The sequence below is a fragment of the Streptomyces sp. NPDC058773 genome, from assembly GCF_042746015.1.
In the GTDB taxonomy this organism is placed as follows: Bacteria; Actinomycetota; Actinomycetes; order Streptomycetales; family Streptomycetaceae; genus Streptomyces.
On record NZ_JBHYPE010000035.1, the window covers coordinates 1 to 56,804 of the forward strand.

At 72.5% G+C, this 56,804-nt stretch carries 49 protein-coding genes and 4 tRNA genes (1 of these 53 running past the window's edge); 21 read left to right on the forward strand and 32 right to left on the reverse strand.

The window, feature by feature from the left end; translation table 11 throughout:
- Positions 1-97: 97 nt before the first annotated feature.
- Entirely contained in the window at positions 98-4,528 is a 4,431-nt protein-coding gene (locus ACFW5B_RS25930; RefSeq protein ID WP_386444152.1) for a PAS domain-containing protein, read from the reverse strand.
- Positions 4,529-4,721: 193 nt separating this feature from the next.
- Positions 4,722-5,555, reverse strand: coding sequence for an SSI family serine proteinase inhibitor (locus ACFW5B_RS25935; protein ID WP_386444155.1), 834 nt, complete (start codon positions 5,553-5,555; stop codon positions 4,722-4,724).
- 241 nt (positions 5,556-5,796) lie between these two features.
- Here ACFW5B_RS25935 and ACFW5B_RS25940 point away from each other — a divergent pair.
- Together ACFW5B_RS25940 and ACFW5B_RS25945 are read left to right on the forward strand one after the other, a co-directional pair.
- Positions 5,797-5,887 (forward strand) — tRNA-Ser (locus ACFW5B_RS25940).
- Between the two features lie 546 nt (positions 5,888-6,433).
- A tRNA-Arg gene (locus ACFW5B_RS25945) sits at positions 6,434-6,506 on the forward strand.
- Positions 6,507-6,778: 272 nt separating this feature from the next.
- Here the strand turns inward: ACFW5B_RS25945 and ACFW5B_RS25950 are convergent.
- Entirely contained in the window at positions 6,779-7,372 is a 594-nt protein-coding gene (locus ACFW5B_RS25950; RefSeq protein WP_386444158.1) for an NAD(P)H-dependent oxidoreductase, read from the reverse strand.
- Between the two features lie 286 nt (positions 7,373-7,658).
- Entirely contained in the window at positions 7,659-8,585 is a 927-nt protein-coding gene (locus tag ACFW5B_RS25955; protein WP_386444161.1) for a 4-hydroxy-tetrahydrodipicolinate synthase family protein, read from the reverse strand.
- A gap of 71 nt (positions 8,586-8,656) precedes the next feature.
- On the opposite strand from ACFW5B_RS25955, the gene ACFW5B_RS25960 reads away from it, so the two are divergent.
- The 4 genes from ACFW5B_RS25960 (at position 8,657) to ACFW5B_RS25975 (ending at position 11,990) form a co-directional block, all read left to right on the forward strand.
- Complete coding sequence (locus ACFW5B_RS25960; protein ID WP_386444164.1) at positions 8,657-9,670, forward strand: LysR substrate-binding domain-containing protein; 1,014 nt, start codon at positions 8,657-8,659, stop codon at positions 9,668-9,670.
- 40 nt (positions 9,671-9,710) lie between these two features.
- Complete coding sequence (locus ACFW5B_RS25965; RefSeq protein WP_386444167.1) at positions 9,711-10,112, forward strand: hypothetical protein; 402 nt, start codon at positions 9,711-9,713, stop codon at positions 10,110-10,112.
- 2 nt (positions 10,113-10,114) lie between these two features.
- Positions 10,115-11,773, forward strand: a complete 1,659-nt coding sequence (locus ACFW5B_RS25970; RefSeq protein ID WP_386444170.1) for a caspase family protein — start codon at positions 10,115-10,117, stop codon at positions 11,771-11,773.
- A 143-nt stretch (positions 11,774-11,916) separates the two neighbouring features.
- Positions 11,917-11,990 (forward strand) — tRNA-Met (locus ACFW5B_RS25975).
- 89 nt (positions 11,991-12,079) lie between these two features.
- On the opposite strand, the gene ACFW5B_RS25980 is transcribed toward ACFW5B_RS25975, so the two are convergent.
- Positions 12,080-12,880, reverse strand: a complete 801-nt coding sequence (locus ACFW5B_RS25980; RefSeq protein WP_386444173.1) for an NAD(P)H-dependent oxidoreductase — start codon at positions 12,878-12,880, stop codon at positions 12,080-12,082.
- A gap of 72 nt (positions 12,881-12,952) precedes the next feature.
- On the opposite strand from ACFW5B_RS25980, the gene ACFW5B_RS25985 reads away from it, so the two are divergent.
- The 3 genes from ACFW5B_RS25985 to ACFW5B_RS25995 all read left to right on the forward strand — a co-directional run bounded on the left by ACFW5B_RS25985 (position 12,953) and on the right by ACFW5B_RS25995 (position 16,293).
- The gene (locus ACFW5B_RS25985; protein ID WP_386444176.1) at positions 12,953-14,080 is read left to right on the forward strand and encodes a GlxA family transcriptional regulator; all 1,128 of its coding nucleotides are present in this window, start codon (positions 12,953-12,955) and stop codon (positions 14,078-14,080) included.
- Between the two features lie 299 nt (positions 14,081-14,379).
- The gene (locus tag ACFW5B_RS25990) at positions 14,380-15,219 is read left to right on the forward strand and encodes a DUF2797 domain-containing protein (RefSeq protein ID WP_386444349.1); all 840 of its coding nucleotides are present in this window, start codon (positions 14,380-14,382) and stop codon (positions 15,217-15,219) included.
- 198 nt (positions 15,220-15,417) lie between these two features.
- Positions 15,418-16,293 (forward strand): amidohydrolase family protein, encoded by an 876-nt coding sequence (locus tag ACFW5B_RS25995; RefSeq protein WP_386444179.1) that lies wholly within the window; start codon positions 15,418-15,420, stop codon positions 16,291-16,293.
- 37 nt (positions 16,294-16,330) lie between these two features.
- On the opposite strand, the gene ACFW5B_RS26000 is transcribed toward ACFW5B_RS25995, so the two are convergent.
- Positions 16,331-16,942 (reverse strand): NADPH-dependent FMN reductase, encoded by a 612-nt coding sequence (locus ACFW5B_RS26000; protein ID WP_386444182.1) that lies wholly within the window; start codon positions 16,940-16,942, stop codon positions 16,331-16,333.
- Between the two features lie 494 nt (positions 16,943-17,436).
- Between ACFW5B_RS26000 and ACFW5B_RS26005 the strand changes: the two genes are divergently transcribed.
- The 7 genes from ACFW5B_RS26005 to ACFW5B_RS26035 all read left to right on the forward strand — a co-directional run bounded on the left by ACFW5B_RS26005 (position 17,437) and on the right by ACFW5B_RS26035 (position 28,328).
- Positions 17,437-18,228 (forward strand): response regulator transcription factor, encoded by a 792-nt coding sequence (locus tag ACFW5B_RS26005; RefSeq protein WP_386444185.1) that lies wholly within the window; start codon positions 17,437-17,439, stop codon positions 18,226-18,228.
- Positions 18,229-18,429: 201 nt separating this feature from the next.
- Positions 18,430-19,881 carry a sensor histidine kinase gene (locus tag ACFW5B_RS26010; RefSeq protein WP_386444352.1) on the forward strand — a complete coding sequence of 484 codons (1,452 nt, stop codon included), beginning with the start codon at positions 18,430-18,432 and terminating at the stop codon, positions 19,879-19,881.
- 255 nt (positions 19,882-20,136) lie between these two features.
- Positions 20,137-21,546 (forward strand): glycosyltransferase, encoded by a 1,410-nt coding sequence (locus tag ACFW5B_RS26015; protein ID WP_386444187.1) that lies wholly within the window; start codon positions 20,137-20,139, stop codon positions 21,544-21,546.
- Positions 21,543-23,774 (forward strand): ArnT family glycosyltransferase, encoded by a 2,232-nt coding sequence (locus ACFW5B_RS26020; RefSeq protein WP_386444190.1) that lies wholly within the window; start codon positions 21,543-21,545, stop codon positions 23,772-23,774. Before ACFW5B_RS26015 ends, ACFW5B_RS26020 begins: the two co-directional genes overlap by 4 nt.
- A 799-nt stretch (positions 23,775-24,573) precedes the next feature.
- Positions 24,574-25,629 (forward strand): RICIN domain-containing protein, encoded by a 1,056-nt coding sequence (locus ACFW5B_RS26025; RefSeq protein ID WP_386444193.1) that lies wholly within the window; start codon positions 24,574-24,576, stop codon positions 25,627-25,629.
- A gap of 99 nt (positions 25,630-25,728) precedes the next feature.
- Positions 25,729-27,366, forward strand: a complete 1,638-nt coding sequence (locus tag ACFW5B_RS26030; RefSeq protein ID WP_386444195.1) for an MFS transporter — start codon at positions 25,729-25,731, stop codon at positions 27,364-27,366.
- Between the two features lie 191 nt (positions 27,367-27,557).
- Positions 27,558-28,328, forward strand: coding sequence for a TetR/AcrR family transcriptional regulator (locus ACFW5B_RS26035; RefSeq protein ID WP_386444198.1), 771 nt, complete (start codon positions 27,558-27,560; stop codon positions 28,326-28,328).
- 34 nt (positions 28,329-28,362) lie between these two features.
- Here ACFW5B_RS26035 and ACFW5B_RS26040 read toward each other — a convergent pair whose 3' ends face one another.
- The 3 genes from ACFW5B_RS26040 to ACFW5B_RS26050 form a co-directional block, all read right to left on the reverse strand.
- Positions 28,363-29,205, reverse strand: a complete 843-nt coding sequence (locus tag ACFW5B_RS26040; protein WP_386444201.1) for a YceI family protein — start codon at positions 29,203-29,205, stop codon at positions 28,363-28,365.
- A 242-nt stretch (positions 29,206-29,447) separates the two neighbouring features.
- A complete protein-coding gene (locus tag ACFW5B_RS26045) occupies positions 29,448-32,048 on the reverse strand; it encodes an MFS transporter (RefSeq protein WP_386444204.1) in 2,601 nt (866 codons plus the stop codon).
- Between the two features lie 11 nt (positions 32,049-32,059).
- Positions 32,060-32,530 (reverse strand): MarR family winged helix-turn-helix transcriptional regulator, encoded by a 471-nt coding sequence (locus ACFW5B_RS26050; RefSeq protein ID WP_386444207.1) that lies wholly within the window; start codon positions 32,528-32,530, stop codon positions 32,060-32,062.
- Positions 32,531-32,733: 203 nt separating this feature from the next.
- Here ACFW5B_RS26050 and ACFW5B_RS26055 point away from each other — a divergent pair, with 203 nt between their 5' ends.
- Positions 32,734-32,952 carry a hypothetical protein gene (locus tag ACFW5B_RS26055; RefSeq protein WP_386444210.1) on the forward strand — a complete coding sequence of 73 codons (219 nt, stop codon included), beginning with the start codon at positions 32,734-32,736 and terminating at the stop codon, positions 32,950-32,952.
- 170 nt (positions 32,953-33,122) lie between these two features.
- On the opposite strand, the gene ACFW5B_RS26060 is transcribed toward ACFW5B_RS26055, so the two are convergent.
- The 3 genes from ACFW5B_RS26060 to ACFW5B_RS26070 form a co-directional block, all read right to left on the reverse strand.
- Positions 33,123-34,265 (reverse strand): hypothetical protein, encoded by a 1,143-nt coding sequence (locus ACFW5B_RS26060; protein WP_386444213.1) that lies wholly within the window; start codon positions 34,263-34,265, stop codon positions 33,123-33,125.
- 229 nt (positions 34,266-34,494) lie between these two features.
- Positions 34,495-37,395, reverse strand: coding sequence for a helix-turn-helix transcriptional regulator (locus tag ACFW5B_RS26065; protein WP_386444216.1), 2,901 nt, complete (start codon positions 37,393-37,395; stop codon positions 34,495-34,497).
- A gap of 203 nt (positions 37,396-37,598) precedes the next feature.
- Complete coding sequence (locus tag ACFW5B_RS26070; protein ID WP_386444219.1) at positions 37,599-38,924, reverse strand: amidohydrolase family protein; 1,326 nt, start codon at positions 38,922-38,924, stop codon at positions 37,599-37,601.
- A gap of 73 nt (positions 38,925-38,997) precedes the next feature.
- On the opposite strand from ACFW5B_RS26070, the gene ACFW5B_RS26075 reads away from it, so the two are divergent.
- A complete protein-coding gene (locus tag ACFW5B_RS26075) occupies positions 38,998-39,549 on the forward strand; it encodes a MarR family winged helix-turn-helix transcriptional regulator (RefSeq protein ID WP_386444221.1) in 552 nt (183 codons plus the stop codon).
- 111 nt (positions 39,550-39,660) lie between these two features.
- Here ACFW5B_RS26075 and ACFW5B_RS26080 read toward each other — a convergent pair whose 3' ends face one another.
- The 6 genes from ACFW5B_RS26080 to ACFW5B_RS26105 all read right to left on the reverse strand — a co-directional run bounded on the left by ACFW5B_RS26080 (position 39,661) and on the right by ACFW5B_RS26105 (position 44,217).
- A complete protein-coding gene (locus ACFW5B_RS26080) occupies positions 39,661-40,134 on the reverse strand; it encodes a VOC family protein (RefSeq protein WP_386444224.1) in 474 nt (157 codons plus the stop codon).
- A 136-nt stretch (positions 40,135-40,270) separates the two neighbouring features.
- Complete coding sequence (locus tag ACFW5B_RS26085; protein WP_386444227.1) at positions 40,271-41,119, reverse strand: hypothetical protein; 849 nt, start codon at positions 41,117-41,119, stop codon at positions 40,271-40,273.
- 469 nt (positions 41,120-41,588) lie between these two features.
- A complete protein-coding gene (locus tag ACFW5B_RS26090) occupies positions 41,589-42,428 on the reverse strand; it encodes an RNA polymerase sigma factor SigF (RefSeq protein WP_386444230.1) in 840 nt (279 codons plus the stop codon).
- A gap of 190 nt (positions 42,429-42,618) precedes the next feature.
- Entirely contained in the window at positions 42,619-43,428 is an 810-nt protein-coding gene (locus ACFW5B_RS26095) for an RNA polymerase sigma factor SigF (protein ID WP_026169670.1), read from the reverse strand.
- A gap of 221 nt (positions 43,429-43,649) precedes the next feature.
- Positions 43,650-43,943: a Dabb family protein gene (locus ACFW5B_RS26100; RefSeq protein ID WP_386444234.1), complete on the reverse strand. Its 294-nt coding sequence runs from the start codon at positions 43,941-43,943 to the stop codon at positions 43,650-43,652.
- Between the two features lie 133 nt (positions 43,944-44,076).
- Complete coding sequence (locus ACFW5B_RS26105) at positions 44,077-44,217, reverse strand: hypothetical protein (protein WP_366416947.1); 141 nt, start codon at positions 44,215-44,217, stop codon at positions 44,077-44,079.
- A gap of 548 nt (positions 44,218-44,765) precedes the next feature.
- Here ACFW5B_RS26105 and ACFW5B_RS26110 point away from each other — a divergent pair.
- Positions 44,766-45,254 (forward strand): hypothetical protein, encoded by a 489-nt coding sequence (locus tag ACFW5B_RS26110; RefSeq protein ID WP_386444237.1) that lies wholly within the window; start codon positions 44,766-44,768, stop codon positions 45,252-45,254.
- A gap of 217 nt (positions 45,255-45,471) precedes the next feature.
- Here ACFW5B_RS26110 and ACFW5B_RS26115 read toward each other — a convergent pair.
- The 4 genes from ACFW5B_RS26115 to ACFW5B_RS26130 all read right to left on the reverse strand — a co-directional run bounded on the left by ACFW5B_RS26115 (position 45,472) and on the right by ACFW5B_RS26130 (position 47,184).
- Positions 45,472-45,558, reverse strand: a tRNA-Ser gene (locus ACFW5B_RS26115).
- A 79-nt stretch (positions 45,559-45,637) separates the two neighbouring features.
- Positions 45,638-46,138: a tRNA adenosine(34) deaminase TadA gene (tadA, locus tag ACFW5B_RS26120; protein WP_386444240.1), complete on the reverse strand. Its 501-nt coding sequence runs from the start codon at positions 46,136-46,138 to the stop codon at positions 45,638-45,640.
- A 71-nt stretch (positions 46,139-46,209) separates the two neighbouring features.
- Complete coding sequence (locus ACFW5B_RS26125; RefSeq protein WP_386444243.1) at positions 46,210-46,755, reverse strand: hypothetical protein; 546 nt, start codon at positions 46,753-46,755, stop codon at positions 46,210-46,212.
- 210 nt (positions 46,756-46,965) lie between these two features.
- Positions 46,966-47,184, reverse strand: coding sequence for a hypothetical protein (locus tag ACFW5B_RS26130; protein WP_386444246.1), 219 nt, complete (start codon positions 47,182-47,184; stop codon positions 46,966-46,968).
- 173 nt (positions 47,185-47,357) lie between these two features.
- Here ACFW5B_RS26130 and upp point away from each other — a divergent pair, with 173 nt between their 5' ends.
- Positions 47,358-47,993: a uracil phosphoribosyltransferase gene (gene upp / locus ACFW5B_RS26135; protein WP_386444248.1), complete on the forward strand. Its 636-nt coding sequence runs from the start codon at positions 47,358-47,360 to the stop codon at positions 47,991-47,993.
- A 75-nt stretch (positions 47,994-48,068) separates the two neighbouring features.
- Here upp and ACFW5B_RS26140 read toward each other — a convergent pair whose 3' ends face one another.
- The 9 genes from ACFW5B_RS26140 to ACFW5B_RS26180 all read right to left on the reverse strand — a co-directional run bounded on the left by ACFW5B_RS26140 (position 48,069) and on the right by ACFW5B_RS26180 (position 55,350).
- On the reverse strand, positions 48,069-48,719 hold the full coding sequence (locus ACFW5B_RS26140; RefSeq protein ID WP_386444250.1) for a LytR C-terminal domain-containing protein: 651 nt from the start codon (positions 48,717-48,719) through the stop codon (positions 48,069-48,071).
- Positions 48,720-48,874: 155 nt separating this feature from the next.
- Entirely contained in the window at positions 48,875-49,171 is a 297-nt protein-coding gene (locus tag ACFW5B_RS26145; protein ID WP_006604254.1) for a type II toxin-antitoxin system VapB family antitoxin, read from the reverse strand.
- 179 nt (positions 49,172-49,350) lie between these two features.
- Complete coding sequence (locus ACFW5B_RS26150) at positions 49,351-49,974, reverse strand: DUF4232 domain-containing protein (RefSeq protein ID WP_386444253.1); 624 nt, start codon at positions 49,972-49,974, stop codon at positions 49,351-49,353.
- A gap of 424 nt (positions 49,975-50,398) precedes the next feature.
- The gene (locus ACFW5B_RS26155; RefSeq protein ID WP_386444256.1) at positions 50,399-50,911 is read right to left on the reverse strand and encodes a hypothetical protein; all 513 of its coding nucleotides are present in this window, start codon (positions 50,909-50,911) and stop codon (positions 50,399-50,401) included.
- A 218-nt stretch (positions 50,912-51,129) separates the two neighbouring features.
- Positions 51,130-51,834, reverse strand: coding sequence for an RNA polymerase sigma factor (locus ACFW5B_RS26160; protein WP_386444258.1), 705 nt, complete (start codon positions 51,832-51,834; stop codon positions 51,130-51,132).
- Positions 51,835-51,868: 34 nt separating this feature from the next.
- Complete coding sequence (locus ACFW5B_RS26165; protein ID WP_386444261.1) at positions 51,869-52,417, reverse strand: LPXTG cell wall anchor domain-containing protein; 549 nt, start codon at positions 52,415-52,417, stop codon at positions 51,869-51,871.
- A 508-nt stretch (positions 52,418-52,925) separates the two neighbouring features.
- Positions 52,926-53,981, reverse strand: a complete 1,056-nt coding sequence (locus ACFW5B_RS26170; protein WP_386444264.1) for an NAD(P)-dependent alcohol dehydrogenase — start codon at positions 53,979-53,981, stop codon at positions 52,926-52,928.
- Between the two features lie 157 nt (positions 53,982-54,138).
- A complete protein-coding gene (locus tag ACFW5B_RS26175) occupies positions 54,139-54,486 on the reverse strand; it encodes a hypothetical protein (protein WP_386444267.1) in 348 nt (115 codons plus the stop codon).
- A 294-nt stretch (positions 54,487-54,780) separates the two neighbouring features.
- The gene (locus ACFW5B_RS26180) at positions 54,781-55,350 is read right to left on the reverse strand and encodes a PadR family transcriptional regulator (RefSeq protein ID WP_386444269.1); all 570 of its coding nucleotides are present in this window, start codon (positions 55,348-55,350) and stop codon (positions 54,781-54,783) included.
- A 134-nt stretch (positions 55,351-55,484) separates the two neighbouring features.
- Here ACFW5B_RS26180 and ACFW5B_RS26185 point away from each other — a divergent pair, with 134 nt between their 5' ends.
- Positions 55,485-55,916, forward strand: a complete 432-nt coding sequence (locus tag ACFW5B_RS26185) for a nuclear transport factor 2 family protein (RefSeq protein ID WP_386444272.1) — start codon at positions 55,485-55,487, stop codon at positions 55,914-55,916.
- 100 nt (positions 55,917-56,016) lie between these two features.
- Here ACFW5B_RS26185 and ACFW5B_RS26190 read toward each other — a convergent pair whose 3' ends face one another.
- A protein-coding gene (locus tag ACFW5B_RS26190) for a flotillin family protein (RefSeq protein WP_386444275.1) crosses the window boundary here: on the reverse strand, positions 56,017-56,804 show its 3' portion. Its footprint extends 373 nt past the window's final position; only the last 788 of its 1,161 coding nucleotides appear in the window; its start codon lies off the right edge, out of view; its stop codon occupies positions 56,017-56,019.

A 56,804-nucleotide genomic window follows, 5' to 3' on the forward strand; every position in this document is an offset into this window, starting at 1 on the left:
GGGGTTGGTTTTTCGGGTGGGGGGGTTGTTGTCGGGGTGGGGGGGGGGGGGGGCGTCCGGGGGGGGGGCCCGGCCGGCCGCCGGCCCCCACCGCAGGTCAGTTGGTGCCGATCTTGGCGAGCAGGTCGACGATCCGGGCCTGTACCTCGGCGCTGGTGGAGCGCTCCGCCAGGAAGAGCACCGTCTCGCCGGCCGCCAGCCGGGGCAGCTGCGCCGGGTCCATGTCGGCGGAGGTGTAGATGACCAGCGGGGTGTGGTCGAGCAGCCCGTTGGCGCGCAGCCAGTCGATGATGCCGGCCCGGCGGCGCCGCACCTGCATCAGGTCCATCACGACCAGATTCGGCCGCATCTGCGTGGCGAGAGTGACCGCGTCGGCGTCCGCGGCGGCTCGTCCGACCTGCATCCCGCGCCGCTCCAGCGACATGGTCAGGGCGCCCGCGATGTCGTCGTTCTGCTCGATCAGCAGCACCCGCGGCGGGTGCTGCTCGCTGTCCCGGGGCGCCAGCGCCTTGAGCAGTACGGCCGGGTCGGCCCCGTATGCGGCCTCCCGGGTGGCCTGCCCCAGACCGGCCGTCACCAGCACCGGGACCTCGGCCGCGCCCGCGGCCTGACGCAGCGACTGGAGCGCGGTACGGGTGATCGGCCCGGTCAGCGGGTCGACGAAGAGCGCCGCCGGGTACGCGGCGATCTGGGCGTCCACCTCCTCACGGGAGTTGACGATCACCGGGCGGTAGCCACGGTCGCTCAGCGCCTGCTGGGTGGCGACGTCCGGCGCCGGCCAGACCAGCAGCCGGCGCGGATTGTCCAGCGGCTCCGGCGGCAACTCGTCGTCCATCGGCATCGGCTGACGGTCCATCACCTCTATGGCGCCGTTCGGGCCGTCCAGCGGCTCGGGGCCCTCGCTGCCCTCGTCGGGCGCGGAGATCGCAAAGGCCCGGCCCTCACCGGCATCCATCAGATGCGGCTGTGGCTGCGGCTGCGGTTGTGACTGGGACGGCTGCTGCTGCGGCCCGCCGGCCTGCGGCGGCGCCCCGGCCGGCCCGTCGGCCGTCGTACGCCGGTCCTCCTGCGGGGGCGCGGCGAGCTTACGGCGACGGCCCGAACCGGCGGAGGTGCCGCCGGGAGGGGTGCTGCCGGGCGGCAGCGGCGGACGCTGCTGATCGGCGATCTGCTGGGCGAACGGCACCCCCTGCCCGAGCGTCCGCACACTGAACGCCCGCCCCTGGGAGTGCCCCGCGGCATACCCGTCGTCCTCGGCGGCCGGCGGCAACGGCTGCCGGTGCGCCGCGGCGGACGGGCCCGCGGCCTCTTCGGCGGGGCTGGGACGGCCGCGCCGACGGCCGGTGGGCGCCGGGGGGTTCTGCGGGTTCTGGGGGGGCTGGGAGTCCTGAGGCGCGGTGGGGGCGGGGGGCTGCTGGGGTGCGTCGGGCGTCTGGGGCGTGCCCGCCTCCGGCGCGGGGGCGATCCCGGGCGCCGTGCCGCCGGTCGTGCCGCCGGCGTCGGCCGCCTCGGTGGGCTGCGCCACCAGCCCCTCCGGACCCGCGACAAAGGTGCCGGACGACTCGGCGTCGGCCATCGCGGCCGCCGCGCGCTCCTCGGCCGCGGCCCGTCTGGCCCGCCGTCTGCCGCTCGGCTCGCCGTCCCAACCCTCTTGCGACGCACCGGAGTTGGCGGCCGCTTCGAGCTGGTGGCCGGGCTGGGTGCCGGGCGTTGAGGCGTCCGGGCCGACGGGCATCGACGCGTTCTGTCCGCCGGGCATGGAGGCGTCCGGGCCGACGGGCATCGACGCGTTCTGACCGCCGGGCATGGAGGCGTCCGGCCCACCGGCCATCGCGGCCTCCGGACCACCGGCCACCGGCCTGCGCGCCCGGCGACGGCCCGTACCGCCGCCCTCCTGCGTCCCCGCGCCCGTCCCCGGGCCCGGCGCCGGAGCGGCCTGCCCCGGCCGCGGACCGGCCGACTGCGCGGGCACCTGGCCCTCGGCGGGTGCGGGCAGCGCCGGAACCGACGGCTCCGGGGCCCGGTCCGCCGCGGCGGGCGGCAGCGCGAAGGCGGTACGGCCGGCCGGCTGCTGCGGCCCGGAGGCCGCCGCCCGCTCGCCCGCCGCGGTCCGCTCCGGTGCCTCGGCCAGCGCCCGGCGCGCCCGCCGGCCGCCACCCGGCTGGACGGGGCCGAGCCCCTGCGGACCCGGCGCCGGAGCGGCCTGCCCCGGAACGTGCGGACGGCCCGGTGCCGGAGTCTGCTCCGGCGCCGGGCTCTGGCCTGGAATCTGCGGGTTCGGCGGCACGGGCGCCGGACCGTTGGGCGGTGTCGCGGGCCCCTGCGGACCGGCCGCCGGTCCGCGGCCCGGCGGCCCCGCCGCGGTGTTCTGCTGCTGTGCGGGAGCCCCGCCCGGCCCGGCGGGAAGCGCGGGCAGTCCGCCGCCCTCCGTCGCACCCTGCCGGGCCCGGCGCCGTCCCGTAGGAGGCACCGCCTCGGCGCCCGCCATACCGGGCGGCAGCCCCCGGCCGTCCGTGGCCGGACCGCCCTGCGTCGCGCCACCTTGCGGTGCGGGCGCCCCCGGGCCGCCGTCCACCACTCCCGGGGCCGCCGCACCCTGCGTACCGTCGCCACCGGCGCCGTGCGGCACACCGGCCCCTCCGGTACCGCCCGGAAGCGCGATCGGCTCCGCACCCGCGGGCCGACCCCGCCGACGCCCGGTCGGCTGCGCCCCGCCGGCCTGTTCCGGCACCGCCGCGCCGGCCCCGGCACCGCCGCCCCCGAGCGGTTCACCGGAGCCGCCGGTCCCGCCCGGACCGCCGTCACCGCCGGAGGGGCCCTCGCCGCCTTCGTGTCCCTCGTCGTCCGGCCCCTGGCCGCCGCTGCCCGGGGCCGCCGCGTCGCCCTGCGTGCCGCGCGCCCGCGCCGCCGGCATCGGCATCACGGTCGTCTCGTTGCCGGTCGGCCCGTCCGCCGCCCCCGACGTGGCGCCGTCCGACGTCGCACCGTCCGGAGGCGTGCCGTCCGCGGCCATCGGCAGCTCCAGCACATACGCGCTGCCGCCCGCACCGGGCCCGCCGCCGGGCGCCCCCGGCACCTCGTGCGTCTGCATCAGCCCGCCGTGCCGCCGCACGATGCCGCGGACGATCGGCTCGTGCACCGGGTCGCCGCCCCCGAACGGGCCGCGCACCTCGATCCGTACGGCGTCCCCGCGCTGGGCCGCCGCCACCACGATCGTCGAATCACCGGGGACCGCCCCGGCACGCCCGCCCGCCGCGGCCTCACCGGCCGGCATCCGGCCCGTCGAGTCCACCCCGGCGACATCCGCGATCAGATGCGACAGCGCCTGCGCGATCCGCTCCGCGTCGACCGTCGCCTCTATCGGCGGCGCATGCACCGCGAACTGCGCCCGGCCCGGCCCGATCAGCTCGATCGCGCCCTCCACACCGGCCGCGACCACACCGTCCAGCGAAACCTTCGTGCGGTTCAGCTTCTCCTTGCCGGAGTCCAGCCGCTGATAGCTCAGGACGTTGTCCACCAGCGTCGTCATCCGGGCGTGGCCGGCCGCGAGGTGGTGCAGGATCTGGTTCGCCTCGGGCCAGAGCTGGCCCGCCGGGTCGGAGGCGAGCGTGCCCAGCTCGCCCTTCAGCTCCTCCAGCGGCCCGCGCAGCGCCTGTTCGAGCACCGCCAGCAGCTGGGTGTGCCGGGCCGCCAGCGCGTCGAAGGGCCGGCGGTCGGTGAAGGTCATCACCGCGCCGACGAGCTGATCGCCGTCCCGCACCGGCGCCGTCGTCAGATCGACGGACACCGAGCGCCCGTCCTTCGCCCACAGCGCCTGCCCGCGAACCCGGTGCTTGCGTCCCGACTTGAGCGTGTCGGCCAGCGGGGTGTCCTCCCACGGCAGCGCCGAGCCGTCCGCCCGCGAGTGGTGGATCAGCGGATGCAGCTCCTTGCCGCCCAGCTCGCTGGCCCGGTAGCCGAGGATCTGCGCCGCGGACGGATTGACGAGCACGACCTTGCCGTCGGCATCGACCCCGACCACACCCTCGGCCGCGGCCCGAAGGATCATCTCGGTCTGCCGCTGCTGACGGGCCAGCTCGGTCTCGGTGTCCAGCGTCCCGGTCAGATCCCGCACGACGAGCATCAGCAGCTCATTGCCCGTATAGCCATTGCGGTGATCGGCGTACGCGGCCTCGAAGGCCGACTCGTACGGGGTCCGCCCGTCCTCCAGATTGGCGCTGGTCACCTCGACCAGCAGCTCCGTCCCGTCCGTCCGCCGCGCGACCATCCGCGTCGGCTTCGTCCGGGTACGTTCCTCCTCCTCGTCCCGGCGCCGCATGGACCCCGGGATGCGCTTGGAGTCGAAGGACGGCAGCAGATCGAGCAGCCCGCGCCCCACCAGGGCCGTGCCCGGCGCCTCGAAGGTCTCCAGCGCGATGGTGTTGGCGTTGACGACGGTGCCGTTGCAGTTGACGAGCAACAGCGCGTCGGGGAGGGCGTCGAGTATGGCTGCGAGGCGAGCAGCGCCTCGGGATGGCCTGCTGCTCACGACGACGCTTCCTCCCTGTTACCGCACCTTGCCGGTCCACCGTGGCGGACCACTGGGAGGGAGTCTACGGGCACTTGCCGGGGTCGCGGAGGCGGATGACGAGGAGGTAATGCCACGGCCGTGTGCGACTCGCCGCACGCCCGACATCTGCCCCATCGTCCTGACCTGGCGCGCTACTACGGCACGAACCGGGTCATGAACCGGTCGACGGGAGCAGGGGTTCGAAGCTGTGCCAGCGGCTGATCTCACACCCATTGGTGCGCCGGAAATCCGCGTTGACGGGACGTCCCGCCCAGGTCCCGGTGATATGCGCGGTGGCCGGCCCGCCGTAAATCATCGTGCAGTTCGCCCCCTGCGGCACCGGAGCGAACGGGTCCCGTCCCCACCGCGTCATCCCGTCCAGCTTCTCGCAGGCCTTCCTGGCATGCGGATGGTTGCCCCGCGCCGGGTGGCAGTACAGCTCAAAGGTCCCGTCCCGCCCCGCCGAACCGGTACCGCGCACGGTAACGGTGAGGTGATCGACGACGCCGGGATACGGGACGCCGACGCCCCCGGCATCCGCGGGGCGGCGCCCGGCGGGGTCGAGCAGCGGGCTGCCCGGGGTGGGTCCGGCGGGTACGAGGAGAGGGTTGTCCAGGGTGCGGCCGGCGGACGGGCCGACCTGGCCGGGCCGGGCGGCTGAGGCGTGACCAGGCCTGGCGCCTGCGGCGTGGTGGCGGGCCGCTCCGGACCGGCCGTCCGGGAGGGGCTGGGCGTCCGCGCGGGGCTGGGCGTCCGGGGTGTGGTGGCCGGCGCCGATGACGCCGTCCCCGGACCGGACGTGCGGCAGCGGGATCGGGGCGGCCGACACGACGGGCGCCGCCAGGACCAGCACCGCGGCGGCCGAGGCGACGGACACGGCGGCGGAACCGGCAGCGGCGGCGGAGAGACGGGGCACGCCCGCGGTGGCGGTGGAGAGACGGGCCACCGCAGTGGCGGCGGCGGTGGCGGCCGCGGTGAAGAGGGACGACGTCCGGCGGTACGGCATCACAGGCTCCAGAGGCGAGTGCGGGGCGGTACGCGGTACGTACACGCCGGGGGCGCACGACAACGCAATGCCGTCGCGGCCCCGACACCTCTAACGCGCCTCCGCCCCCGACGTTGCGCTGCAAAAACGTCTTTGCCGGGTGGCCCACGCGCCTAGTACCGTAGGGGGCGATTGGTGACAGCCCTTGGAGCTGTGCCATTATCTGGACACGCCACAGCGTGCATGCGCGCGTGGGGTGTGTGGAGGCGTCGCCTAGTCCGGTCTATGGCGCCGCACTGCTAATGCGGTTTGGGGCTTACCCCCCATCGAGGGTTCAAATCCCTCCGCCTCCGCTCCTCTTGATTCAGGCCCGGTCCTCCCAGACCGGGCCTGAACGCTTTCCGGGACCTTTCGCCCCTCGTCGGCCCCTTTCCCCTCTCCGGCGCCCAGCCACCCCGACCCGGCTCGGCCTTCCGGCCCGCGCTCACCCCTCGGATGGACGGCGCCCTTGTGGCGGTCCGGGCGAGCCCCGGACGACCTGGAGCCCCGGTCCCCCACCCCACAGATCCAAAAGTGGCCCCCGTCACATCACCCGCCGAACTCAACACCCGGCACCGATGACGACACCCACCCCACGAAATCCCGCGAGCCCGTCGCCGCCGCTCACTCACCCGCCACGAAGGCCGGTCTCCCGTCCCCCGCCGAAGAGCACTGCATCCGCCCGAACTTCGACCGAACCATCAAGTGCTCCCCGTGGCCCCGGTAGCCCCTCATCCCCCATCGAAACGGCGTTTCCGCAGGTCAGGGCCCTTAAGGACAATGGATTTCGCCTCACGCCGCAGGTCATGTAATGTTGTTCCCGCAACGCCGACCGGCAAGAAAAACCGCCGGAAAGCCAAGCGCTCGTAGCTTAACGGATAGAGCATCTGACTACGGATCAGAAGGTTGCAGGTTCGAATCCTGCCGAGCGCACAGCAGGTCAAAGCCCCCGCCGGGTAATCCGGACGGGGGCTTTGTCGTGCCGGACGACAGTGAAATGGAGCAACCGGGTCAGCCGGTGCCGCCCATTGCCGCGGAGAGCTTGTCCAAGGCCGGGCGCACCTCGCCCTCGCTCGCCTCGGCGTGGAACTCCATCGTTGTCGCGATCTGTGAGTGGCGCAGGATGCGCTGAGCCGCCTTGGGGTGGAGGCCGAGGGCGACCAGGAGCGAGCTGCAGGTGTGCCTGCCCGCACTGCACGGCGGTGTCAGACCATCAGCGCGGCGGCTTGCTGACGTGCCTGGCGCAGCCAGGATGCGCGCAATTCGTCGGCGGAGTCGGTGACCGTACGGAAGACGATTCGGCGGACGTCGGCGACACCTACGTACGGCAGGACGCATGCCGCCCAGATCTTTTGCAACGGGTCGCCGAACTCGCTCTCTTCGCGGTCGGCAGGGGTGTCGGAGGTGTTCAGAACGAGCGCCCGGCCGGCCTTCAGCAGCCCTGCGGGCTCCCCGTCCGCGGTGCCCAGCTTGTACGCGACACCGGGCGCGAGCACACGCTGCACCCAGCCCGTGAGGACGGCGGGCGGCATGCCCCACCAGTTCGGATGGATCAGCACCATGGCATCAAGGGTTGCCACCTCCGACCGGTGCAGCTCCACCTGCATGTCACGGGCGGGAGTGGCCGACTGGACCGTCTCCGTCTCGCCGGCGGTCAGCGCCGGGGCGAATCCCTCGGCGTAGAGGTCGTGCGTGAGTACCTGACACCCCTGGTCGCGCAGTTCTTCCACGACCGCGGTGAACAGCGCGTGGTTGAAGCTGCCCGGACACGGGTGTGCGAGGTAGACCCCGATGCGCATGGTGCCTCCTTGATCGATGGCTGGTCCTCCCCGACTATGCCCTGCTCGGTACTGCAGTTGCTCCGTGAGTGACCAGGTGGCCCGGGGCCGGCGCACTCCTCCTCCGTGGCTGACTTGGCAACGCAAGTGCTTCCCGTGGCCTCCGCTCTTGCGGGAGTTGCGCTGACCCTCGCGGGCAACATATGCGCAGCGTCGTCGGCCTGGTCAAGTCGCTGGGGGCAAGTCGCGCCGAGTAGCCGCCTCCATCGGAGTCCGCCGGATTCTCCCGGGGCCCCGCATACCCGTTTCACGCTGCGGCTTCCTGGCGGGCTTCGTGGGTCCGGGCGGTGGCCAGGGCCGCCGCCCGCCGCACCGAATCGGCGGAGGCGGCCAGCAGCGGTAGCCGGACGGCCGGGCTGGGGATGCGGCCCTGGGCGTGGAGTACGGCCTTGATCACGGTGGGGTTCGGTTCGGCGAAGAGGGCGGCGGAGAGGCGGGCCAGCCCGGCTCCGAGTCTGCGGGCCGGGCCGGCTTCGTCGTGCTGCCAGAGGGAGATCAGCTCGGCGTAGTCGGCGGTGCGGACGTTGGCCGATGCCAGGATGCCGCCGTGGGCGCCCGCTGCGAGCAGGGGGGAGATGACGGCGTCGTCGCCGCCGAGCACCGCGAAGCCCGGCCTCGGTGAGCCGAGCAGTTCCATTGCGGCTGCGTCGATCGCGCCGGTCGCGTACTTGACCCCGATGATCTCCGGCAGGTGCCCGAGGGCGTCCAGCGTGCTGGTGCTGAGGGTCTGGCCGGTGCGGTACGGGATGTCGTAGACGACCAGTGGCAGGCCGCCGTGCTCGGCGAGTGCCGTGAAGTGCGCCAGTGTCCCCGCCTCACCGGGCCGGGTGTAGGGCGGCGCGGGGACCAGCGCCGCGGTGACGTCACCGGCTTGTGCGAGCTCCCGCAGCGAGGTGATGGCGGCGGCGGTGTCGTTGGTGCCGACGCCGACGATCAGTGGCGCTCCGTGTGCCCGGCAGGCGGCCGCGCAGATGCGGACCACGGCCCGCTTCTCCTCGGCGGTCAGCACGGCCGCCTCCGCGGTGGTGCCGAGGGCGACGAGTCCGCGAGCGCCGCCGGCCGACAGCGCCTCGTCGGCGAGGTGGGCGAGGGCGTCCGGGGCGAGGCGCAGGTCGTCGGTGAACGGGGTCACCAAGGGGACGAACAGGCCGGTGAGGATCGCATCGGGCTTCATGCTCCCAGCCTGACCCACACGGACCCAGTAGATCCATTTCGCATTCCTACGCTGATACGTAAGCTCACCTTATGCTCGATGTCCGACGTCTCCACCTGCTGCGCGAACTGGACCGGCGCGGCACCATCGCGGCCGTGGCCGAGGCGCTGACCTTCACCGCCTCGGCCGTCTCCCAGCAGCTGGGCGTGCTGGAGCGCGAGGCGGGGGTGCCCCTGCTGGAACGCAGCGGCCGACGGGTGGTGCTCACGCCCGCGGGCCGCACGCTGGTCACCCACGCCGACGCCGTCCTCGAACGCCTCGAACTGGCGGTCTCGGAGCTGGCCGGGGCGCGCGAGGGCATCGGGGGGCCGCTGCGGATCGGGACGTTCCCCTCCGGCGGCCCCGCGATCGTGCCCGCCACGCTGGCCGAGCTGGCCCGGCGGCATCCCGCGCTGGAGCCGATGGTGCAGGAGATCGACTCGGCGCGGGTCTCCGACGGCCTGCGCGCCGGCGAACTCGATGTGGCCCTCGTGCACGACTACGACTTCGTGCCCGCGTCACCGGACACCACGGTCGACCAGGTGCCCCTGCTGGACGAGCCGGTGTACCTGGCCACGGGCGGCGCCGGGGACAGCGCTCCCGCCACCGGTTCTGCCACCGGTCCCGCCGCCCGCGGTGACTCGCTGGCGGAGCTGCTCGGACCGTGGGCCACATCCCCGTGGATCACCGCCCGGGACGGCACGACCGGTCATGCGATGGCCGTCCGCGCCTGTCAGGCGGCCGGTTTCCAGCCGCGCATCCGCCATCGGGTCAACGACTTCCGTACGGTCCTGGCGCTGGCCGCCATCGGCCAAGGTGCCGGATTCGTACCGGAGATGGCCACCGTGCAGGCTCCTGAGGGCGTGGTCCTGACGCGGCTGCCCCTCTTCCGCCGCTCGAAGGTCGCCTTCCGTACGGGCGGCGGCACGCATCCGGCGATCGCCGCGTTCGTGGCGGCGGCGCGAACGGCGGTGGGTACTGGCGGTGCCGGCCAGGGCGAGTCCCACGGGGCGTTGCTCGGCCGGCCTCGGGAAAACCCCGTGGGGCGTGGTGGGCCGCTTCTATGATGTCGGCCGGGAGCGGCGGTGACGGAAGGGGCCGGGACGGGTGGAGGTCAGGCTGTCGTTCGGGGACGGTGCGGCGGATGCCGAGGGGGACGGGGGCGCCGGGGAGGCGGTCTCGCTGTACCGGTGGCTGGCGGCCGAGCCCGAATTGCGTGGGCAGGCGCGGGTGTCCCTGGAGGCGGAGCGGCCGGAGGCGGGGCACATGGGCGGGGCGCTGGACCTCGTCAACGTCGTACTCAGCAACGGCATCGCGCTGGGCAGTCTGATCACCGCGGTGGCCACCTGGCGGGGTTCGCGGCCGCGGCCGCCGCAGATCCGGCTGGAGCGGGACGGTGTGGTGGTGACCGTTCAGGACGGCTCACCCGAGGCGGTTGAGCGGATTCTGCGGGTCTGGAACGAGGGCGGTGCGCCCGCTCCGGCACCGGCGGACGCAGACAGCGAGTAGCCGTGGCCGTCTTGTCGGACCCGGCCCGTTCGGAGGCCGTATTGGTGGGCATCCATGACTACGCCCACCTGGAGAAACTGCCCGCGGTCGCCCGGAACCTGGAGGGGCTGCGGGACGCGCTGACCGACCCCGCGGTGTGGGGGCTGCCCGACGAGGCGTGCACGGTGCTCTCCCAACCGCTCGGTATCGGCCAGGTGTTGGACACGGTGCGGGAGCGCGCCCGTAAGGCCGAGGACACGCTGCTCATCTACTACGCCGGGCACGGTCTCACCGACCCGCACACCGATGAGCTCTACCTCGCCCTGCCCGACTCGGACCGGGAACGCGAGTACACCTCGCTGCGGTACGAGTGGCTGCGCCGGGCGGTGCTGGATCCGCAGGCCGGTGCGCAGCGGACCGTGGTGATCCTCGACTGCTGTTACAGCGGACGGGCCCTGCTGGGGCGGATGAGTGCCAGTGCGCACATCGCGGACCAGGCCGTGGTCGAGGGGACCTGCCTGCTGACGGCCTCCGCCGAGACCCGGCCCGCGCTGTCGCCGCCCGGGGAGACCTACACGGCGTTCACCGGTGAGCTGATCAGGACGCTGACGGAGGGCATTCCGGACCGGCCCGATCCGCTCGACATGGACACCCTCTACCGGCATCTGCGCGGGCGGCTGGCGAGCCGGTCCCGGCCGGTGCCGCAGCAGCGCAACCGGAATACGGGTGGCCGGATCGCGATCGCCCGCAACCGCGCCGTATCGGACGGGACCGCGCCGCGCTCCGAGCCCGACCCCGAACGTCTCGCCTCCCGGCAGAGCGAGGCCGAGCAGCGGCTGGCCGAAATGGAGCGGCGCGCCGAGCAGTTGCGCCTGGAGACCGAGGCGCTGCGGCAGGAGGCGGAGCGCCGCGCGCTGGAGACGGTGGAGACCGCGCAGCGGCTGGCGAACGCCCTGGCCGCCGCCCCTGACCGGAATGTCCAGCCGTTCTGGTTCGCCGTGCCCGTAACCCGGCCGCTCATGGGACAGGACGGCTCCCTGGAGCCGGCGGGGGAATTGGTGCCCGGGATCTGGTACCTCGCCGTCGAGCAGCGGGGGAAGGCCCTCGTCGTGCAGACCGCGGACGCTTCCCGGGGGCTGCTGCTCGACGCGGACGGAATCGAGCGCGGGTATTACGTGGACGTGGGGGTGGCCCGGAGTCCGGGCTTCGAACCGTTCTGGTTCGCCGTCCCGGTGGCCCGCGAGGTGCAGAGCGAGGACGGCTCCCCGGGCCCGGTGGGGGAAGTGGTGCCGGGCATCTGGCACCTCGCCGTCGGGCAGAGCGACGGGGCCCTCATCGTGCAGACCGAGGACGGCCGCCGGGGACTCCTGCACGACACGGACGGAATCCAGCACGGCGGCAGCGACGTGGCGGAGGCGCACGCCCGGGAGGTCCTGAGCAAGGCCAAACGCCTCGCCGCGGCCGTGGCGGCCGGCCCGGATCCCGGTTTCTCGCCGTTCTGGTTCGCCGTCCCGGTGGCCCGCGAGATCCTGAGCCAGGACGGCTCCCTGGAGCCGCTGGCGGAACTGGCGCCGGGGATCTGGTACCTCGCCGTCGAGCAGCGCGGCACGGCGCTCCTCGCGCAGTGTTCGGACGGCCGGCGGGGGTTGCTGCTGGACACCGAAGGGATTCAGCGGGGGTGAGGGCGTCGGCGGCGTCCGGGGAGGGCGGGGGCGTCCTGGGGCCGGCCGGTGTGGCGTCGGGCGGTGGTTGAGCAGGTGCGGGATGGCGTTCGGGGAAACGATTAGGCATTGGCCGGGGAGTCGCGTAGTGTTCATTTCACCGACGCGGGGTGGAGCAGCTCGGTAGCTCGCTGGGCTCATAACCCAGAGGTCGCAGGTTCAAATCCTGTCCCCGCTACTGATGCCGCAGGCCCGGTGGATTCGCTTCCACCGGGCCTGCGGCTTTTTGTGTGTGCGCGGACCGTTCCTCCGTGGGGTGCGAGCGGCCTATCCCTGTACCGGGGGCGGTGGGGCCGTGTAGTGGACGGCCGGACCCGTGCGGGGCGGGGGCAGGTGGGCCAGGTCGGGGTGGAGGAGGAGTTCGTCGTCGTAGTCGCTGCTGTTCTGGCGGCGGAACGGGAGCGGCTCCGTGGTGGGGAGGGTGCGCAGGCGCTCGCGCAGACGGGTGGCGGCGGTGGCGTACGCGGTGGGGGTGGTGCGGTCCGCGCCGGGGATCAGCAGGGGCGGGACGACGGCGATCCCGGTGTACCAGAGGGTGCCGTGCTGGAGGGGGAAGAGGAGGTCGTTGAGGTCTCCGTTGACGCCGCGCGGGCCGAGGGTGGCGGCGCGGGCACCCGCGGTGGTGATGACCATGGCGCGTTTGCCGGCGAGCTTTCCGTCCCCGTAGCGCTGGGGGCGGCCGGTGGCGGGATCGGTGATGCCGAAGGCGAAGCCCTTGACGAAGACGCGGTCGAACCAGCCCTTGAGGAGGGCCGGCATTCCGTACCACCAGAGGGGGAACTGGACGATCAAGGTGTCGGCCCAGTCGAGCTTCTGCTGTTCGGCGCGGATGTCGGGGGCCAAGTCGCCGCCCGCATAGGCGCGTTCGGAGGCCTCGCCAACCCTGAGGCGGTCGGCCGGGTCGTGGCCGTAGTCGGCGGCGTCGACCACCGGGTTCCACTTCATGGCGTACAGGTCGGAGACGCGGTGTCGGTGTCCCTGGGCGTCGAGCGCGCGGAGGCCCTCGTCCTTGAGGGCGCCGCTCAGGGAGCGCTGGTCGGGGTGGGCGAACAGCCAGAGGACCTTCATGGCCTCCACTCTGCGCGGGGGCGGGGCGGCGGGACGAGTGGCCCGATGGTCATAGTGTGCAAGGATCGGGCCATGGGTGTTGTGGAGAGTGGCGGCGGTAGTGGTGGCACTGGGGACAGCGGGGGCAGGGGTGGGGACGGGCGGGTGCGGGCCGTCCCGGGGAGCGGGCGGCGGCACCGGGTGGCGGTGCTGGTGCGGGACGGGATGCTGCCGATCGAGGTGGGCATCGTGCACCGGATCTTCGGGGAGGCCCGGTCGGCGGCCGGGGAGCCGCTCTACGAGCTGGTGACCTGCGCGCCGGCGCCCGGTGAGGTGCGTACGGACACGGACTTCACGGTGAATGTCGCGCACGGTCCGGAGGCGCTGGCGGCGGCCGACACCGTGGTCGTACCGGCGTCCGGGACGGACTACGGCCGGACGGCGGAGCGGAGCGCCGGGCGGCTGGCTCCGGCGATGGCGGAGGCGCTGGGCCGAATCCGGCCCGGGACCCGGATCGCGTCGATCTGCACCGGGGCGTTCGTGCTGGCCGCGGCCGGGCTGCTGGACGGGCGGCGGGCGACCACGCACTGGCGGTCGGTGGAGGACTTCCGCCAGTTGTTCCCGGCGGTCGAGCTGGACGCGGATGTGCTGTACACGGACGAGGGCGATGTGCTGACGGCGGCCGGGGTCGCCTCCGGGATCGACCTGTGCCTGCACATGGTCCGGTGCGACCACGGGGCGGCGGTGGCCAACGATGTGGCGCGGCGGACGGTCGTGCCGCCACACCGGGAGGGCGGGCAGGCGCAGTACATCCGGCGGCCGATGCCGGAGCCGCAGATCTCGTCCACCGGGGTGGCGCGGGCCTGGGCGCTGGAGCACCTGGACCGGCCGCTGAGCCTGCGGGAGCTGGCGGCGCGGGAGTCGATGAGCGTACGGACCTTCACCCGGCGGTTCCGGGAGGAGGCCGGTGTCTCGCCGCTCCAGTGGCTGACACAGCAACGCATCGAGCGGGCCCGGCAGTTGCTGGAGGAGACGGACCTGACGGTGGACCGGATCGCGGCGGAGGCGGGCTTCGGGACAGCGGCCTCGCTGCGGCAGCATCTGCAGTCGGCGTTGGGGGTGTCCCCGCGGGCGTATCGGAGCACGTTTCGGGGGCCGGGAAGTGGGAGCCGGGATGGGGACGGGAGTGGGGACGGGGGTGGGCGCGGGTTGGTGGCTTGAGGTGGGGGGTGCTTCTTTGCGGGTGGCCGTTGTGGGGCCGGTGTGGGAGGGGTTTGTGGTCCTTCGGGGGCGGTGATCCCGGGGTCCGGTGGCCGGGGCGCTGAGGTGGCGGGGCGTCGGGGGTGGGCGCAGGTTCGGGTGTGGTGCGGGGCGGTGGCGTTGTCAGTGGGTGGTCGTACGCTGGCGGTGTGTGGCGATGTACGGGACCGCGCTGGTCGGGCGGTGGGCCGGGGCCGGAGCCGGAGGGGCGGTTCGGGCAGCGGCTCGGCTGGTACTGCGCCGAGCGGGGCGAGGAGCGGGTGAGCCCGCTCCCCGCGGGCAAACGTCTGGCCTTCGCCGCGCGGGGCGAACGGCTCTGCCTGGGGGTGCGGCGGGCCGGCCGCTGGATCGTGTGCCCTTACGGGACGGTGCTCGACGGGGCGAGTGCCAAGGACCAGTGCGGGCGGTGTGCCCAGTTGGACCGGTCGCGTTCGGTGGCGGCGGACACCATGGCCGACGATCCGCGTCCGTACGCCGTCTATCTCGCGTACTTCGGCCCCGGTCTGCTCAAGGTGGGGATCACGGCCGCCGAGCGCGGTCCGGCCCGGCTGGTGGAGCAGGGGGCGGTGGCGTACGCCTGGCTGGGGCGGGGGCCCTTGATGGCGGCGCGGCGGGCGGAGGCGCTGTTGGGGAGCGCGCTGGCGGTGCCCGACCGGTTCGCGAAGGCGGCCAAGCGGGCGGCGCGCGGGGCGCTGCCGCCGTTCCCGGACCGGGCCGCGGAGCTGGCCCAACTACACGGTGCGGCCAGGGGGCTGGCGGGCTGGCCGGAGACGCTGGAGCCGGTGGAGTTCGCCTGCGCCGACCATACGGAGCTGTTCGGGCTCGACCGGATTCCGGCTGAGGTGGCGGAGCTGGGCGGGATGACGCCCGGGGCGGAGATCGTGGGAGAGGTGCTGACCGGGGTGGGGGCGGATGTGTATCTGCGGTTGGTGGGGGCTGAGGCCGGGGATGTGGTTGCGGTGATGGATGCGCGGCTGTTGTCGGGGTGGGTGCTGGGGGCCGCTTCGGGGCGGGTGACGACGGTGCCGGTGCGGGCCGCGGCGCACGGGGTGCGAGAACGGGGGCGGGAGGGGACCGCAGGCCAGGAAGGATTGTTCTGAGGGGGTGGGGGCGTTGAGATGCTGGGGCAGGTAGTTGCTGCAGGCAGGTAGAGGGTGAGGGATGGGTTCCGGGGGCCGGTGGCTCGGGGTGCGGGATGGGGCCGGGGACCGGGTGGTGGAGGCAGGCCGTGCGGGCCGGGCGTCCTCGTCGGGGCCGTGGGCGAGTCGTAGCGGGCGAGAGGTGAGGAGGGGCCCGGGGTGCCTGATGGTGATGAGCGGGTTGGCGCGTTCTGGCGGGAGCTGGGGCTGCCGGGGCTGATCGATGTCCATACGCACTTCATGCCCGAGCGGGTGATGGCGAAGGTCTGGGCGTACTTCGACGCGGCCGGGCCGCTGGTGGGCCGGGAGTGGCCGATCGCGTACCGGTTCGTGGAGGAGGAGCGGCTGGCGGTGCTGCGCGGCTTCGGCGTACGGGCCTTCACCTCGATGATCTATCCGCACAAGCCGGGGATGGCGCAGTGGCTGAACGGCTGGGCCGCCGACTTCGCGTCCCGTACGCCCGACTGTCTGCGGACCGCGACGTTCTTCCCGGAGGACGGCGCCGCGGAGTATGTGCGTGCCGAACTGGCCGACGGGGCACGGATCTTCAAGGCGCATGTGCAGGTGGGCCGGTACGACCCGGCCGATGCGCTGCTCGACCCCGTGTGGGGTGCGCTCGCCGAGGCCGGGGTGCCGGTGGTCACCCACTGCGGCTCGGGCCCGGTGCCGGGGAAGCACACCGGGCCCGAACCGATCGCACGGCTGCTGGCCCGCCACCCCCGGCTGCGGCTGATCGTCGCCCATATGGGGATGCCGGAGTACGCCGACTTCCTGGACCTCGCGCAGCGCTATCCGGGCGTGCACCTCGACACGACCATGGCGTTCACGGACTTCGCCGAGCGGAGCGCGCCGTTCCCGCGGGCGGAGCGCGGCCGGCTCAGGGACCTCGGTGAACGGGTGCTGTTCGGCAGCGACTTCCCCAACATCCCCTACGGGTACGCCCACGCGCTGGACGTGCTCGCCGGGCTGGAGTTGGGGGAGGACTGGCTGCGCGGGGTCTGTTACGGGAACGCGGCGCGGTTGTTCGGCGGGTGAGTGGGGTGTGGGGGGAGGGCCGGGCGGGCGAACTCTTTCATGGAGTCGTGAGCCCGGTGGCTGCTGCAGATGCGCCTGGGCCTGCGCCTGCGGCTGCGCCTGCGCCTGCGCCTGTGACTGGGGCTGCGGCGTCGGCGAGTTGCGCCAGGGCCGCGTCCAGGTCGGCGAGGGTGGCCTCGTCCTTCACGCGGTCCGTAGTGGGGTCGACCTTCGGGCCGATGGCGGTGATTTCGCGGCAGGCCGCCGTCACGACCTCGCCCGTCATCATCCGCAGGACCTCGCGGAGCTGGGCGTTGGCGTGGGCGCCGCCGGTGGGGAACGGCGACGCGGTGATCACCGCGACCGGCTTGCTGACGCATTCGCCGCTGCTGACCAGCCAGTCGAGGGCGTTCTTGAGGACGCCGGGGACGCCGTGCGCGTACTCGGGGCTGACGACGAGCAGGGCGTCGGCGGCTGCGACGGCGGTGCGCAGGGCGGCGACGGGGGCGGGAGGGCTGTCCATCTCGCCGTCCAGATCGGGGTTGAAGTGCGGGAGCGCGCCGATGTCCGCGGTGGCGGCCGGGCCGTCCCAGAAGGTGAGCGCGGAACGCAGCACCGCACCGTTGGAGGAGCGCGCACGCAGACTGCCGGAGAGGGCGAGGAGTCTCATGGGGCGACGGTACGCGGTACGGAGCGGGGCGGGGTGGGACGTGCGCGTGTGCGGGGCGGTGGGTGCGCGGCGGTCCGTGCAGAAGAAGCGCTGGTCAGGGCGATTGTCAGTGGTAGGTGCGATGCTTAAGGAGTGGTGATCGGCCTGGACCGCGCGGGGGGCGGCCCAGGTCGGTCCAGGGCCCGTCGGACGGGGCGGGCCGGCTCGGATTGCGGCGAAGTACGGCGCGTGGGCGGCCGGTTCGGGGATGCCGGTATGGGCAGCCAGGCGTTTGGGCCGGGCGTTTGGAGGGCTGCCGTTGGCTCTGCTGCCGACGGCCGGCGGCCATGCAGGTCGTTGGTGGCCGGGCGGAGGTGGGCAGGGAGCGGAGTGGGGCGGGGTGGGTTGGGGCGGGGCCCCGGGGGAGGGTAGGGGAGAGAGAAGCATGGGGGATTCTCAGGAGATTCACAGAAAGGCGCAAGGGAGCTCTCACGGGGCACGGTGAGGCTCCGGGCATGACCGTGACTTCCTCGTCCTCAGCGTCGATTCGTGTGCCGGCTCCGGCGTCGTCCTCCAGGGGCGCGCCGGGGAAGCAGCCGGAGCTGTTGCGGCCCGACGGCAGCCCCGTGCGGGTGCTGGTCGTGGACGACGAGTCCTCGCTCGCCGATCTGCTGTCGCTCGCGCTGCGCTACGAGGGCTGGGACATCCGCACGGAGGGGGACGGTGCCGGTGCGCTGCGCTGTGCCCGTAGCTGGCGGCCGGATGCGGTGCTGCTCGATGTGATGCTGCCGGACATGGACGGGCTGACCGTGCTCGGGCGTTTGCGGCGCGAACTGCCCGATGTGCCGGTGCTGTTCCTGACCGCCAAGGACGCGGTCGAGGACCGGATCGCCGGTCTGACGGCGGGCGGCGACGACTACGTCACCAAGCCGTTCAGCCTGGAGGAGGTGGTGGCCCGGCTGCGTGGGCTGCTGCGCCGGGCCGGGGCGGCCGCCGCGCGGAGCGAGTCGCGGCTGAGGGTGGGCGATCTGGTGCTCGACGAGGACAGCCACGAGGTGTGGCGGGACGGTCAGGAGATCCACCTGACGGCCACCGAGTTCGAGCTGCTGCGTTATCTGATGCGCAATCCGCGGCGGGTGCTGAGCAAGACCCAGATCCTCGACCGGGTCTGGAGCTATGACTTCGGCGGCCAGGCCAATGTCGTGGAGCTGTACATCTCGTATCTGCGGCGGAAGATCGACGTGGGGCGGGCGCCGATGATTCACACCCGCCGGGGTGCGGGCTATCTGATCAAGCCGGGCGGGTAGCGGACCGTGAGCGGGAAGTCCGTCAGAGGGGCGGAGCGTCCCGAGCAGTCCGAAAGTTCCGGTCGTGCCGAAGGTTCCGGGCAGTCCGGCCCACCGAGCCCATCTGAGCGGCCCACCCCGCTCACCCCGCCCCTTCCCGACGCCCCACCCACCTCACCCCAAGCCCCCCGCCGCCGTTGGTCCCTCCGGACGCGGCTCGTGGTGTCGGCGGTGGTGCTGATCGCGGTCGTGGGGGCCGTGATCGGGGCGGTGACGACGATTGCGCTGCACTCCTACATGCAGGGGGAGTTGGACCGGCGGTTGTGGGATTCCGTGATCCGCGCGCAGATTCTGCGCCCTCGTGGACCGATGCCTCCACAGGGCGGCCCCCTGAGCGGCCTGGAGTTCGTGGCGATGGGAGGTCAGCCGCTCGGGTCGGTGGGCGCGCGGATCGGGCCCGGCGGGGCGGTCGAGCAAGGGGCGAAGCTGGACAACGCGACCGGCCGGCTGCCCGAGGACCGGCTGGGGAAGCTGACCCGCAGGCAGGTCGCGGCGCTGAACTCGATGCCGCGGGACGGCCGTGCGCACACCGCCGAGCTTCCCGGACTCGGCGACTACCGGGTGGCGTCCGCCAAGGACGGCTCCTTGGTGCTCGGCATGCCGCTCACCGACGTGCAGAAGACGGTCGGCAGGCTCGTGCTCATCGAGGCCTGTGTGACGGCCGCCGGGCTGGCCGCGGCCGGGCTCGCGGGATCGGCCATGGTCGGGATCGCGCTCCGGCCGCTGCGCCGGGTCGCCGCGACCGCCACCCGGGTCTCCGAACTCCCGCTCCACCAGGGCGAGGTGGCGCTGCACGTCCGGGTGCCGGCGTCCGAGGCGGACGGGCGTACGGAAGTGGGGCAGGTCGGTGCGGCGCTGAACCGGATGCTGGGGCATGTCGGTTCGGCGCTCGCGGCCCGTCAGGAGAGCGAGACGCGGGTGCGCCGGTTCGTCGCCGACGCCAGCCATGAGCTGCGTACGCCGCTCGCGTCGATCCGGGGCTACGCCGAGCTGACGCGGCGCGGGCGGGAGCAGCCGGGGCCGGAGACCCGGCACGCCCTCGGGCGGATCGAGTCGGAGGCCGAGCGGATGACCGGGCTGGTGGAGGACCTGCTGCTGCTCGCCCGGCTGGACTCCGGGCGCCCGCTCGCGTGCGCGCGCACCGATCTGTCCCCGCTGGTGGTCGACGCGGTGAGCGATGCGCAGGTGGCCGGGCCCGGCCACCGGTGGCGGCTGGAGCTGCCCGAGGAGCCGGTGACGGTGTACGGGGATGCCGGACGGCTGCACCAGATCCTGGTGAATCTGCTGGCCAATGCCCGTACGCACACCCCGGAGGGGACCACGGTGACCGCCCGGGTGCGGGCCGTCGCGGGCGCTGCCGCCGGGCGCGACGGTGGCGTTCAGCTGGAGGTGCAGGATGACGGGCCGGGTATTCCCGAGGAGCTGCTCCCGCATGTCTTCGAGCGCTTCGCCCGGGGAGATGCCTCGCGTTCGCGGGCCGCCGGGAGCACGGGGCTCGGCCTCGCCATCGTGCAGGCGGTGGTGGCCGCGCACGGTGGCACGGTCCGGGTCGGGAGCGCCCCCGGGCGGACGGTCTTCACGGTGACGCTGCCGACGGCGGATCCTGCGGCATAGCGGGGGCACTTCGGCGTAGGGGTAGCCCCTTCGGCTAGCGGGGCGCGGCGGGGCGGGAGGCACCGGCCACAGCCCCGACCGCGCCCTCCGCCCCCCTGCGCTCGCCCGAGTCGTCCCCGCCCTCCGCCCCCTGCACGTCGCCCGAGTCGTCCCCACCCCCGCAAAACCCCAGGTCACCCCGCCCTCCTGCCGCCTCACAGTCCCGCCACAGGCTCAGCACACCGTCGTGACAGCGGGGTTGGCGAGCGTCGTCGTATGACGACGACACAGCCGCCCCGCACCCCGCTGGGCTCTCTGCCACCGCGTGAGCATCTACCGCTCGGGCAGATCGCGACCGTCCTCGATGTGGTGATCCCCGTCCACAACGAGGAGCGCGACCTCGAACCCTGTGTGCGGCGGCTGCGCGAGCACCTCGCCCGCACCTTCCCGTACGGCTTCCGGATCACCATCGCCGACAACGCGAGCACGGACCGTACGCCGGACGTCGCCGCGCGGCTCGACGACGCGCTCGACGAGGTCACCGCGGTGCGGCTGGAGGAGAAGGGGCGCGGGCGGGCGCTGCGTGCCGTGTGGTCGCTGTCCGAGGCGCCGGTGCTGGCCTATATGGACGTCGATCTGTCCACCGACCTCAACGCGCTGCTGCCGCTGGTGGCACCGCTGATCTCCGGGCACTCGGACCTGGCGATCGGCTCCCGGCTCAGCCGTGGTGCACGGGTGGTGCGGGGGCCGAAGCGGGAGTTCATCTCGCGGACGTACAACCTCATCCTGCGGGGTTCGCTCGCGGCGCGGTTCTCCGATGCGCAGTGCGGGTTCAAGGCCATCCGCGGTGAGGTCGCCGCGCGGCTGCTGCCGATGGTCGAGGACACCGGGTGGTTCTTCGACACCGAGCTGCTGGTGCTCGCGGAGCGGGCGGGGCTGCGGATTCACGAGGTGCCGGTGGACTGGGTCGACGATCCGCACAGCACCGTGCAGCTGGTGCGGACGGCCGCCGACGACCTCAAGGGCGTGTGGCGGGTGGGGCGTGCGCTGGCGACCGGCGGGCTGCCGCTGGAGCGGCTGGCCCGGCCGTTCGGGGACGATCCGCGGGACCGTGAACTGGCCGGTGTGCCCGGCGGGCTGGCGCGTCAGCTGGTCGGCTTCTGCGCCGTCGGCGGGCTGAGCACCCTGCTCTACCTCGCTCTCTTCTCCCTCTTCCGTCTCGGGACGGGGGCCCAACTGGCCAACGCCGCCGCGCTGTTGGTGTCGGCTCTGGCCAATACGGCCGCCAACCGGCGGCTGACCTTCGGGGTGCGGGGCCGGCACCGGGCGGTCCGCCATCAGGCACAGGGGCTGGTGGTCTTCGCCATCGGACTGGTGTTGACCAGCGGTTCGCTCGCCGCCCTCGGGGCGGCCGGCGGCACCGCCTCGCACGGCGCCGAACTCGCGGTGCTGGTGGCCGCCAACCTCGCGGCGACGGTGCTGCGGTTCCTGCTCTTCCGCGCCTGGGTCTTCCCGGACCGCGAGCGACGGGACGTCCCTGCCGACCTCAGCGGTCCCGTCTCCCCTGCCGACCCCCGCGGCCCCACCCACCCTGCCGGTTCCGCCGACACCACCGGCCCCGCCGACTCCGCCACCCCGCACCACCCTTCGTGCGACCGGAACGACGTCCCCAGGAGCACTCGATGACCCCGCAGACCGGACCGGGCACACCGGCTCCCCAGCACGGACCCGGCACACCCCCGGCCCCGTCACCGTCGCCGCCCCCGTCACCCTCCGCCCCGCCGGCGAGCGGCGACCCGTCGTCCGCGGCGCGCTGGGAGCGGCCCGCATTGGTGGCGTTGTTGCTGGTCACGGTGGTGCTCTACCTCTGGAGTCTGTCGGCCTCCGGGTATGCCAACCAGTTCTACTCGGCCGCCGTACAGGCCGGCAGCGAGAGCTGGAAGGCCTTCTTCTTCGGTTCCTCCGACGCGGCGAACTCCATCACCGTCGACAAGCCGCCGGCCGCGCTGTGGCCGATGGCGCTGTCCGTACGGCTCTTCGGGCTCAGCTCCTGGGCGGTCCTGGTGCCCGAGGCGCTGATGGGCGTGGCGGCGGTCGGTGTGCTCCACGGGGCCGTACGACGGCGGTTCGGCGCGGGCGCGGGGCTGCTCGCGGGCGCGGCGCTGGCGGTGACGCCGGTCGCGGCGCTGATGTTCCGGTTCAACAACCCCGATGCGCTGCTGTGCCTGCTGATGGTCTGCGCGGTCGCCTGCGTACTGCGTGCCCTGGAAGCCGGCCGGACGAAGTGGCTGGTGCTGGCCGGCGTCTGCTTCGGGCTCGGGTTTCTCACCAAGACGCTGCAGGCGTGGCTGATCCTGCCGCCGCTCGCCGTCGTCTACGCCTGCTGCGCCCCGGTCGCGCTGCGCCGGCGGTTCGGTCAGCTGCTGCTCGCCGGGCTGGCGCTCGTGCTGTCCGGCGGCTGGTGGGTGGCGCTCGTCGAGCTGTGGCCGGCCGCCTCGCGTCCGTACATCGGCGGCTCCCAGCACAACAGCTTTCTGGAGCTGACCTTCGGCTACAACGGCTTCGGGCGGATCACCGGCAACGAGACCGGCAGCGTCGGGGGCGGCGGCCGTGCCGGTGGCGGCGGGGGCCGCTGGGGGGAGACCGGGATCACCCGGCTGTTCTCGGCCGACATGGGCGGGCAGATCTCGTGGCTGCTGCCCGCGGCGCTGATCCTGCTGGTCGCGGCGGTGGCGGTGCTGTGGCGGGCGCGGCGGGCGGTCGCCGCCGAACAGGCCGCCCAGCGGGCGGAGTTCCTGGTCTGGGGCGGCGCGCTGCTGATGACCTTCACGACCTTCAGCTTCATGTCCGGGATCTTCCACCAGTACTACAACATCGCGCTGGCCCCGTACGTAGCGGCGCTCGTCGGGATGGGCGCGGCGCTGTTGTGGCGGCGCGGCGGACGGCTCGCCGCGTACGTCCTGGCCGGGACGGTCGTGGTGACCGCCGGATGGTCGTTCGTGCTGCTGAACCGGTCGCCGGAATGGCTGCCGTGGCTCCGCTGGACGGTGGCGGCGCTCGGCCTGCCGGCGGCGGTGGGGCTGGTGTGGGCGGTACGGGGCGGAGCGTCCGGGGCGCAGGGAGCGCCCGCATCGGACGGCGGGCCGGTAGCGACGGGCAGCGCCCCGGTACGGGCGGGCCGGCGGCTCGCGGTGCTCGCGGGCGGGCTCGGGGTGGTGACGGCGCTGGCCGGTCCGCTGGCGTACACGCTCAATACGGTCAACACGGCGAAGGGCGGCTCCATCGTCACGGCAGGCCCCTCGGTGCGGGGCGCTATGGGCGGCCCCGGCGGCGGATTCCCGGGCGGCAGGATGCCGGGCCGCAACGGCGGGGCACCGGGCGGCGTACCGGCCCCCGGCCAGGGCGGCGGCCGTGCCACCGGCCAGGCCCTCCCGCCGGGAGCGCACGCCCAAGGCCGCGCCTCCGCCGGCGGTATGCAGGGCATGCAGGGCAAGCGCGGCTCGGGTGCCATGCGCGGCATGGCCGGACTCCTCAACGGCGCCGAGGTCAGCGACCGGGCCAAGGCGCTGCTGGAGAAGGACGCAGGCGACTACACCTGGACCGCCGCGGCCGTCGGCTCCCAGACTGCCGCGAGCTACCAACTGGCCACGGAAAAGCCGGTGATGGCGATCGGCGGCTTCAACGGGAGCGATCCGTCGCCGACCCTGGACCGGTTCAAGAGGTACGTAGCGGAAGGGAAGATCCACTACTTCATCGGCAGCGGAGGGAGCGGAGGTCCCGGAGGTCCCGGCGCCCCCGGCAGCTCCGGTGACGGCCGGCGGCCCGCCTCGCAGATCGACTCCTGGGTGAAGGAGAATTTCACCAAGGTCACGGTCGGTGGAGCCACCTTCTACGACCTGACACAGCACAGGTGACACGACCACCCACCCACGCTCTCACGACGAAGAGCCGCCACCACCGGCCCGGCACGGGGACGCCGTCCCCCAACCCGCAGGCCGGCCGGGCGGGCCCGGTCGTCCGGTCCCCGCGCAGAAAGGCGAGCCAGCCGTCGACCCACAGCGCCCTGGCGCGGGCGGGGCCCGTTCCTGCACGCTGTGGATGCTCGGGCTCCAGCGCTGGCTGGACGGGAGCGCCGATGAGGCGATCGCGCTGCTCCAGGACGGGCTGCGGGGCGAGGGCCCACACCACAATCTCCTGGCCACCGCCCAGTGCCTGGAGCGGCTTCAGCACCCGGACCCAGGTCGCCGTCTGGGCCGTCGCGCAGGGCGCTACGCCACCCTGACCGTTCCGGCGGGCGGCGCGGGCCGGGCAACACGTACCCGGAAACAGGTAATTCTCCGCTGTTCGCAGGAGGGCCCGGACGGAGATCGTGGTGCGCGGTCGCCGGGTCGGGGCGGTGAGCCACCCGGTCCGCCGGGCGGCTCACCCGGTCCGCCGGCGCCGTCCCGCGCACGGTGGCGCGTTCCGCTGCGCGCGTGGAGGAGCAAGAGGCGTGGTGCCGGTCGGGTGCCACCCTCACCACGACCTGCAGGAAGAAGTGGGGCACCGGAAATGACTGCACGATGGGCCGGGAGATCCGGCCGTCTGTGTGCGCGCTGGGGTACGGCGTTGGGGATCGCCTTGACGATGTGCCTCGGGCTCATCGTCACACCGTTCGGGACCGGGGAGGCGCGGGCGGCCGGCGGCCCGGACTGCAGCCAGCCCCTCCAGTGCGTGACGATCTACAGCAAGCTGGAGTCGCCCAACTGGCGCGTGCTGGACGTCGGACGCGGCTGGGGCGGCGACGGCGCCGCGAACTGGGGTCACCTCAATGTCTGGCCGAAGGGCGACCCGCCCGGCGGCAACGAGAAGTTCCAGCTGCGGGACACCGGCGACGGCAGTTTCCAGATGGTGGTCAACGACGGCGGCAAGTGCATCGCCCGGGACGACGGCCACTACATCAACTGGGCGGCCGAGGCCGACTGCGCGAGCGTCGACTCCCAGAAGTGGTATCTCCAGCCGACGCCCTACGACGGGTTCATGATCCGCTCGGTCGAGGACGACTCCTGCCTGAACGCCCAGGGCGGGTACAGCGGGCAGAACTTCGTCTACCACTCGAACCACGTGGGGACCTACTCCTGCAGCAACGGCGACCAGGCCTCGTTCTTCAGCATCCACGACCCGGCCGCCGGGGACGCGCGGGAGACCCCGGCCATGTACAGCCTCGCGGCGACCTACGCGATGACCAAGTGCGACGAGGACCAGTCGTACTGCAAGTGGGAGATCACCGACCGCTCCGAGCCCACGTACGGCACCCCGATCTGCCGCGGTCACACCGACAAGAACGAGACCGGCGGTGACCTGACGAAGGAGCTGACCCGGACCGAGACCAGCATCGAGTCCACCACGACCGGATCGGCCATCCAGGACACCTCCGAAGTGGGCGTCACCCTGACCCTCGGTGTGAAGGACGTCTTCTCGGCGCAGGTGGGCGCGAAGTTCACCCACTCCTGGCAGAGCAACTACGCCCGCACCACCGGTACCCAGAAGACCTGGACGGAGAAGGTGGCCGTCACCGTTCCCGCGGGCCAGTACGGCTGGGTGGAGGAGCAGCCCAAGGTCCAGGACGTGACCGGGCACTTCACCTTCGACCTGAACGGCTGGGGCCAGTGGACCTACGGCGCCGACAGCAGCAACCCGGCCGTGGCCAAGATCGCCCTCGGCGGTGGCGACGAGGGGAACGGGCTGTGGGTCAGCAAGACCGGCACCGAGCTGCCGGACTACTGCTGACCGGCGGCACTCCCGGCCCGGCCACAAATGAAATGTACGGCGTATAGCACTCCCTGTACGGTGTAAAGCATTCGCATATACACCGTACAGGGAGCCCGTATGACCCCCGTGGCCTCCGACGCCACCACCACACTTCAGCCGCCGGGCCGGACCGCCGCCCGCTGGCTGATCCTGGCCGTCATCTGCCTCGCCCAGCTGACGGTCATCCTCGACAACACCGTCCTCAACGTCGCCATCCCCTCGCTCACCGAGAACCTCGGCGCGAGCACCGCCGACGTCCAGTGGATGATCAACGCCTATTCGCTGGTCCAGTCCGGTCTGCTGCTCACCGCGGGCAACTCCGCCGACCGCTACGGCCGCAAGAAGATGCTCGCCGTCGGCCTGGTGCTCTTCGGCGTCGCCTCGCTCGGCGCGGCGCTCGCCCAGTCGCCCGGCCAGCTGATCGCCGCCCGCGCCGGGATGGGCGTCGGCGGCGCGCTGCTGGTGACCACCACCCTCGCCGTCGTCATGCAGATCTTCGACGACGACGAGCGCCCCAAGGCCATCGGGATCTGGAGCTCGGTCAACTCGCTCGGGTTCGCGGCCGGGCCGCTGATCGGCGGGGCGCTGCTCGACCACTTCTGGTGGGGCTCGCTGTTCCTGGTCAACCTGCCGGTCGCCGTCATGGCGCTGGCGGCCGTCATCGCCCTCGTGCCCGAGTCCAGCAGCCGCGGCGGCGAACTCCCCCAAGCTCTCAACGGCGTTCGAGCAGGGGGGACCCCCATCCAAGCTCGCAACGGCGTTCGAGCAGGGGGGACCCCCATTGACCTCCTGGGCGCCCTGCTCTCCATGACCGGCATGGTGGGCGTGGTCTTCGCGATCATCTCCGGGCCGGTCACCGGCTGGCTGTCCGGCCGGGTGCTGGTCTCCGCCGCCATCGGCCTGGCCGGCCTCGCCGCCTTCGCGCTCTGGGAGCTGCGCGTCCCGTATCCGATGCTGGACATGCACTTCTTCCGCAACCGCCGGTTCATCGGCGCGGTCGCCGGCGGCATCCTCGTCGCCTTCGGGATGGGCGGCTCGATGTTCCTGCTCACCCAGCATCTGCAACTGGTCCTCGGCTACGGCCCGCTGGACGCCGGGCTGCGGATGGCGCCGCTCGCCGTCACCGTCATCCTGATCAACTTCACCGGTCTGGGCGCGCGGCTGCTGCCCCGGCTCGGCACCCCCGGAATGATCGTCTCCGGGATGTCGCTGCTCGCGGCCGGCCTCGCCGCCATCTCGCTGCTCGGCGGCGACAGCTACAGCGGCATGCTGACCGGCCTGATCGTGATGGGCGTCGGTGTCGCGCTCGCCATGCCGGCGATGGCCAACGCCGTCATGTCCGCGATCCCGCCCGCCAAGGCCGGAGTGGGCGCGGGCGTCAACGGCACGCTGATGGAGTGCGGCCAGGGCCTCGGCGTCGCCGTCCTCGGCGCGGTCCTCAACTCCCGTTTCGTCGCGCTGCTGCCGCTGGCCGCCGCCGGTGCCGGTTCGCTGCCCGCGGCGCTCGCCCGGACCCGTACGGAGGCCGAACGCCGCGCCGTCCACGACGCCTTCGCCGCCGGGATCGGCACCAGCCAGCTGGTCGGCGCGGCCGCGGTGTTCCTCGGCGGACTGGTCGCCGCCGTCCTGCTGCGCCGGGCGGAGCGCGCCGGCCGGGACACCGGGGCGCCTGCCACGCCCGCCGGTGCGGAGCCGTCGTCCGCCCCGGCGGAATAGCATCGGCGGGTACTTGATCGTGAACGGCGCGTACCGGCGGCACGTATGACACCGCGTACGTGCCGTGCACCGATCACGACAGCGCATACCGACCACGACACCCGCATCACCGACCACGACACCGCACACCGCGTACGACACCGACGACGAGACCCGGGACCTCGCAGACCCCCGGGGCAAGGAGGGGCGCCATGGCAGCGACGGACGGCGGCGCCGGGAAGCGGACGAACAGCGTCTGGCTGACCGAACGCCCCCCGCCCAAGCGGAAGGCGGACCAGCCGGCCGGACTCGGCCTCGACAAGATCGTCGCGGCGACGGTCCGGCTGCTGGACGCCGAGGGCCTGGCGAAGTTCTCCATGCGCCGGCTCGCGGCCGAGCTCGGCGTCACCGCGATGTCCGTCTACTGGTACGTCGACACCAAGGACGACCTGCTGGAACTGGCCCTGGACCACGTCATGGGCGAGATGCGGCTGCCGGACGAGACCGACACCGGCCGGGACTGGCGGGACCATCTGCGCTCCCTGGCCGGCGAATACCGCACCCTGCTGACCGCCCACGCCTGGACCGCCCGGCTGCTGGGCACGTACATCAACATCGGCCCGCACTCGATCGCCTTCTCCAACGCCAGCATGCGGGTGATGAAGGAGAGCGGCCTGTCGCTCCAGCAGATCTCCGGCGGGCTCTCCGCGGTCTTCCAGTTCGTCTACGGCTTCGCCACCATCGAGGGCCTGTTCAACGCCCGGTGCGCGGAGGCGGGGGTCTCCGTCGACGAGTATTTCCAGCAGGTGATGACGTCGGTCCAGGACCGCCCGGAGTTCGCCGAGACGCTGGAGAACACCACCAAGGTCATGGAGGCCCGTGGCGGGGACACCGTGGCGGAGATGCGGGACCGCGATTTCGGCTTCGCCCTCGATCTGCAGATCGCGGGCATCGAAGCGATGCGGGGCCGGGCGGGGGAGTGACACCCGGCCCGGCCGTTCCCGACGGGCCGGGAGGTCATGCCACCGGCAGGCTCTCCCCCTGCACGGCCTGGACGTCCAGCTCGACCCTGAGCGTGGTCCCGATGGCCGCGATACCGGCCGCCACGACCTGGTTGTAGTTCATCTTGAAGTCCTCGCGGCGCAGTTCGGCGGTGGCCCGGAAGGCCGCGCGCACCCCGCCCCACGGGTCGGGACCGGTGCCGAGATAGCTCAGCGCGAGGTCCACCGGCCGTACGACACCGTGCAGTGACAGTTCGCCCTGCACGGTCCAGCGGTCCGGGCCGGCCGGGGCCAGGCCCGAGCTGCGGTAGGTGATCTCCGGGTACTCCTCGACGTTCAGGAAGTCCTCGGAGCGCAGATGGCCGTCGCGCATCCCGTTGCCGGTGTCGATCGAGGCGGCCTTGATGACGGCCTCGACCCGCGACTTCGCCAGGTCCTCGGCGATCTCGATCCGGCCGCTGAACTCGGTGAACCGGCCGTGCACGCTGGAGATCCCCAGGTGCTGGGCGACCGCCGCCACCGTCGAGTGCATCGGGTCGATGGTCCAGGCACCGGGCGGCGGCAGCTCGGCCCCGCCCTGCCGGGCCAGGACCACGGTGCCCACGTCCATCCGGCCGCTTGCCGTCACGATCGCGCTGGCGGCGGCCGGTGCGTAGCCGACGGCCGTCACGATGACCGTGTACGGACCGGCCGGCAGCGGCTCCGCGCTGCGGACGGCGCCCTCGTCGTCCGCGGCGGCCCGCAGTACCTGCCCGCCGGTCATGTCGGTGACGGTCAGTACGGCGTGCTGGACCGCCCAGCCGTCCCGTGTGCGGACCCGCGCCCTCAGTCCCGCAGCTCCCGCGCCCGTCGAAGTCATGGCCTTCTCCCGTTTGTTGCCTGGTGATGTTCCCCGACCAGGGGCCCCCGCCCGGCCGGAGCCGGGCGGGGGAGCCGAGGGCGGGAAGGTGCAGGGCTCCGGACGGCGGCGTGCAGGCCGTCCCCTGCCTGTGCGCAGCGCCGCCGCCGGAGCCCTCGGTCCGGTCCGGGGCGCGCCTCCGCTCAACGCGCGCCCCGGACCGGGGTATTGCTCCCGGGTGAGATCCCCGGGTCCGGGGAGTTTCAGTCCCGGGGATGTGCGAGCTCGACGTCGTGGCCGTCGACCCCGTGCGCATCGACCGCGAGGCCGGTGGCGACGGGCGGGTAGCCGCTCGCGATGACGGTGTAGTCACCGGCGTCCAGGTCGGTGAACGCGTAGGCGCCGTCCTCCCCGGTCGTCGAGGTGGCCACGACATTGCCCGCCGCGTCCACCAGCGTGACCCGGGCGTCGGGCAGCGGCCGGCGCCGCGCACCGGCCCGCACCACGCCCTGCACCCGCGCGCCGGACAGCAGCTCGATCTCGATCCGGGTGGTGCCCTGGACGCCGATCTCGACCGGCAGCGCGGCCGGGCGGTGGTCCGGCGCGTTCACCGCGACGGTGAAGGTGCCGGGCGCCAGCTCGGCGAAGGCGAAGTCGCCCTCGGCGCCGGTCTTTCCGGTGGCCAGCACCTCACCGCGGACGTCGGTGACGACGACCATCGCTCCGTCGACCGGCGCGCCGGTGGCCGCGCTGCGGACCTGGCCACCGAGGCCGCTGGTGCCGCTGAGCAGGATGTCGTAGGCCTGCGGCGCCTCGCCGATGACGACCGTGGACGCCTGCGGCTGGTGGCCGTCGGCCGCGGCGATCAGCACGTACGAACCGGCGCCGGGGGCGTCGAGCGCGTACGAGCCGTTGGCCTGGGCGACCGCGCGGCCCAGCTGCCGTCCGCCGAGCGAGATCAGCGTCACCGCGGAGCGCGGTACCGGGCTGCCCTCCGCGTTGCGGACGAAGCCGTGCACCGCGGGACCGGACGGGGTGCCGTCCCCGCCGCCGGCCGAGGCGTACGCCGCGAGCGGCTGGGTGGCGGTCGCCGCGGCGGGCCGTGCCCAGGAGGGGGTGTGCGCCGCGTCGTCCGGGACCGCCGGGGCGGCGCCCACCAGGGCGGGCTCCCGCTCCTCGGCCTGCGCCGGGATGACGGCTTCCGCCGCGGCGGCCGTCAGGGCCGCCTCCGGGGCGGCCGCGGCCTCCGCGCCCTCCGAGCTCTGGGCCAGTCCGCCACGCGTCTTCAACGCGACCTCCTTGATGAACAGGGTGAAGAGGAAGGCGAGCAGCGCACAGGGCGCCGCGTAGAGGAACACATCGCCGACCCCGTGCCCGTAGGCGCTCTCCATGACGGTGCGCAGCGGCGCCGGGAGGGCGTCCAGGTCGGGGATGCCGCCGCCGCTGTTGCCGGCGGCGTGCGCGGCGGCCTTGGCGGCCTTGGGGCCGAGTTCGGCCAGCCCGTCCTTGACGTAGTCGGTGACGCGGTTGGCGAGGACCGCTCCGAGGGCCGAGACGCCCACCGCACCACCGAGGGAACGGAAGAAGGTCACGACGGACGAGGCGGAGCCGAGGTCCTCCGGGGCCACCTGGTTCTGCGTGGCGAGCACCAGGTTCTGCATCATCATGCCGATGCCCAGGCCCATCAGCGCCATGAAGAGCGCGATGTGCCAGTACTCGGTGTCGTAGCGGATGGTGCCCAGCAGGCCGAGCCCCGCGGTCAGCAGCGCACCGCCGGTGACCAGCCAGGCCTTCCAGCGTCCGGTCCGGGTGATGACCTGGCCCGAGACGGTCGACGAGACGAACAGCCCGCCGATCATCGGAATCGTCATCACGCCGGACATCGTCGGCGACTCGCCGCGCGCCAGCTGGAAGTACTGGCTGAAGAAGACCGTGCCGGTGAACATCGCGACACCGACGAACAGCGAGGCCACCGACGCCAGGGTGATCGTCTTGTTGCGGAACAGCCGCAACGGGATGATCGGCTCCTGAGCCTTGGTCTCCACGAAGACGAAGATCGCCCCGAGCGCCACCGAACCGCCGACCATCGCCGCGGTCTGCCACGACCACCAGTCGTACTCGTCCCCGGCCAGCGTCACCCACACCAGCAGCAGCGAGACCGCCGCGCTGATGAAGAACGCGCCCGCCCAGTCGACCTTGACGCCCTCGCGCTTGACGACCGGCAGCTTCAGCGTCTTCTGCAGCACGACCAGCGCGAGGACGGCGAACGGCACACCCACGTAGAAGCACCAGCGCCAGCCGAGCCAGTCGGTGTCGGTGATGACCCCGCCGAGCAGCGGACCGCCGACGGTGGCGACGGCGAAGGTGGCGCCGAGGTAGCCGCTGTAGCGCCCGCGCTCGCGCGGCGAGATCATCGCGGCCATCACGATCTGGGCCAGGGCGGAGAGCCCGCCCACGCCTATGCCCTGGACCACCCGGCAGGCGATCAGCATCCCGGTGCTCTGCGACAGCCCCGCGACGACCGACCCCGCGACATAGATGATCAGCGCGAACTGCACCAGCAGCTTCTTGCTGAAGAGGTCGGAGAGCTTGCCCCACAGCGGGGTGGTCGCGGTCATCGCCAGCAGCGAGGCGGTGACCACCCAGGTGTAGGCGCTCTGCCCGCCGTCGAGGTCATGAATGATCTCGGGCAGCGCGTTGGACACGATCGTCGACGACAGGATGGCGACGAACATGCCGAGCAGCAGCCCGGACAGCGCCTCCATGATCTGACGGTGCGTCATAGGGGTGTCACCGGAGGCGTGCTGACCGCCTCCGTGCCTGGCGTGGCCGCCCCGCACACCGGCTGGTGTGGTCGTAGCCATGTAGTTCCTTTTCATCCTGCGGGTGTACGGGTGGTGTCGTGATGTGCCCGGGTGCGGCAGTCGCCGAAGCTCGTACGGAGCCTGGCGAGGAGCTCGTTGAGGTGCCCGACGTCGGCGTCGGACCAGTCGTCCAAGTAGCGGGCGAGCGCTGCCGTGTAGCGCTCGGCGAGCTCCGCCAGCAGCGCGGTGCCGCTCGGGGTCAGGCGCAGCAGCCGCGACCGCTTGTCCGCCGGATCGGGCTCCCGCTCGATCCAGCCGCGCTCGGCGACATGGGCGACATGCCGGCTGGTCACCGACATGTCGATCGCCAGCAGCTCGGCGAGCTGACTCATCCGCATCTCACCGTGCCGGTCGAGCAGGGTGAGCACCCCCGCCGAAGCGGGCGGACAGTCCTGGGGCAGCATCCGCCCCATCTCACGCTTGACGGCCCCGATGGCACTGAGCTGTCTCGCCAGCTCCTCGTACCGACTGTGAGCTGCCACCGGCTCCTCCACGCATCCTCACGCATCTTTTGTTGCTTGGGGCAACCATAAGCAATGTTGGTTGCTGAAGGCAAACGATTAGTCCAGGCTTGAAGTGAAGACGGCCAAAAGTCTGGACCGGCCGCTGGTCAATGACCCTCGGGGTGGGCGCGTACGCGCCCCAGGGGTGCCGCTCCGCCCCTGGTTCGCTAGGGTCCTTGCCCATGGCGACCAACCCGCAGAACCAGGCCGGCGGCAACTACGACCCGGCCGGCAGCACGCAGATGTTCCGGGCCTTCGTGGACGAGGGCGGCACCCCGCAGGCCGGCGGCCGCCGCGCCGCGGCCCCCCAGCAGTCCGCCGGCCCCCGCGTGGGCGTCATCATTGGCGTCATCGTCGCGATCCTGGTCGTCGCGGGCGCGGCGTGGCTGGCGCTGGCCTAGACACTTCCTCGTCGTACGGGGCCCGGCATCTGCGATGCCGGGCCCCTCATCCGTGCGGGCCACAGGTCAGGCCATGTGACCGCCCTTACGGCAGAGCCCTCGGTCAGGGCATGGACCTGACCGAGGGTGGCGCCGGGGCGGAGTGTTACTCCGTCGCCGGATGAGGCACCTCAGGTGCCCGGGCAGGAGCCGGGGGGCGGCGGGGCCGGCTCATCCTTGTTCGAATAGCCCTCCGCATAGGTGACGGTGCTGGTGCCCTCGGCGCTCCACTTCATGGGCCCGCTGGAGAAGGTCCAGGTACCTGTCACGTCCCGCTTTTCCATGATCTTCACGACCCACCCGTAGTTTCCGGGCGAGATGGGAAAGTCCCAAGTCGTGCTGCGCAAATCAATATGGCTCCAGGTCTTCTGGTATGACGTGGAAACCGAGGTGCTGACCTTACTGACCACGCCCGCGTCCACTCCGAATTCGGCTCCGACAGTGACGGTGGTCCCGACGCTGTGCTGCCAGCCCTCATTCTCCCCCCGGGTGTAATGACCAGTGGTCTTCTCCGTCTTGCTGGGGTTTTTCCACCACTGGTTCACGCACTCTTCGCCGACGGGCTGCGCATCGCCGTAGGACTTCGCTTCGTAGCTGCAGCTATCGGGGTCGACACCGCACATCTTGAATGCTGCGGACAACGCCTTCTGGTGGAGCCGGCCGGTGAAATCGCTGCGCTGCGCAGCGTCTTCCAGAATGAACTGCTGGCTTGCCCGGCCCGAAGAGCACTCGCCCCTGCCGAGGTCTGGAACGTACTTGTCCTTGCGTATTTCGCCGCCTATCATCTGGTCGTCCATGCACCGGCGCTCGCCGGCGTTCACGATGTAGTAGGCGTTGCCCGCACCGCCCTCGTTCACCGGTACCAGGTACCAGTTCTGGGAGTCTGTCGTGGGATCTGCGGCGTTCTTGTCATGGCAGTCCGTCACCGTAAGCAGGTATCCCTGCTTGTAGCGGGGGACGCCCGAGTCGTTCGTTCGCCACTTGTCGATGCACTGGCCGTCCGTCCCGGACTTGATGTGGAACGTTCCGTCGTCGTTGAAGTCGAATTCGAAGACTTCGGGGGCATCCCAATTCAGAACGGATGTACCCACCGCGTTGACGTACTGGCCCGGCTTCGACGCGCTTTGGACCGATACGGTCGTTGCGGCATCTTCAGCGCGAGCTGTCCCCGTGGCGAGCGGCGACACGACGAAACCAAGCATTGCCGAACAGACCGCCAACAGTGCGGCGGCCGCCCGCGCCCCGGATCTCCGGGGGGTCATCTCATGGGTCATGGTTCCTGCTCCTGTTTCCGTGAGCCGAGCCCTCGGGGCCGGGTCAGTGACCCCGAGCGGCACCCACAGCACGTTCTCCAGGACGAAGGGCCTGGCCGGGCACCGGTTCACCCTGTGGGCCCGGATCGCGGTGGGACTGTCAACGTAGGAGCGGGTGGCTGGATGTACATCCGTCACCTGACGGATAGAGCCCTTGATTACAGGCGCGCCGGGGCGTATTGACCGGCGGTCAGTGCGGCGATGGCGGCTCGTCCGGACTCCTGCGGCGGATGACTTCGGCGGCGAGTTCGACCCGTGAGGTCATCCCCAGCTTCTGGAGAATGTGGGACACATGGGTGCCGACGGTGCGTCGTGAGATGTACATACGGGCCGCGATCTCGGGGTTGGAGTGTCCGGAGGCGACGTGGCCGGCGACGAGGTGTTCGGTGTCCGTCAGCGCCTCCCACCCGAGGCGGGCACTGCTGCGTGGTCTGCGTGCGCTGCGGTGGACGGAGTGGGCCCGCAGGCGAGCCAGGGCGCGGGCCATGTCCCACTGGGCGTCCAGCCGTGTGTAGACCTCCAACGCCTGGTCGAGCAGGGCACGAGCCCGGGCGGGCCGCCGCTGCTGGGCCAGTAGTTCGGCCGCGTCGGTGTAGGCGTGTGCCTCACTCAGCGGTCGCGGCGCCTGGTGGTAGCAGCGGGCTGCTTCCAGCAGCAGATCCGGGTCCCGGTCCAGCAGTCCCTGGCACCGGAGGGCATCACCGAGGTGGGACGGGGTGCCACTGTGGTCGGCCCGTCTGCGTGCGGCCTCGGCGTAGCGCCGTGCGTTGGTGGTGTCGTCGTGGGTCAGGGCGAGCCGCACGAGATCGGGCGTCAGAAAGCCGAGGCTCAACTGGCCCGGCAGATGGCCGCCCACGCCACGGTCGAACGCGGCGGTGAGCCGGGCGTAGGCGCGCTCGGGGTGGCCCCGGGCCTCGTCCGCGAGGGCGTCGGCACACAGCGGCAGGTGTGCGTAGTACCAGGTGATGTCACTGTTGTCGGTCGCCGCGGCCGCGGCGGTCAGATGAGCCTCGGCGGCGGACTGCCGGCCGCGGTGCAGTGAGATCAGCGCCGCCACCCCCCGCAGTGCCCGGCACATCCTGAAGCGCTTGCCGGGATCGAGCCCGGCCTCGATCTCGGTGAGGGCGTCGTCCCAGCGGCCGGTGTGGAAGGCGAGCAGGGCACAGGAGAGGTGGTACCAGGGCAGATAGACGTCACCGGTGTGCTCCGTCGTCTCATGGACGGCTGCGAGGGTGCGCTGCGCGTCCTGGTAGCGGTCGAGATCCATATAGCGGTTGACCAGGGTGAGTTGCAGCCTGATCCGCTGTGCCGGATGCAGCGGCTCCGGCGTGAGCCGGGCGGCGTGCCGGGCAAGTTCCAGGGCTTCGGTGCCAGGAGCTTCGAGGAATCGCTTCGCCGCCAGGATGTGCAGCGCATCGGCCAGGGCGGCGTCGTCGTCCATCGCTTCCGCCGCACGCCGGGTGGCCGAAGCGACCGCGCCGGCCTCCGTCAGCCGGCCGAGTGCGAACAGGCACGTCGCGCTGAACGCCCGGAACCGGAGCGCCTCAAGCGCCGATACGCCCGGCCTGCCGCACGCGGCGCGGATCTCGACGAGCGCCAGGTCGGGACGGCCGCGGGCGAAGGACGCGTGGACGATGATCCACCGCAGCGGGCCTTCCCACCCCGGGCCACGGGTCCTGGCCAGTGCGCAACGGGCGGTCTCCTCCGCCTCGGCCAGGCGGCCGGAGGAGAGCTCGGCGACGGCCCGGTACAGCTGGAGTTGGCCGCGGCGTGGATCAGTGGGGCCGGCGAGCTCCAGTGCCTGGTCGATCAGCAGGAGCGCCATGGCCGGTGCCCGGGACGTGAGGGGGACCGCGGAGGCAAGGAGCCAGTCGATCAGGAATTCGCCCGACGCGGACGTCGCGACCAGCAGATGCTCGGCGACGCGTTCGGGAACCGCTCCGGCGCCCGCGAGGGCCTGCGCCGTCCTCAAGTGCAGCAGGGCGCGGGCCGGTCCCGGCACGGCGTCGTAGAGGGCATGTCGGATGAGGTCGTGACGGAAGACCAGCCGGTCGCCGGCATCGCGCAGAATTCCGGCCGTCCCGGCCTCCGCGAGGATGCTGAGCAGTTCATGTGCCGGCCGGTCGAGGACCGTTGCGAGGTCGGTGAGGGTACAGCCGGTGCCCAGCACCGAGGCGGCGCGGAGCACGTGCAGCACCTCCTCGCGCAGATACCGCAACCGGTGGTTGATCAGGTGGGTCAACGACGGTTGCGGGCAGTCGAGGGGGACCTCCGCGAGCCCGTCGCGGAGGTCGATCGCGTCCTCACGCCGGAGGGCGGCGGCCAGCTCCATGACGTACCACGGGTTTCCTGCCGCCCCCTCGGCCATGCGTCTCAGCCGCGGACCGGGCGCACCGCCGCACAGGCCGGCCAGCAGGGCCGACACGGCAGGCGGAGGCAGGGGTGTCAGCTCCAGTATCGGGTGGTTGCCGAGAGCCAGACTCCGGGAGAGCCGGTCGACGTCCCCTTGGGGCGCGGGCCGGTAGGCCCCGACGAGGAGCAGCGGCAACTGGTGGACCGACCGCAGCAGCCGCTGCACCACCAGCAGGCTCGCCGGGTCCGCCCACTGGAGGTCGTCGAGGAACAGTGCCAGCGGCTGCTGCGTACACAGGTCGTCGATCAGGCCGAGCATCGTCTCGACGGCGGCGAAGTCCGACCCGGCCGCCTCGCCCAACCCACCCGGCATCCCGTAGCGGCCCTCGCCCCGCAAGATCTCGCCGGCCCGTGCCAGGGAGGCATCCGCCGACTCCGTATCCACCCCCAGACAGGCCGAGATCACCGCGAACGGGCGCTGCCGTTCCAGCTCCTGGGCCGTCGCGTGCAGCACCCGCATGCCCAGCGACCCGGCAGTTTCCGCGGTCAGTTCCAGCAGGGCTGTCTTGCCCAGGCCGGCCTCGCCGACGACGAACGCCACCTGCCCCGTGCCCGCCCTCGCGGTCCTCGCCCATCCCGCCATTTTCGCCAGCTCGGCCTCACGGCCCACCAGCCGCCCCGGGAGATACACCACGCCGCCTCCTCCGTACTTCGCGTACCAGCTGGAGAGACGCGCCACGGTGGGTTCCATTACGCCACTCGGACAAAATTGCGAAGAAAGTTCAGCTGTGGGGCACCGGGTGTGGGGAGGACGGCGCTCCCCGCTCGCCGCCCTGGTGATCAATCACCGAGCGGCTCAAGAGAAACGAAAGGCCGACCGTGCAGACGCCGGCCGCCCGGCCCGGCTACCAGCGCACCTGGTACGACCCCGTTGCGACTCCTCTAGGACCGCGACGCCCCCAGGCGTTCGACTGCACGGTGGGCCTCGGAGAGTACGCTGCCCAGCTCCCCGTACAGCAGTTGCCCGTGGTGTTTGACCGGGCGGCCCTCCACCAGGACCGTGTCGATGTTCCCGGGGTGGGCGGCGGTCACCACGGCGCCGATCGGGTCGTGGGCCACGGGGGCGAGGTTGAGGGCGTCGGCACGGAGGAGGACGAGGTCGGCGCGTTTGCCGATGGTCAACGAGCCGATCTGGTCGGCCAGTCCGAGGGCCTCGGCGCCCTCGACGGTGGCCATGCGCAGGACGTCGGCGGCCTTGACCGTGGCCTCGCCGTCCTCGCCGTCGCCGTCGAAGTGGCTGCTCATCAGCGCGGCGCGCATCTGCGAGAACATATCGCCCGGCGCCGAGGTCACCGCGTCCGCGCCCAGGCCGGTCGGGATGCCCGCGCGGCGCAGCCGTCCCGCCATCGGTGCGCCGAAGCGCATCGAGGCCTCGATCGCCGGCGTGATCGCCACCGCGCCACCGGACTCGGCGATCATCCGCAGCTCGGAGTCCGGCAGTGAATTGCCGTGTACGTAGAGGGTGTCGGCGGTGAGCAGGCCCTGCTCCTGGAGGGCGGCGATCGGCCGCATCGCCACCGGGCCCGCGGTCACATGGACGGCGATGGGCAGCCCCAGCTCGCGGGCGAGCAGCCAGTCCTCCCGGACGGTCTCCGGCGGTGTGAAGGAGGGGCCGACGGGGGCCAGGGCCATCGTGAGCAGCCCATCGCCCGACGGGAAGTGCCGGGTGCGGACCTGCCGCACCCAGTCGGCCCGCCGGGCGGTGTCGTCGAAGACCGGGTAGCCGTAGCCGAAGACGGCGCGGATGCCCGCCTCCTCCAGCGCCTCGACGGCGGCCGCGCTGTGCTCGGGCGTGTACTGGACGTGCGAGAAGTCCTGCACGGTGGTGACGCCCGTGTCCAGGCACTCCAGCGCGCCGAGGAGATTGCCGGTGTACACATCGGCGGGCGTGAAGCGGGCGGAGAGGTCGCCGAGGACCCGGCCGAGATAGCGCTCGAGGCTCTCGTCGACCGCGGCGGACCGCAGGACGGCCTGCCACAGATGCCGGTGGGTGTCGACGAAGCCCGGCAGCACGATCAGATCGCGGGCGTCGATCACTTCCAGGCCGGGGTCGGTCCCGTCGCCGGGCAGCCCGCGGCCCACGGCGGCGATCCGGCCGTCCTCGACGAGTACATCGGTGTGCGGGTGGACGACGGGGTGGGGGGCGGTGTCGATGACCAGGCCGCCGCGCAGAAGCAGGCGCGGTGAGTGATGGCGCTCGGTTCCCATGGCAAGTCACCCTCTACACGTTCGGAAGAAAGCTTTATAGAAAGCTATCATGGTGCTGATCTATCCTGCCGACGTGACCGCACCACCCGGACCGCGCCCTGACCCCGTCGACGCGCTGCTGGACGCCTGGCACGCGGAGCTGCCGGACGTGCTCCGCCCGACGACGGAGCTCTCGAAGCGCATAGCCCAGCTCGCCCGCGCCCTGGACCAGGCCACCCGCGGTGTGCTGCCCGAACTCGGGCTGACCGTCGCAGAGTTCGACATCCTGGTCGCCCTGCGCCGGGCGGGCGAGCCGTACCGTATGAAGCCGAACGAACTGGCCCGTGCCCTGCTGCTGTCCTCCGGCGGCATCAGCAACGTGGTCAACCATCTCGCCGGCCGCGGCCTGGTCCGCCGCGAGCCCTCGCCGGACGACGGCCGCAGCACCATGATCAGCCTGACGCCGGACGGGGTGCGGACCGCCGAGCGCGCCGTCCGCGCCAATGCCGACGCCCATGAGGCCGTCTTCGCCGCGGCGTCCCCCACGGACGTGGACGCGGCCACCCGGGCCCTGCGCGGCCTGGGCATATGCGATACCCCCGCCCCGCGCCCCCTACGGACCGGTCGGAATCCCAGCCGCTCCTGAGGCGGCGGCCCGGCACCCGGTACGGGCCTGCCGGACTGCCCCGGCACGGAATCCCGGACCGCGGCGGGCCCGGGACTCCCGTGACGTGCGGGCAGCGGCCGAAAGGGGCGGTCAGGCCTGGTCGGCCGCCGCCTGGAGCGCCGCGATATCGATCTTCTTCATGCCGAACATGGCCTTCATGGCACGGGCCGCGCGCTCCTGGTCCGGATCGTTCAGCATCTCCGCCATACCGCCGGGCGCCACCTGCCAGGACAGCCCGTACTTGTCCTTCAGCCACCCGCAGGGGCCCTCCTCGCCGCCCTCGGAGAGCTTGGCCCAGTAGTAGTCGATCTCGTCCTGGTCGGCGCAGGTGATCATCAGGGAGATGGCCTCGGTGAAGGTGAATTCCGGGCCGCCGTTGATCGCGAGGTACTCCTGGCCGTCGAGCTCGAACTCCACCGTCAGCACGGTGCCGGCCTCCCGGGGGCCCGCCTCGTTGTAGTGGGTGACAGTGTTGATCTTCGAGTTCGGGAACACCGAGCAGTAGAACTCGGCGGCTTCCTTGCCTTGGGTGTCGAACCAGAGGTTGGGGGTGATCTTGGGCATGGTCTCTCCCTGGGACGGTTCGCGGCCGGTGGCTGCGTCTGTGCCTCTATAGACGGTCGCACCGGTCGGAACTCATCGCTATTCAGGGAGATGCCTTCGCGGGCCGATGGCGGCGCCTTCGGCTGCAGGCCCGCCCTCACTTCCAGCGGAAGCTCACGTCCTTGGTATCGAGGTGCATGCCCGCCGGCACCCGCCAGCCGTCCACGCACACCCGCCAGCTGCCGGTCTTCCTCTTCCCGGGGGCGAGTGGCAGCGGGAGCTTGTGGGTGGAGCTGATCGTGGCCCAGTCGATGCCGAGGCCGCCGGTGATGTGGGTGCCGAAGGTGACCGTGCCGGCGGTGACGGACCGGCCGCCCGTGTTGAGGAACTCCAGGGTGACCTTCTCGCACCGGCGGACGTCGGTACCGGACCGGCGGGGTACGCCGATGAGCAGGCCGTCGGGGGTGTCCGGGCCGGTCGGGAGGGTGGGGGAGGGCGGTTCGGGGGCCGGGGTGCCGTGCGGCGGGGTCGGACTGCCCGGGTGCGAGGGCGAGTTGGGCCCGTGCGGTGAGGCCGGGGGCGCGGTACCGCCGCCGTGGCCGGGGTGCGTTCCCGTGGGGCCCGCGGAGGGGCCGGGCCGGGCGCCGCCGGAGCCGCCGGAGCGGCCGGGGGTCCGTGCGCCGTCGTCGGCGTCCCCCTTGCCGGGGCCGGCGGACGCCCCGCCACCGGGCCGGCCGGCATCCGCACCGCCACTGCCGTCTCCGCTGCCGTTTCTGCCGTCGCTGCCGTCTCCGTGCCGTCCACGGCTCCCGTCGCCGTCCAGGGGCGTCAGCTCGACACGGTCCTCGGGCGGTACGGCCTTGGTCGGCACCCGGCCGTCGGCGGGACCTGCGGCACCCACCGTGGCGTGGCCCGTCCCGGTCGCGCTGCCACAGCCGGTGACCAGAACGCTCAGACACAGCACGGCCGCAGAGGCGGAGGCAACAGTGGTCCTCGTCCGTCGCATGCCGGCAGTGTTGCTGACGATGCGTCAGGTGTACAGGGGTGGGTGAGGTGGGGGTGCGGACGGATTCCGGTCTCATCGCCGGGGGGCCGAGGGCCGAGGGCCGAGGGCCGGTCGGCGAAAGGTCCGGATGGCTGGTTCGCGGAAGTGGCCGGAAGGCGTGCTCTCGGCCTGACCGGTGCGTCCGGTACGGCGCGTGCCGGGCCGGCGGCCAAGGCCCGTAGTCAAGTCCGCGTCCGACAGACGGCGTTCGGGGCCCTCTGAGGGCATCACGGGCAGCCACCCGCCTTCACCCGCCCGCGCGCTGCGTAGGGCCGCACATGGCCCGCACACGGCGTTTCCTGCGTCTCATACGGCACTTCGCGCACCGGGGCGGTCCCGCTCCGCTTGAAGCGCCCCGCCCGGAGCGCCCCGCTTACAACTGTCCGCCGAGCGGCACGAGGAGTCGTACAGCCCCCCGGCGGACCGTTCCTCAGTCGGAGATGAGGCCCTCGCGCAGCTGCGCCAGGGTGCGGGTGAGCAGCCGGGAGACATGCATCTGGGAGATGCCGACCTCCTCGCCGATCTGGGACTGCGTCATGTTGGCGAAGAAGCGCAGCATGATGATCTGGCGCTCCCGGGGCGGGAGTTTGGCCAGCAGGGGCTTGAGGGACTCGCGGTACTCCACGCCCTCCAGGGCGCTGTCCTCGTAGCCGAGGCGGTCCGCGAGGGAGCCCTCGCCGCCGTCGTCCTCGGGGGAGGGGGAGTCGAGCGAGGAGGCGGTGTAGGCGTTGCCGACGGCCAGGCCGTCGACCACGTCCTCCTCCGACACCCCCAGGCACAGGGCCAGTTCGGGAACGGTCGGGGAGCGGTCCAGCTTCTGGGAGAGCTCATCGCTCGCCTTGGTGAGGGCGAGCCGGAGCTCCTGGAGTCGGCGCGGGACCCGGACCGACCACGAGGTGTCGCGGAAGAAGCGCTTGATCTCGCCGACGACCGTGGGCATCGCGAACGTCGGGAATTCCACGCCGCGTTCGCAATCGAAACGGTCGATCGCCTTGATCAGACCGATGGTGCCGACCTGGACGATGTCCTCCATCGGCTCGTTGCGGCTGCGGAAGCGGGCGGCCGCGTAGCGGACGAGCGGGAGGTTCAGTTCGATGAGCGTGTCGCGGACGTACGTACGCTCCGCGCAGTCCTTGTCGAGCGAGGCCAGCCGCAGGAACAGGGAGCGGGAGAGCGTGCGGGTGTTGATGGCGTCGTCGTCGTCATGCACGTGCGGTGCTGGCGCGGGAATCGCGGAAAGCACCTTCGAGCTGCCCAGTTCTACGGACATGCCACCCCCTTGAGGTCGCGGTCGGGTCGCTGCGGCGTCCTCGGACCGGGGCGGACCGAGGAGTTATACCTCCACCTGAATACCGGAGGCGGCGCCGCGGCAAACGCGGTTCCTGCAGAATGTCACATGTCGGCAACACGCTGTAGCGCCATGTCGACATATCTGTGCAGGATCGGGTCGCCCGTCCCGGCTATGCGTCGATCCTGTTTGCGGATCGCAGCCGGGCGAAGCTCCGCGACAGTAGCCGCGAGACATGCATCTGCGACACCCCTAGTTCGGCACTGATCTGTGACTGCGTCAGATTGCTGTAGTAACGCAGCAGAAGAATCCGCTGCTCGCGCTCGGGCAGCTGGACGAGGAGGTGCCGTACGAGGTCACGGTGTTCCACACCGGCCAGCTCCGGGTCCTCGTAACCGAGGCGGTCGAGCAGGCCGGGCAGGCCGTCGCCCTCCTGTGCGGCCTCCAGCGAGGTGGCGTGATACGAGCGGCCCGCCTCCAGGCAGGCCAGCACCTCGTCCTCGCCGATCTTCAGCCGCTCGGCGATCTCGGCGGTGGTGGGGGAGCGGCCGTGCAGCACCGTCAGGTCCTCGGTCGCGCCGTTGACCTGGACCCACAGCTCGTGGAGCCGCCGCGGCACATGGACCGTACGGACATTGTCTCGAAAGTAGCGTTTGATCTCGCCGACGACCGTCGGCATCGCGAAGGTGGGGAACTGGACGCCGCGGTCCGGATCGAACCGGTCGATCGCATTGATCAGGCCGATGGTGCCGACCTGGATGACGTCCTCCATCGGCTCATTGCGGCTGCGGAAACGCGCCGCGGCATAGCGGACCAGCGGCAGATTGGCCTCGATGAGGGCGGCGCGGACCCGGGTGTGCTCCGGCGTGCCGGGCTCGAGGTCCGTCAGCTCCGCGAACAGCACCTGCGTGAGCGCCCGCGTGTCCGCGCTTCGGCTCTCGCGGGATGGAGCCTTGGGCGCAGTACGGGCCGTCACGGTCACGCCACCCTTCACAGTGCATGTATCCGGCAAAAGCGGTCATAGCATCACAAGACATGTGCACTGTGTGCAAGCACCCCATAACGCCGTGTTGAACAGAGAGTTGAGTGGGTGCGGGGCGGCGTCTGGGCGGGTGGGAGGCGGTGGGGGCCCGGGGTATGACAAAGCCCCTCGCCCACGGGGGACGAGGGGCTCGGCGGGAGGGGCCGGGGGAGCGCCGCGGCTCAGAATTCGTAGTCGGCGATCACCCAGGTGGCGAATTCGCGCCACTGGGCAGCGGCTGCCTGGTGGGCCGGGTGTTCGAGGTAGCGCTTGAGGGCGTCCCGGTCGGCCACGGCCGAGTTGATCGCGTAGTCGTAGGCGATCGGGCGGTCGGTGATGTTCCAGGCGCACTCCCAGAACTCCAGCTCCGGGATCTCGCCCTCCAGTGCCGCGAACGCGCGGATGCCGGCCTGCACCCGCTCCTCGTCGCGGGAGACGCCTTCGTTGAGCTTGAACAGGACCAGGTGGCGGATCACGGGAGCCTCCGTGCGGCGGGCGGGGCGCAGCCGGTCCGGTCGTCGGGCGGGCTGGGCCGGGGCTGGGGCACCGGCCGACCGTGGGCCGGCCCGGTCCCGGGCGGCCCGTAAGGGTCCGCCGGAGCGGCGGCCCCTACTTGATCAGCTGGGTCATGAACTCGCCGACGCCCTGAGCGGCGGACGAGATGCCCTCGAAGCCTATCTGCACCATTTCGGCCGCACGCTGCGGGGAGGTGATGATCGTGTACAGCACGAAGACAATGATCATGTACAACGCGATCTTCTTCGCCTGCGCCATCAGTCCCGTCTCCCCTGTGCAGTCCCCTACGGCAGTATCTGCAGTTCCCGGTTGCAGTCGGGCGAGTGTAACCACACGTGTTCGATCCCGGGAGTCGTGGCCGCGGACCGTCCGCAGGTCAGGCCTCCCGCTGCCCGGACTGATCCGGACTTTATGGACCAAAGGCCCGCCAAAGGGGGCCCTTCGTCTGCCTGTTGGGACGGCTCCCGGAGGCACCCTGGCAGAAGTGGGCCGGTGGATCTGGCAGGAATCCACGGCCCCGGGACCCGAGCCTCGCTGCGGGGTCCACGCCGGACCGTCCCCTTCGACGGTGGCGTGGACTCGAGGCGCGGTCCGCCTCGGGGGAGCCGGCACTCCTGATGCCGCCTCCCTCGCAGAGCGGGAGCCCCGCCACCGAGCCACCCTGGCCATCAACGGGGGAATCCAGGAAACGGCACGGCGGCGGGGCTCCCGTCGTGTACGGCGACAGGCGCCGGGCCGCGGCACATAATGGCGGGACGCCTGTACCTAGGGGGAACCGAAGCATGCCCATGAACTCCGCATCCACCGCGCCCGATTCATCGCACCGGGCCTCCGCGCCGGCCGGTGGCCGCCTCCGGTCGCCCCGGACGCGCCGGCCGGCCGTCGTGCTGGCCCTGCTGGCCGGGCTGCTGGCCGCGGCCGTCGCCCCCGCCGCGGCTGCCGGCCCCGCCACCGGCGCCGCACGGACCGTGGCCGCCGCGAGCGCCCCGGGTCACGGCACCGAGGCCTCCGTACGGCTCGCCGCGGCCCCCGCGCAGCCCGCCTCCTTCCGCCACCACCGCGGGCACCACGCGTCGCACTTCACCACGGTCTCCAAGTCCAAGGCCTCGAAGTGGAAGAAGAAGGCCAAGAAGAAGAGCGGCAGCTTCTTCAAGAAGCTCGGCATCGTGCTGATCGTGCTGTTCGTGGTCTTCCTGGTGCTGGTGGTCCTGGCGATCTGGCTGCTCGTGCACTTCGTCCGCCGCGCCCGCCGCAAGCGCACCGCCCAGTAGGGGCCTACGCCCCGCCGTGCGGCCCACCCGGGCTCAGCGGCGTGCCCGTCCCGGCGGGTGCGCCGCTTTTTCGCTGCGATCCGGCCGCGCCCGGCGACGAGTTCGTCCACCACGCGCGGACCGCGGCCGTCGCCCGCATGAAGGGGTGGTCGCGGTCCCGTTCCCGAACACGACGAAGGCCCCGATCCTCGTAAGGATCGGGGCCTTCACCTCTGAGCGGTAGCGGTGGGATTTGAACCCACGGAGGAGTTGCCCCCTCACGCGCTTTCGAGGCGCGCTCCTTCGGCCGCTCGGACACGCTACCGAGAGAGAGCTTAGCCCACGGGTGGCCGTGCGCCGAAATCGGATTCCGGAAGAAAGCCGTCACGGGCTCCTTCCGCCGGTCAGCGCGCGCGGAAGAAGTCGGTGAGCAGGGCCGCGCAGTCGGCTTCCAGGACGCCGGTGATGACCTCGGGGCGGTGGTTGAGACGTCGGTCACGGATGACGTCCCAGAGGGAGCCGGCCGCACCGGCCTTGGCGTCGCGGGCGCCGTAGACCACGCGGTCGACCCGGGAGAGCACGATTGCGCCGGCGCACATCGTGCACGGTTCGAGGGTGACCACGAGCGTGCAGTCGGTCAGCCGCCACTCACCGACGGCCTTGGCCGCGGCCCGCAGCGCGAGGACCTCGGCGTGGGCGGTCGGGTCACCGGTGGCCTCGCGTTCGTTGTGGCCGGTGCCGAGGACCGTGCCGTCCTTGGACAGCACGACGGCGCCCACCGGGACGTCGCCGGTCCCGGGGGCGCGGGCGGCCTCGCCCAGCGCCAGCCGCATCGCCGCGGTCCAGGGATCGCGCAGCGGGTCGGGTGCGGGGGAGGGAAGAGAGGCGGATGGGGGGACGGTCATGTCCCCAGTGTCGGGGACGTGACCGGGGCGGGGGCGGTGGGCCCCGGGGGCCGGAGTCCGGCCGGGCCGGCTCAGCGCACGGCTTCGAGGACCTCCGTGCAGCCCAGCGAGTCCGCGATGGTGCTCAGCGCGTCACCGTCGAGGGCCAGCAGCTCCTTCTCGCCGACGCCCAGATCGTCCAGCAGGGCGGCATCGCCGAGCGGGCCGAAGGGCGGGCCGGACGAGCCGTTCACCGCGTCCAGGGAGGTGTCGTACTCCACGTCGTTGTCCGGTTCGGGTTCGCCGTCCTCCGTCCCGTCCAGGTCCAGGCTGTCGAGGTCGTCGGTCGCGTCGTCATCGTCGCGGCCGAGCAGCTCGTCGGTCAGCATGGCGCCGTACGAGCTTCTGGCGGCGATCGCGGCGTTGGAGAGGAAGACCCGCGGGTCGTCCTCGCCGTCCACGCGGATGACGCCGAACCAGGCGTCCTCCTGCTCGATGAAGGCCACCACCGTGTCGTCGTCGACCGCCGCCTCTCGGGCCAGGTCGGCCAGATCGGTCAGCGTCTCCACATTGTCGAGCTCCGTATCGCTCGCTTCCCACCCGTCTTCGGTGCGCGCGAGCAGTGCGGCGAAGTACACCGTGACTCTCCCACTGGTCATAGGCGTGCCGGGCCGGGCGGGGCGGCGCTGCACGCCGTTGGTCCCGCCCCTTCGGAATCGTGGCAGAAACAACGCGTCCGCGCGGGGTCTTCGACGCTGCGTCGTGCGGAGGTTGTGCGAGATGTCGCTCACGTGCCGCAGCGCGAGCGGGGGCGTGACGGCGTTCCGCTACCGGCGCAATCGGCTCCATTACCCGCGGAACGTGCGCATCCGCAGGGCCTGGCGCATCCGCTCGGCCCGTGCGCGGCGCGGCTGGACGCGGTCGCGCAGCGCCTTGGCCTCGTGCAGTTCGCGCAGAAATTGTGCGCGGCGCCGTCGGCGCGCCGCTTCGTTCCCGGCGTCCGGGGACGGGCTCCGGCCGCCTTCGACGGCGTCGTTCGTGTCATCGGTCCGCTTACGGTCGGGCACGGGCACCACCTCGGGCCAGCTCTTCGCCTGATGACGGAACGGCCAATCGGGCGTACGTGCCCACTTTCCCTCCTTTCGGTGGTTTGATGCCCCCGGCCTCGGGTGGCCGCGGCCGTATGCCCGCCGCTGCACGGCGGGCTCCCGGGGTCTCCGGCTCGGTTACTGTCGATGTCATGCGGATCCACGTCGTCGACCACCCGCTGGTGGCGCACAAACTCACCACTCTGCGCGACAAGCGCACCGACTCCCCCACCTTCCGGCGGCTCGCCGACGAGCTGGTCACCCTGCTCGCGTACGAGGCCACCCGCGATGTGCGCACCGAGCAGGTCGACATCGAGACCCCGGTGACCTCGACCACCGGAGTGCGGCTGTCGCACCCGCGCCCCCTGGTCGTTCCGATCCTGCGGGCCGGTCTGGGCATGCTGGAGGGCATGGTCCGGCTGCTGCCCACCGCCGAGGTCGGCTTCATGGGGATGGTCCGCAACGAGGAGACCTACGAGGCGCACACCTACGCCACGCGGATGCCCGACGACCTTTCGGGCCGTCAGGTGTACGTCGTCGATCCGATGCTCGCCACCGGCGGCACGCTGGTCGCGGCGATCCGTGAGCTGATCGAGCGCGGTGCGGACGATGTCACCGCGATCTGTCTGCTGGCCGCGCCGGAAGGCGTCGCGGTCATGGAGAAGGAGCTGGCCGGGGCGCCGGTGACAGTGGTCACCGCGGCCGTCGACGAGCGGCTCAACGAGGCCCGTTACATCGTGCCGGGCCTCGGCGACGCGGGCGACCGGATGTACGGCACGGCCGGCTGAGCGGTCCCCTCTTTCCCACCTGATCATTGTTCGGGCCCTGCACCACGGGTTGGTGCAGGGCCCGTCCGCGTGCGGTCAGCACTTGGTGTCGGCGGCGGGGACCGGGGACGGATGCGTCAGCAGGGACAGGGACTTGGCGGCTTGCTGCTGGGGGGCCAGCGCCTTGAAGGCGTCGCCGATGACCAGGTCGAGTTCGGCGCCCTTGCGCCCGTCGGTCTTCTGCTCGGCGCCGGTGAGCTGGGTGGCGAGCACCTTCAGCGGGCCGTCGACGGCCGCGTCGGGGCCGAGCAGTATTCCGGCGCCCTTGATCTTCTTGTCGTAGGCGGCGGGGGCGTTGCCCACCTTGCCGATCTTGAAGCCGCGCTTCTTGAGTTCGTCGGCGGTGCGCTTGGCGAGGCCGGAGCGCGGGGTGGCGTTGAAGACATTGACGGTCAGCGTGCCGGGCGCCGGCAGCTTCCGGGCGGCGGCCTTCGCCCGCGCGGCGTCCGCCTTGGCGCCGTCCGGGCATTTCTTTTTGCCCTCGGCGGCGTGGGCGGTACCGGACCGGCCGCCGAAGACGTCGATGAGCTGCAGGGTTCCCCAGCCGGCCAGGCCGAGGGCGCAGGCGGCGGCGACGATGGTGAGAACGATCCGGCGACGGTGGCGGGGACGGCGCATCCGCGGATACCTGTCGCCCGTGATGCGGTACTTCCTACCGCCCATGCCTGGGGGCGTCAGCATGCTCATGGGCGCAGCGTAGCGAGGGTGGCGGTCCGTGCCTACTAGATGATCAACGCGTGGCGCGAGAGCCAACCCAAAAGGGTCAATTCGGACAGGGCGGGTTGGGTGCTGCCGGGCGGTAAGAGGTGATTTCCGGCCTGTTGTTCAGGGCGGCCGGGGTGTCAGTCCAGTTCGAGCACGCGGGCGTGCAGCACCTGGCGCTGCTGGAGGGCCGCGCGCACCGCGCGGTGCAGTCCGTCCTCCAGGTAGAGGTCGCCCTCCCACTTCACGACATGCGCGAAGAGGTCGCCGTAGAACGTCGAGTCCTCGGCGAGCAGCGTTTCGAGATCGAGCTGCTGCTTGGTCGTCACCAACTGGTCGAGGCGTACCGGGCGCGGGGCGACGTCCGCCCACTGGCGGGTGCTCTCCCGGCCGTGGTCCGGGTACGGCCGGCCGTTTCCGATGCGCTTGAAGATCACACGGAAAGCCTACCGGGCGAGCGGCACCGGGCGCAGCCATGCCGCAGCAGCGCAAAAGGATCATTGGTTGCGAATGTGGATCATTGGGGAGCGGAGGTCCGGCGGATATGGCTGGATGCGACCCGGATGGACCGGGGAGCGGGCTGCCGCGGCGGCGCGCCGGACCACGTCGCCGGGCGTCACCACTCCCGGGCCGCCGCCAGGCTCGGCTGCCAGTAGGTGACTCCGGCGGTGGGTGGATCGACATGGACCGGGGCGCGGCCGTCCAGGCCGACCTGGGTGGGGGTGGCGCGGGCCGTCAGTGCGACGCCGAACTGGGAGTACCTGCGGCCCCGGTGGTGCGCGCCGTGCGGACCGCGGGCGGCGGAGGTGGTGACCATGGCGTACGCGGTCCTGTTGGGCGCCAGGGAGACCACGGTCGGCGGCGCGCTGTCCCCGATGGCCGGGAGAGGGGCCTGCCGGTCGTCGCCGAACCGCAGCAGCGGATAGGGCTGGGCGGCGAACGTGCAGGTCCGGTTGGAGAAGTTGGTGACCGTCAGCAGCATCCGGTGCGCCCGCCGCGGCATCGCCCCGGCGTGGAACCTGAGCATCTCGGGGGTGCAGGAGACCTGGCCGTCCGGGCCGGGGGGCGGGGCCTCGCCGTCGTTCGGGGCGGGCGGCGCGGGGGCCGGTGACACGGCCCTGGCCGAATCCTCGGGCCGGTGGCCGGCCCCGTCGTGACAGCCGGTGGACAGGGCCAGAGTGACGGTGACGAGGAGAGCTGCGGCGGCGGCCCGGCGGGTGGTGGTGACGGTGATGGGCATAGGTGCTCCCCGGACGGTGGGCGTGTACACGACCTTCGGCGCGGGTGTTGGCGATCGGCTAACGCATGGCTAACGCCTGCCCGGATGTCTCTGATATGCGGACCGCCTCTTGGGGGCGGGGCGAGTGTCGGGGCCTGCCTGACGGCTCGGGGACCCGGAAACTGCGGCAGCCGGCGCCCTGGGGCGCATCGAGCGCTGCGTGGGGAGGGGCGGGGAGCGGAGGGCGCGGGCGTCCGGCCGTCGGGCCGTGGCTGTGGGGCGCGGCACCGTCCTGCTGATGTTCGTCCGGCACAGCAACTGGCGGCCGGCGCCGGATGCCTGGCTGTTCCCGGTCGTTCCGCTGCGCTACGCCGGGCCGCGGCCGGGCGCCGGGGGCACCGGCAGCCGGTGCCCCCGTGGGCGGTGGTGACCTACCGTGAGCTCCTCAACTCGCCGACGCCGTAGGGGTATTGCTCCGGTCGTCGACCTGCGGGGCGGGGCGTTCCGTCGGGGCTGCGGAGGGCGGCGGGGTGGTTCCGGAGGGGGCGTTGGGCGGGCGGGTGGTGAGGCTGTCCGTGGGGCGGTTCCGCGGTGGCCGGGCCGGTTCGGTGGTGGGGGGTGAAGCGGAGGGGCCGCCCGTGGACGGTTTGCTGGGTGACGGTGTCGGGGGCGGTGTTTTGGGTGTCCGGTCCGGTGACGGGCCGACGGGGTGCGGCGGTCGTGCGGGCCGCGGCCGGTCCGGCGGGCCGTCGGCGGCGGTCGCCAGATACCCGAGTGCGACGGCGGCGGCCGTGGCGGCCGCGGCCAGCGGCAGCCCGAAACGGCGCAGCCAGAGCCGCCGTGCCGCGGACAGCGGGCCGCGGCGCGGTGCGGGGCGCGGGGGCGCGGCGGGCCGCAGATCCCGGATGCCGACGCTCTCGGCGCGGGCCGCGAGGGCCCGCCGCAGCCGGTCCTCCACGGGGCGCCCGGGTGCCGGGTCGTCAGGGCCGGGGCCGCCGGTCCCGAGACCGCCGGGGCCGGCCCCGCCGCCACCGTTTCCCGGGCCGACACCGGGGCCGCCTCCCGGGCCGTTTCCGGTGCCGCCTCCCGGCCCGTTTCCGGTGCGGCCTCCCGGCCCGTTTCCGGTGCCGCCTCCCGGCCCGTTTCCGGTGCGGCCGATACCCGTGTCGGGGCCGTTCATGACCGCGCCTCCAAGATCTTCTCCAGCGAGTCCAGCGCGCGGCTGGCGAGAGATTTCACCGAGCCGCGGCTGATGCCCAGTGTCGTCGCGATCTGCGCCTCCGTCAGATCGCCCCAGTAGCGCAGCACCAGCACCTCCCGGCGGCGGGCGGTCAGCCCGCTCAGCGCGGCGAGTACCTCCCGGTGCTCCTCGTCCAGCACGATCCGCTCCTCGGCCGAGGGGGCGTCGGCCTCGTAGGGCGGGGTGTAGTCGCGCGCGGTACGACGGCGCCGCAGCACCGAGCGGGCGGCGTTGACCACCGCGGTGCGCAGATAGGCGAGCGCGTTGTCGACCTCGTCGAGCCGTTCGCCGTGCCGCTTGTAGAGCGCGGCGAACGCGTCCTGGACGACGTCCTCCGCGGTGGCGCGGTCGTCCACGAGCAGGACCGCCAGCCGGACCATGGTCAGCCGGTGGGCGTGGTACAGCTCGCTGATCGTGGGCGCGGGATCGGGCGGCGCGGCGCCCTCGCCGTCCGGCAACGGCGGCAGGGAGCCCGTGGGCCGGCCGAACGCGGCGGGCCGGGGCGGGGGGCCGGGGCGCGGTGTCTCTCGGAGGGCGGTGGCCGGGCGGACGGTGCGCAGCAGCCACCGCCACCGGGCAGGCCGGAGCCCCGGCAGGGCGAACCGTGCCGGGGCGTGGTGCGGGGCGGCGGAGAACTCCATCGCTTTCTCCGGGCGGGCGGCCGGTGGGCGCGGCTCAGGCGCGCCGGCGGCGGACCGCGTAGACGGTGCCGCCACCCGCGGCGACCAGCCCTGCGGCGACACCGCCGTACGCGATGGTGGCCGTGGAGGCCCCGGTGTGCGCGAGTTCCTTCCCGCCGGCCTTGCCGTGGCCGGGGGAGGTGGGCTTGCCGGGGGAGGCCGGGGTGGCACCGGGGCGCGGCGGGTTGGTCGCCTCCGGTCCCGGGCGGGTCGGGGTGGCGGAGGGCGGCGGGGTGCCGGGAGTGGTGGGCCGGGGCTTGGGCCGGGACGTGGGCGGGGCGGTGGGCGCCGGAGGGTTGCTGGTGGTCGGGGTGGGACGGGCGGTGCCGTTGGCCGGCACCGGGGTGGGGGTCGCCGGTGCATGGCCGGCGGACGGACGCTGCGGCCGGTCCGCCTGGCCGCTCTCGGCGTGCGCGGTGCCGGCCGACAGTGCGGCCAGGGCGAACGCCGCGGCCAGCCCGGCGCCGGCCACACCGCGCAAACGGGGGCGGGCGGCGTGCGGCAGGGCGGCGGAGGTGGTGCGGAAGGTGCGTAGGGACTTCACGGTCGGCTGCTCCACGTTCGTCGGCGGGGTGGCGCCTGATGGCGCCCTTCACCCCTGACGACGTGCGACGGGAGCGGGGGTTGCCGGTCGGTCCGAAAAAACTTCCGCGGGTCGTCCGGGCCGGTCCGCGGCCAGCCGTTGCCGCACGCGGGCCGGGGCCGCCCGGCTCGCTGCCCCGATCACCCGGCGAGCGGTCCGTCGGACGGTCCGGCGCACGGTCCGGCGGGTGGGCCGTCGAGTGGTCCGCCGGGCTCCCGGGGGCGCAGTGCTCCTCGGCGCCGTGGACGACTCAGGCCGGGGACGGGGGCCGTGCCCGGCCTGGGCACGGCGGCTGCGGAGAGGAGCCCGGGGCGGCGTCCGGGAATGCGGTGGCCGGGAACGTGGCGTCCGGGAATGCGTCCGCCCGGAGCGGCCCTCAGCAGGCCACCCCGGGCGGACGCGCCGGGCGATGCACCGAGGCGAAGAGCTCCCCGACGGGAGATACACCGGGCGAAAGCCCCCGCCGGGATCAGATCGTGGCGGTGTCGATCACGAAGCGGTAGCGGACATCGCTCGCCATGACCCGCTCGTACGCCTCGTTGATCCGGTCCGCGGCGATCACCTCGATGTCCGCGGCCAACCCGTGCTCCCCGCAGAAGTCGAGCATCTCCTGGGTCTCCGGGATGCCGCCGATCATCGAGCCGGCGATCGACTTGCGCTGCGGGATCAGCGCGAACGGCGCGACCGCCAGCGGCTTTTCCGGGGCGCCGACCTGGACCAGGGTGCCGTCGGTGCGCAGCAGTCCGAGGTAGGCGTTCAGGTCCAGGTTGGCCGAGACGGTGTTGACGATCAGGTCGAAGGTGCCGGCCAGTGCTTCGAAGGTGGCCGGGTCGGACGTCGCGTAGTAGTGGTCCGCGCCCAGCCGCAGGCCGTCGTCCTTCTTGCGCAGCGACTGGCTGAGCACGGTGACCTCCGCGCCCATCGCGTGCGCGATCTTCACGCCCATGTGGCCGAGGCCGCCCAGGCCGACGATGGCGACCTTCTTGCCGGGGCCGGCCTGCCAGTGGGCGAGCGGCGAGTAGAGGGTGATGCCCGCGCAGAGCAGCGGGGCCGCGGCGTCCAGCGGGATGCTCTCCGGTATGCGCAGCGCGTAGTTCTCGTCGACGACGATGTGGGTGGAGTAGCCGCCGTAGGTGGCCTCGCCGTCCCGGCCCGTGGCGTTGTACGTGCCGACGTTGCCCAGCTCGCCGGTGCAGTACTGCTCCAGTCCGGCCCGGCAGTTGGCGCACTCCCGGCAGGAGTCGACGAAGCAGCCGACGCCGACCCGGTCGCCCGCCCGGTAGCGGGTGACCTCGGTGCCGACCTCGGCGACCACACCGGCGATCTCGTGGCCGGGGACGATCGGGAAGGCCCCGTCGTCGCCCCACTCGGCGCGCACGGTGTGGATGTCGGAGTGGCAGATACCGGCGTACTTGATGTCGATCAGGATGTCGTGGGCACCCAGCTCGCGGCGCGGAATCGTGATCCGCTCCAGCGGTGCTTTCGGGGCGGGTGCGGCGTACGCGGAGACAGAGGTGTGCTTCATGCCATCGAGCGTGCGGCCTTCCCGGTGCCGTAACCAGTGCCCGCTTCAACATAGGCATGGCGTGCCTATTACTGGCAGAACCACCCACCGGGCCGGGGGAGGGGCCGCACGCGGTCCCGCCGCGGTGTCCTGCGCCCTCCGCCGGCCGGCGCCCGGATCAGGAGAAGACCACCGAACGGACCTTCAGCCGCTCCGAGCCGTGGCCGCCGTTCGGCCGGAGGCTGAAGAAGTCGCCCGTGCAGTCGACTCCGGCGAACACCGTCGCGACGGACTTGGTGTAGTTCTTCGGGGTGTGCGCGGGCGGCAGGGCCGGGTCGGCCACCTCGGGGAGCGTGATGCACACCCGGCTCACCGGGTCGGGCAGCAGGCCGACGTGTGGAGTGCCGGTCCGGTCGGTGTAGACGTAGGTGAACGGGCCGGTGGCCGCGCCGGCCGGGGCGGCGGGCAGGGACAGCGCGAGGGCGAGCGCGCTGACGGCGGTGGCGGCGGTGCGACGAAGGCGCATGCAGACATTCCTTCCGTTCCGGTTCTGTGCGGAATGTGTGCTTCCCGGGCATCCGCCCGGTGATGTGCGGCGTCACACGAAGGAGTTGTGGCGAAACGATCCGTCGGTTGTTGTTCGGGGTGGGGGCAGGGAGGACGAGCCGCCGGTCCCGGGCGGCGGCGCCGGGCCGTCTGGGCCGGGCCGGGCAGCGCCGTGCCGACGGGCGGGCCCGCAGGGAAGGGGCGCCGCGGTGAAGGCGCGTCACGGGAAGGTCCGCCGTTGGGGAAGCCCCGTCGCGGGGAAGGCCGCGCCGTCCTAGGAGGGTTGGCCCCCGTCGTACCGCGCCCGCAGGACTGCGGCAGCCCGCTCGCACCAGTCGCGGGTCTCCCGTTCGAAGGCGAGGCCGCGCAGACAGGTCAGATACGGGCCGAGCCGCTCGCCGTGCGCCAGGAAGTCCGCCTCGTCGCGGCCGTCGCGCAGCCGTACCGCGAGCTGTTCGAGGATCTCGGCCTTGGCGGCGGCGGTCCGGGCCCGCGCGGTCAGCTGCCCGATCACCGGCGCGGCGGCGGTCCGGTCCACGGCCTGCACCTTGACCAGCAGATCGTCCCGGATGAACGACGGCTTGGCCGTGCTCGCAGCGAACCGCTCCAGCTCGGCCAGACCCTCCTCGGTGACGCGGAACAGCCGCTTGTTGGGCCGGGTCTCCTGGATCACCCGGCGCCCCGCGACCAGCCCGTCCGCCTCCAGCCGGGTCAGCTCCGTGTAGAGCTGCTGCGGCAGCGCGTGCCAGAAGTTGGCGACCCCGGCGTCGAACGCCTTGGCCAGCTGATAGCCGCTGTACTCGCCGTCCAGCAGCGCCGCCAGCACCGCATGCCTGAGAGCCATGGCCCGGCTGCCACCCCTTCCCATACTCAAGAATATGACTAATCATAGTCGCGACTATGAGAGGGCCAAGAGGGCCGTGGCCGGCGTGCGGGCCGGGCCGGCCGGACGGCGCCCGGCCGAGGCGAGGAGGAACCATGGGGACGACCGCGGACCGCTTCAGGGCGGCGGTGGAGGCACGGGAACTCGACGCGGTGGAGGAGCTGTTCACCGAGGACATCCGCCTCTACAGTCCGGTGAAGTTCACGCCCTTCGAGGGGCGGCCGATGGTGCTCGGGCTGTTCGGGGTGCTGCTGCGCACCTTCGAGGACTTCCGTTACGTCGGTGAGCTGTCGGGCAGCGCACAGACGGCGGCGGGAGCGGACGGCGGCTCCGCCGACTCCACGGTCCTGATCTTCCGCGCCACCGTGAACGGCAAGGAGATCCACGGCATCGACCTGCTCCAGTTCGACGAGGCGGGCCGGATCAAGGAGTTCACGGTGATGGTGCGGCCGCAGTCCGCGGTGCACGCGCTGGGCGAGGCGGTACTGGCCGGGCTGGTCGAGGACGGGTTGGTGCCGCAGGAGTAGGGGCGGCCTGACCGGGGGCCACGGACGCGGACCTCGGGACCGCCAACTCCCTTGGCCGCGGGCCCGGGAGGGGCGTACCGCCCCTCCCCGCCCGTCGGTGCTATTCGATCTCGACGCGGCCGCTGTGGCCGTTGCCCGTGCCGGGGCCGCCGTTCTTGTCGGTGGTGGTGTCCTGGCCGTCGGTGGTGCCGAGGTTGCGGCGGACCGAGTCGAGGATGGTCAGGCCCTGGCCGACCAGGCCGGCGGCGATCTCGCCCAGCCCGTCGGTGCCGTTGAGGACGTTGACATTCGCGTTGGCCAGGCCCGCGGAGGCCTCCTTGACGATCTGCGGGAGCTGGTCGATGAGCATCCGGTCCAGGGCCACCCGGTCGTGCGAGGCGGCGGCCTCGGCCTGGATCTTCATCCGCTCGGCCTCGGCCATGGCCAGCAGCCGGATCCGCTCGGCCTCCGCCTCGGCGGGCTTGACGACCTCGGCCACCAGCTCCTGCTGACGCAACCGGGCGGCGCGCTCGGCGAGTTCGGTCTGCGCGGCGAGGACTTCCTGCTGGGCGTGGGCCTGGGCGAGCGGACCGGCCTGGGCGGCGTGCGCCTGGGCGCGGTCGACCTCGGCGTTGTACTCGGCCTGGACCACGGCGGTCTGCCGGGAGTACTCGGCCTGGTTACGCGCGGCCTCCTGCTGCGCCTCGACCGAGGCCTGGGTGGCCTGGGCCTGGGCGATCTGCGCCTGCCGCTGGATGGCGGCCTTGTGCGGGGCGGACATCGCCTCGATGTAACCGGTCTCGCCGTCGTCGATGGACTGGATCTGGAGCGAGTCGACGATCAGGCCGATCTTCGCCATCTCGGTCTTGGAGGTCTCCAGGACCTCGGTGGCCAGCTTCTGCCGCTCGG

Coding starts and splice junctions, on each gene's coding strand:
- ACFW5B_RS26045 (WP_386444204.1), bottom strand. CDS start 32,048: ATGGCTACGACCACACCAGCCGGTGTGCGGGGCGGCCACGCCAGGCAC.
- ACFW5B_RS26175 (WP_386444267.1), bottom strand. CDS start 54,486: ATGCGCCTTCGTCGCACCGCCGCCACCGCCGTCAGCGCGCTCGCCCTC.
- ACFW5B_RS26040 (WP_386444201.1), bottom strand. CDS start 29,205: ATGACTTCGACGGGCGCGGGAGCTGCGGGACTGAGGGCGCGGGTCCGC.
- ACFW5B_RS26080 (WP_386444224.1), bottom strand. CDS start 40,134: ATGCCCAAGATCACCCCCAACCTCTGGTTCGACACCCAAGGCAAGGAA.
- ACFW5B_RS25955 (WP_386444161.1), bottom strand. CDS start 8,585: ATGAAGCCCGATGCGATCCTCACCGGCCTGTTCGTCCCCTTGGTGACC.
- ACFW5B_RS26170 (WP_386444264.1), bottom strand. CDS start 53,981: ATGAAGCACACCTCTGTCTCCGCGTACGCCGCACCCGCCCCGAAAGCA.
- ACFW5B_RS26110 (WP_386444237.1), top strand. CDS start 44,766: ATGCCCATGAACTCCGCATCCACCGCGCCCGATTCATCGCACCGGGCC.
- ACFW5B_RS26160 (WP_386444258.1), bottom strand. CDS start 51,834: ATGGAGTTCTCCGCCGCCCCGCACCACGCCCCGGCACGGTTCGCCCTG.
- ACFW5B_RS26085 (WP_386444227.1), bottom strand. CDS start 41,119: ATGCGACGGACGAGGACCACTGTTGCCTCCGCCTCTGCGGCCGTGCTG.
- ACFW5B_RS26015 (WP_386444187.1), top strand. CDS start 20,137: ATGACGACGACACAGCCGCCCCGCACCCCGCTGGGCTCTCTGCCACCG.
- ACFW5B_RS26020 (WP_386444190.1), top strand. CDS start 21,543: ATGACCCCGCAGACCGGACCGGGCACACCGGCTCCCCAGCACGGACCC.
- ACFW5B_RS25935 (WP_386444155.1), bottom strand. CDS start 5,555: ATGCCGTACCGCCGGACGTCGTCCCTCTTCACCGCGGCCGCCACCGCC.
- upp (WP_386444248.1), top strand. CDS start 47,358: ATGCGGATCCACGTCGTCGACCACCCGCTGGTGGCGCACAAACTCACC.
- ACFW5B_RS25960 (WP_386444164.1), top strand. CDS start 8,657: ATGCTCGATGTCCGACGTCTCCACCTGCTGCGCGAACTGGACCGGCGC.
- ACFW5B_RS26150 (WP_386444253.1), bottom strand. CDS start 49,974: ATGCCCATCACCGTCACCACCACCCGCCGGGCCGCCGCCGCAGCTCTC.
- ACFW5B_RS26070 (WP_386444219.1), bottom strand. CDS start 38,924: ATGGGAACCGAGCGCCATCACTCACCGCGCCTGCTTCTGCGCGGCGGC.
- ACFW5B_RS25950 (WP_386444158.1), bottom strand. CDS start 7,372: ATGCGCATCGGGGTCTACCTCGCACACCCGTGTCCGGGCAGCTTCAAC.
- ACFW5B_RS26030 (WP_386444195.1), top strand. CDS start 25,729: ATGACCCCCGTGGCCTCCGACGCCACCACCACACTTCAGCCGCCGGGC.
- ACFW5B_RS26090 (WP_386444230.1), bottom strand. CDS start 42,428: ATGTCCGTAGAACTGGGCAGCTCGAAGGTGCTTTCCGCGATTCCCGCG.
- ACFW5B_RS26035 (WP_386444198.1), top strand. CDS start 27,558: ATGGCAGCGACGGACGGCGGCGCCGGGAAGCGGACGAACAGCGTCTGG.
- ACFW5B_RS26000 (WP_386444182.1), bottom strand. CDS start 16,942: ATGAGACTCCTCGCCCTCTCCGGCAGTCTGCGTGCGCGCTCCTCCAAC.
- ACFW5B_RS26140 (WP_386444250.1), bottom strand. CDS start 48,719: ATGAGCATGCTGACGCCCCCAGGCATGGGCGGTAGGAAGTACCGCATC.
- ACFW5B_RS26055 (WP_386444210.1), top strand. CDS start 32,734: ATGGCGACCAACCCGCAGAACCAGGCCGGCGGCAACTACGACCCGGCC.
- ACFW5B_RS26060 (WP_386444213.1), bottom strand. CDS start 34,265: ATGACCCATGAGATGACCCCCCGGAGATCCGGGGCGCGGGCGGCCGCC.
- ACFW5B_RS25985 (WP_386444176.1), top strand. CDS start 12,953: ATGGGTGTTGTGGAGAGTGGCGGCGGTAGTGGTGGCACTGGGGACAGC.
- tadA (WP_386444240.1), bottom strand. CDS start 46,138: ATGACCGTCCCCCCATCCGCCTCTCTTCCCTCCCCCGCACCCGACCCG.
- ACFW5B_RS26005 (WP_386444185.1), top strand. CDS start 17,437: ATGACCGTGACTTCCTCGTCCTCAGCGTCGATTCGTGTGCCGGCTCCG.
- ACFW5B_RS25980 (WP_386444173.1), bottom strand. CDS start 12,880: ATGAAGGTCCTCTGGCTGTTCGCCCACCCCGACCAGCGCTCCCTGAGC.
- ACFW5B_RS26185 (WP_386444272.1), top strand. CDS start 55,485: ATGGGGACGACCGCGGACCGCTTCAGGGCGGCGGTGGAGGCACGGGAA.
- ACFW5B_RS26180 (WP_386444269.1), bottom strand. CDS start 55,350: ATGGCTCTCAGGCATGCGGTGCTGGCGGCGCTGCTGGACGGCGAGTAC.